Raw genomic sequence first — 56,367 nt, 5'->3', positions numbered from 1 at the left:
CGATCAGCACGTCACCGAGGTCGGTGTTGGCGGTGGCCAGCAGCTTGCCGTCGACGGTGATGTCCTCGGCGAGCATGCGGGCGTAGACGCTGGTCTCGACGTCGTCGGCCTTGCGCAGCACGCCGTCGGCGCCCACGGAGCCGATCGCCAGCTTCAGGCCGCGCTCGGTGCCGCAGTCCTCCTCGCGAATGATGACGTCCTGGGAGACGTCGACCAGACGACGGGTGAGGTAACCGGAGTCGGCGGTACGCAGGGCGGTGTCCGCGAGACCCTTACGGGCACCGTGGGTGGAGATGAAGTACTCCAGCACGGAGAGACCCTCACGGAACGACGCCTTGATGGGTCGCGGGATGGTCTCGTTCTTCGCGTTGGACACCAGACCACGCATACCGGCGATCTGGCGCATCTGCATCATGTTTCCACGCGCGCCCGAGTCGACCATCATGAAGATCGGGTTGGTCTTCGGGAAGTTCGCGGCCATGGCGTCCGCGACCTCGTTGGTCGCCTGGGTCCAGATGCCGACGAGCTCCTGCTTGCGCTCGTCGTTGGTGATCAGACCGCGCTCGTACTGCTTCTGGACCTTCTCCGCCTTCGCCTCGAAGCCCTCCAGGATCTGGGGCTTGCTCGGCGGGACGATGACGTCCGAGATCGAGACGGTGACACCCGAACGGGTCGACCAGTGGAAGCCGGCCGCCTTCAGGTTGTCCAGGGTCGCCGCGACGGTGACCTTGGGGTAGCGCTCGGCCAGGTCGTTGACGATCGCGGAGAGCTGCTTCTTGCCCACCTCGTAGTCGACGAACGGGTAGTCCTCGGGCAGCAGCTCGTTGAAGAGCGCGCGGCCCAGGGTGGTCTTCAGGCGGAAGGACTCGCCCTCGAACCAGGAGGACTGGCCGTCCTCGTCCACCGGCGGGGTCCAGCCGCGGGGCGGCACGGTGCCGATGGGCAGGCGCAGCTCGATCGGGGCCTGGACGTCCAGCTCGCGGGCGTCGAAGGCCATGATCGCCTCGGCGGTCGACGAGAAGGTGCGGCCGGCGCCCTTCACGTTGTCGCGGTCCGAGGTGAGGAAGAACAGACCGAGCACCATGTCCTGGGTCGGCATGGTGACGGGGCGACCGTCGGCCGGCTTCAGGATGTTGTTCGAGGACAGCATCAGGATGCGGGCCTCGGCCTGCGCCTCCGCGGAGAGCGGCAGGTGGACGGCCATCTGGTCACCGTCGAAGTCCGCGTTGAACGCGGTGCAGACGAGCGGGTGGATCTGGATGGCCTTGCCCTCGACCAGCTGCGGCTCGAAGGCCTGGATGCCGAGGCGGTGCAGGGTGGGCGCGCGGTTCAGCAGGACCGGGTGCTCGGCGATGACCTCTTCGAGGACGTCCCACACGACCGGGCGGGCGCGCTCGACCATGCGCTTGGCCGACTTGATGTTCTGCGCGTGGTTCAGGTCGACCAGGCGCTTCATCACGAACGGCTTGAAGAGCTCCAGCGCCATGGCCTTGGGCAGACCGCACTGGTGCAGCTTGAGCTGCGGGCCGACGACGATGACCGAACGGGCCGAGTAGTCGACGCGCTTGCCGAGCAGGTTCTGGCGGAAACGACCCTGCTTGCCCTTCAGCATGTCGCTGAGGGACTTCAGCGGGCGGTTGCCCGGGCCGGTGACCGGACGGCCGCGGCGGCCGTTGTCGAACAGCGCGTCGACGGCCTCCTGGAGCATGCGCTTCTCGTTGTTCACGATGATCTCGGGCGCGCCGAGGTCGAGAAGCCGCTTCAGGCGGTTGTTGCGGTTGATGACGCGGCGGTACAGGTCGTTCAGGTCGGAGGTCGCGAAGCGGCCACCGTCCAGCTGCACCATCGGACGCAGGTCCGGCGGGATGACCGGGACGCAGTCCAGCACCATGCCGTTGGGCTTGTTGGTGGTCTGCAGGAACGCGGAGACGACCTTGAGGCGCTTCAGCGCACGGGTCTTCTTCTGGCCCTTGCCGGTGCGGATGATCTCGCGCAGGCGCTCGGACTCCTCCGCCAGGTCGAAGGTCTCCAGGCGGTCCTTGAGGGCCGCCGCGCCCATCGAGCCGGAGAAGTAGGTGCCGAAGCGGTCGCGCAGCTCGCGGTAGAGCAGCTCGTCGCCCTCGAGGTCCTGGACCTTGAGGTTCTTGAAGCGGGCCCACACCTCGTCGAGGCGGTCGAGCTCGCGCTGCGCGCGGTCGCGCAGCTGCTTCATCTCGCGCTCGGCGCCCTCGCGCACCTTGCGGCGCACGTCGGCCTTGGCGCCCTCGGCCTCCAGCTCGGCCAGGTCGGTCTCGGCCTTCTTGGCACGGGCCTCGAGGTCGGAGTCGCGGCGGTTCTCGATCTGCTGGCGCTCGACCGAGACGTGCGCCTCCAGGGACGGCAGGTCGCGCTGGCGGCGCTCGTCGTCGACCCAGGTGATCATGTAGGCGGCGAAGTAGATGACCTTCTCAAGGTCCTTCGGCGCCAGGTCGAGCAGGTAGCCGAGGCGGGACGGCACACCCTTGAAGTACCAGATGTGGGTGACCGGGGCGGCCAGCTCGATGTGGCCCATCCGCTCACGGCGCACCTTGGCGCGGGTCACCTCGACGCCGCAGCGCTCGCAGATGATGCCCTTGAAGCGGACGCGCTTGTACTTACCGCAGTAGCACTCCCAGTCCCGGGTGGGGCCGAAGATCTTCTCGCAGAAGAGGCCGTCCTTTTCGGGCTTCAGGGTGCGGTAGTTGATGGTCTCCGGCTTCTTGACCTCGCCGTGCGACCACTGGCGGATGTCGTCGGCGGTGGCCAGGCCGATGCGGAGCTCGTCGAAGAAGTTGACGTCAAGCACTGGTCGTCAAGCCCTCTTTCGTAAGTCGAGAGTCGTTCGTGTGGTCTGAGGGGGGCCTGGGGGCGGGCCGGCTGCTCAGCGGGCAGCCGGCCCCACCTCCGTCAGACCTCTTCGACGCTGCTCGGCTCGCGCCGGGACAGGTCGATGCCGAGCTCCTCGGCGGCGCGGAAGACGTCCTCGTCGGAGTCCCGCATCTCGATGGACTGGCCGTCCGAGGACAGCACCTCCACGTTGAGGCAGAGCGACTGCATTTCCTTGATGAGGACCTTGAAGGACTCGGGAATGCCGGGCTCGGGGATGTTCTCGCCCTTGACGATGGCCTCGTAGACCTTCACGCGGCCGAGAACGTCGTCGGACTTGATGGTGAGCAGCTCCTGCAGCGCGTACGCGGCGCCGTATGCCTCAAGGGCCCACACCTCCATCTCACCGAAGCGCTGACCACCGAACTGCGCCTTACCACCGAGCGGCTGCTGGGTGATCATCGAGTACGGACCGGTCGAGCGGGCGTGCAGCTTGTCGTCGACCAGGTGGTGCAGCTTGAGGATGTACATGTAGCCGACCGAGATCGGCATCGGGAACGGCTCGCCGGAGCGGCCGTCGAACAGCCGGGCCTTGCCGGTGGAGTTCACCAGGCGCTCGCCGTCACGGGTGAGCGTGGTGTGGTCCAGCAGACCGGTGATCTCGTCCTCGCGGGCGCCGTCGAAGACCGGGGTGGCGAGGTTGGTGCCACCCTCGACGCTGTCGGCGCCGATCACCTGCAGGCGCTTGGCCCACTCGTCGGCGAGGCCGGAGACGTCCCAGCCCTGCTTGGCGAGCCACCCGAGGTGGATCTCCAGGACCTGTCCCGGGTTCATTCGGGACGGGACGCCCAGCGGGTTGAGGATGATGTCGACCGGGGTGCCGTCCTCCAGGAACGGCATGTCCTCGACCGGCAGGATCTTGGAGATGACGCCCTTGTTGCCGTGACGGCCGGCGAGCTTGTCACCGTTGGTGATCTTGCGCTTCTGGGCCACGTAGACGCGGACCAGCTGGTTGACACCCGGGGGAAGCTCGTCGCCCTCCTCGCGGTCGAACACGCGCACGCCGATGACCTTGCCGGACTCACCGTGCGGGACCTTCAGCGAGGTGTCGCGGACCTCACGGGCCTTCTCGCCGAAGATCGCGCGGAGCAGGCGCTCCTCCGGGGTCAGCTCGGTCTCGCCCTTCGGGGTGACCTTGCCGACCAGGATGTCGCCGGTGACGACGTCGGCGCCGATGCGGATGATGCCGCGCTCGTCGAGGTCGGCGAGGACCTCCTCGGAGACGTTCGGGATGTCCCGGGTGATCTCCTCGGGGCCGAGCTTGGTGTCACGGGCGTCGACCTCGTGCTCCTCGATGTGGATCGAGGAGAGGACGTCGTCCTGCACGAGGCGCTGCGACAGGATGATCGCGTCCTCGTAGTTGTGGCCCTCCCACGACATGAACGCCACGAGCAGGTTCTTGCCGAGGGCCATCTCGCCCTCGTCGGTGCACGGGCCGTCGGCCAGCACCTGGTTGACCTCGACCCGGGCGCCCTCGTCCACGAGCACCTTCTGGTTGAAGGCGGTGCCCTGGTTCGAGCGGGTGAACTTGGCGGCGCGGTACGTGGTGTACGTGCCGTCGTCGTTGGCCACGGTGACGTAGTCGGCCGAGACCTCCTGGACGACACCCGCCTTCTCGGCGGTGATGACGTCGGCGGCGTCGACGGCGCAGCGGTACTCCATGCCGGTACCGACCAGCGGGGCCTCGCTCTTCAGCAGCGGCACCGCCTGGCGCATCATGTTCGAGCCCATGAGCGCGCGGTTGGCGTCGTCGTGCTCGAGGAACGGGATCATGGCGGTCGCGACCGACACCATCTGGCGCGGCGAGACGTCCATGTAGTCGATCTCGGTGCCCGGGATGTAGTCGATCTCGCCACCACGGCGGCGGACCAGGACGCGGGGCTCGGCGAAGTGCAGGTCCGCGGTCAGCGGGGCGTTCGCCTGGGCGATGACGTAGCGGTCCTCCTCGTCGGCGGTCAGGTAGTCGACCTGCTCGGTGACCACGCCGTCGACGACCTTGCGGTACGGGGTCTCGATGAAGCCGAACGCGTTGACCCGGCCGTACGAGGCCAGCGAGCCGATCAGACCGATGTTCGGGCCTTCGGGGGTCTCGATCGGACACATGCGGCCGTAGTGCGAGGGGTGCACGTCACGGACCTCGAAGCCGGCGCGCTCACGGGAGAGACCGCCGGGGCCGAGGGCGGACAGACGGCGCTTGTGGGTCAGGCCCGACAGCGGGTTCGTCTGGTCCATGAACTGGGACAGCTGGCTGGTGCCGAAGAACTCCTTGATGGAGGCGACGACCGGCCGGATGTTGATCAGGGTCTGCGGCGTGATCGCCTCGACGTCCTGGGTGGTCATGCGCTCGCGCACGACGCGCTCCATACGGGCGAGACCCGTACGGACCTGGTTCTGGATGAGCTCGCCCACGTTGCGCAGGCGGCGGTTGCCGAAGTGGTCGATGTCGTCGACCTCGACCACGATGTCGCGGCCGGTCTCGTCACGCCAGTCGACCTCGCCGGCGTGCAGTTTGACCAGGTACTTGATCGCGTTGATGATGTCGGGCTCGGTGAGCACACCGGAGTCCAGCGACTCGGCGTTGCCGAGCTTGCGGTTCACCTTGTAGCGGCCGACCTTGGCGAGGTCGTAGCGCTTCGGGTTGAAGTACAGGTTCTCCAGCAGCGTCTGCGCGGCCTCGCGCGTCGGCGGCTCGCCCGGACGCAGCTTGCGGTAGATGTCCAGCAGCGCGTCGTCCTGGCCCTGGGTGTGGTCCTTCTCCAGGGTGGCGCGCATCGACTCGTACTCGCCGAACTCCTCGAGAATCATCTCGTTGGTCCAGCCGAGCGCCTTGAGCAGCACGGTGACCGACTGCTTGCGCTTGCGGTCGATGCGGACGCCGACCATGTCGCGCTTGTCGATCTCCATCTCCAGCCAGGCACCACGCGAGGGGATGACCTTGCAGGAGTAGATCTCCTTGTCGGAGACCTTGTCCAGGGTGGAGTCGAAGTACACACCCGGGGAGCGGACGAGCTGCGAGACGACGACACGCTCGGTGCCGTTGATCACGAACGTGCCCTTGTGGGTCATGAGCGGGAAATCGCCCATGAAGACCGTCTGAGACTTGATCTCACCGGTCTCGTTGTTGGTGAACTCGGCCGTGACGAAGAGCGGGGCCGCGAACGTGAAGTCGCGGTCCTTGCACTCGTCAATGGAGTTCTTCGGCGGCTCGAAACGGTGGTCGCGGAAGGTCAGGGACATCGACCCACTGAAGTCCTCGATCGGGGAGATCTCCTCGAAGATCTCCTCCAGACCGGACTTGGTGGGGACGTCCAGACCGTTCTCCAGCGCCTCCTCGACGCGGGACTTCCAGGCCGCGTTGCCGAGCAGCCAGTCAAAGCTCTCGGTCTGCAGGGCCAGGAGGTTCGGGACCTCGAGGGGCTCCTTGATCTTCGCGAACGAGACGCGGAGCGGGGCGGTGGATGCGGCGGAATTGTTCGAGGCGTTGCGCGGCGCGGCCAAGAGGGGGGTCCTTCCGAGGGCTCGGAGCTCACTACGCGCGTACCAGCCGGGCCTTCACGGGCTTGGTCCCGCCTCCTCGCCACTGGCCTCTGCCGAGGTCGAAACCCCAGGTCAGAGCCGCTTTGCGGAGGCGATGCCAGACCCCTTCAGGGCAACGCCGACTCCGGGCGACGAGTCACGGAGCAGCTAACAGGCAGCGCAAAGGGACAGTGTAGCCAAAGGCGACACTGCTGTCCAGCTCTGATTCGGAAACCGAATCGGAGACTCCTCCCGGTAGCCGTCGGGCGCGGACGCCCGCCGGGTACTGCATCGGCCCGGACTCGCCGGGCCCCACGACTCACGTGGAGTCACTTCCCTCCGGAGCCGCCGGTTATGCATCCGGCGGCGGACCAACCGGGCGGACTCGCGCCTTGAGAATCGCGCGCCGTGCCAGGTTCGTCAAGGGCCCGCCTCCGGCGCGGACCTCGACCCCTCCATCGCGCCGGACCACCCCGGCGTTACAGAAGCCGTGGTCGGGGCCGCACCCGATGACAGCGATCACCATACCCGGCCGCACCGACAGTGCCGAGTGGGCGTTCGGCCACACCGGTGTGTCCGGCGCCGGCCCCGCCGCCCGCACGCGGGTACGAAAAAGGCCGGGCCGACCACCCGCAAGGGTGATCGGCCCGGCCCGCAGCCCCCTCAGAGGGGGCGGAGAGTCACTTGACGGTGACCTTGGCGCCGGCGCCCTCGAGGGCAGCCTTGGCCTTCTCGGCAACGTCCTTGGCAACCTTCTCCAGGACCTTGGCACCAGCGGTGTCAACGAGGTCCTTGGCCTCCTTCAGGCCGAGGGAGGTCAGGGTGCGCACCTCCTTGATGACCTGGATCTTCTTGTCGCCGGCCGACTCGAGGATGACGTCGAACTCGTCCTGCTCCTCGGCAGCGGCCTCGGTGGCGACCGGGCCGGCGATGCCGGCAACGGCGACCGGGGCGGCAGCGGTGACGTCGAACTTGTCCTCGAAGGCCTTCACGAACGCGGCCAGCTCGATGAGGGTGAGCTCCTCGAACTGCGCGAGCAGCTCGTCCTGGGTCAGCTTCGCCATGATTGGCGTCCTTCCACTAAATCGGCAGGTGGTGCCGGATGTACGGGTTGGCGGGCGTACGGGCCCGCAGCGAGGCAAGGCCCCGGCCGATTACTCGGCCGCGGTCTCCTCGGCGGCGGGAGCCGGCGTACCGGCACCGCCCTGCTCGACCTTGTCGCGCAGCGCGTCCACGGTGCGGACGAGCTTCGACGGCAGGGCCTGGAAGAGCGCGGCAGCCTGGGACTGCTTGGCCTTCAGGGCACCCGCCAGCTTGGCGAGCAGCACCTCGCGGGACTCGAGGTCCGCGAGCTTCTTGATCTCGTCGGCGGACAGCGCCTTGCCGTCAAGGACACCGCCCTTGATGACGAGAGCAGGGTTCTCCTTGGCGAAGTCACGCAGAGCCTTCGCCGACTCCACCGGGTCACCGGTGACGAAGGCGACAGCCGTCGGACCGGCGAACAGGTCGTCCAGCTCCGTGATCCCGACCTCGTTGGCCGCGATCTTGGTCAGCGTGTTCTTCACCACGGCGTACTGGGCGTTGTCACCCAGCGAGCGACGCAGGGTCTTGACCTGCTTCACCGTGAGACCGCGGTACTCGGTCAGCACAGCCGCGTTCGAGCCACGGAAAAGCTCCGTGATCTCGGCGACGGCGGCAGCCTTGTCGGGCCTAGCCATAGGCGTACGCCTCCTTCCGTGATGTCGAAGTCGGGCCGACCGCGAGAGTCGACCATTCGCGCCTCGAACCACCGGACGGAGGAAAGCCCCTGCGGAAAAGCAGATGAGCCCCGGTGCGCAGGCGCACGGGGCTCGGCGTGAACTCGACGGATCCACGTGCGGGGCACGCGACCCGGAGGTCAAAGCTCCAAACAGTCCTGCGCGGGCTGCCTGCGCGCGAAGCGCAGGTCCTTCGGTCGCGCACTCCCTTGCGGGTGCACGGCGACAACCAGCGGTCTTTGGCTTGGGTAACACTAGCCGGACGCCGCCGTCCGGGGCAAATCGCCCCCGGCCGGCGCCCGGCGGACCGGGCCCGGCGGGCTCAGCGGGCCAGCGGGGAGACGCTGCGGGTGCCGGTGTCCACGGTGTCCGACTCCGCCGGGGCCTGCACCGAGAGCGGGCCGCCGGGCTCGGTGTAGACCACCGAATCGTCCAGCCGGCCGCTGTCCCCGGTGCCGGTGCGCTCCATCCGGACCAGCTGGTCCTTGTCGTTCAGCCAGAGGTCCAGGGTGAGCGAGGCCGAGCCGCCGGGGGCCAGCGCGGTCCGCAGGCCCTCCCGGCGGGCCCCGCTGAGCTGGGTCTGCGCCGCCGCGTAGCGGGCCGCGTCGGTGGTCACCCGGTAGTGCTCGACCGTCGAGTCCTCGAACTTCTCCTCGCCGACGTACTGGGCGGTGGTCCCGTCGGCGGTCGCGGCGGCCAGCGCCACCACCGGATTGAGCAGGTCGATCAGCCCCGCGTAGGGGATCTCCCGGTGCCCGTCCGGGCCCTGCGGCCCGGCGAACCGCTCCCAGTGCCTGCCGCCCTGCCGGGCCGCGGTGGCCGCGTCACCGCCCTCGTAGGCGACGGTGTCCACGACGATCAGCTGCTCGGCGGCGGCCGGGGTGGAACGTTTGACCTGGAGCGCGGTCTTCGGCTGCCAGAACAGCGGCCCGGAGCCGGCGTCCGCGCCCAGCCGGTAGCTCACCTTGGCCCGGCGGGCGGTCTGCATCGCCAGCTGGGAGGAGAGCAGCACCCCGTGCGGGGAGCGGTCGGTCGGCTTGGCCGGCCAGGTCGGCGAGGCGCTGCTGGGCGTCGGCGTCGGGGAGCCGGGCGCGCTCGACGAAGGGGACGGCTCCGGGGTGCCGGCCGAGCTGCACCCGGCAGCCAGCACCGCGACGGTGACCACCGCCGCCAGCCGCTGCCGCACCGCCATCCACGCCTCCCCGTCCGAACACTGCGTCCCGCCCACCTTGCCACCCGGCCTCGCGCGGCCCGGTGGCACCCCCCGCCACTCGGCCGCACGACCCGCCGCGCGGGCCCTACGGCACCGGCGTGGCGGAGGGGTCGGCCGACGGCTCGGTGGCGGTCTCGGCGCCCTCGGCGACGTCCGTGGTGGTCACCACCGCGCCGGCCGCGCCGCGGACCGTGGAGCGCACCCGCAGCAGCCGGTCCCCGGGGGCCACCCAGAAGTCGTACTCGAGCGTGCCGACCCCGTTCCGCTCGTAGTAGCCGAGCAGTTCGGTCAGCCGGGCGGGGCTCAGCCCCTCGTCGGCGCCGAAGTAGTCCGCCGGTGACGCGGTGCCGCGGTAGTGCGCGACCGTCCCACCGTTCAACTGCTCGCCGCCGAGCGGGGTGAGCTTGCCGGCGAGCGCCATCGCGCGCGCCGGGCCGCCCGGGTTGGACAGCAGGCCGGTGATCCAGCCGCCCGCCCAGCCGGCCGTTCCGTTCGCGCCGTTCGCCGCCGCCCGCGGGTCCAGCGACTCCGCCCCGGCCCGCTCCGCCGTCCTGGACGCCGCTCCCGGGTAGCCGAGCTCCAGCGCGCCGTTCCGGCCCTGCAGCCGTCCGGTGCCCAGCTCGTCGGTGACGGTCAGCTCGGCCGTGTCGTGGGCGCCCCAGGAGAGCGCCCCGTCGGCGCTGCGCCGCCCGGCCGGGCCCTCCTGGACCACCTGGACCCTGGCCCCGCCGGCGTCGTCCAGCCGCTGGGAGGCGGACAGCAGCACCTGCCGGGGCGGGCGCACGGTGGGGCGGTCGCTGATCGGGGTGCGGTCACCGGAGACGGCCAGCACGCTGCAGGCGGTCAGGCCGGCGGCGAGCATCAGCAGGGCCGCCCCCTTGGCGGCGGGGCGAAGGGCGGGCACGGCACTCTCCGGCGGTCGGACGGCGGCGCCCCCTGGGGGCGGGAGCGCGCGGGCGGACCGGGCGAGCGTACGACGGACCGCGGGCCGGTTCCCCCCGCCGGGGGTATCGATCGGGAAACGACGGCGGGCCCGCACCCCCGGCGAAGGGGGTACGGGCCCGCCGTACGGACGTCGACTGCGATCAGACCGCGGCCGGGTCCTCCTCGACGAGGAGGTTGCGGGTGCGGTTCGGGTCCACCAGGATGCCGGGGCCCATGGTGGTCGAGAACGCGGTCTTCTTGATGTAGCGGCCCTTGGCGGCGGACGGCTTGGCGCGGAGCACCTCGTCCAGCGCGGCGGCGTAGTTCTCGACCAGCTGCTCGTCGGTGAAGGAGGCCTTACCGATGATGAAGTGCAGGTTCGAGTGCTTGTCGACGCGGAACTCGATCTTGCCGCCCTTGATGTCGTTGACGGCCTTGGCGACATCGGGGGTGACGGTGCCGGTCTTCGGGTTCGGCATCAGGCCACGGGGACCGAGCACGCGGCCGAGACGGCCGACCTTGCCCATGAGGTCCGGGGTGGCGACGACGGCGTCGAAGTCCAGCTTGCCCTTGGCGACCTCGTCGATGAGCTCGTCGGCACCGACGATGTCGGCACCCGCAGCACGCGCGGCCTCGGCACGCTCGCCGGTCGCGAAGACCAGGACCCGAGCGGTCTTACCGGTGCCGTGCGGGAGGATCACGGTGCTGCGGACCATCTGGTCGGCCTTGCGCGGGTCGACGCCCAGACGCATGGCGACCTCGACGGTGCCGTCGAACTTGCTGGTGCTGGTCGCCTTGGCGAGGCGGACGGCCTCGAGGGGGGCGTAAAGGCGCTCGCGGTCGACCTGGGCGTCCGCGGCCTTCAGGGCCTTGCTGCGCTTCATAGCTGCTCCTGAATGGTGATGGGAGTTGTGGTATTCACGGGCCAGCGCAGGCCCTACCACGGGGAACGAGAAGGGGTGATCAGCCCTCGACGGTGATGCCCATCGACCGGGCGGTGCCGGCGATGATCTTCGCCGCGGCGTCCAGGTCGTTGGCGTTCAGGTCGGGCATCTTCGTGGTGGCGATCTCGCGGACCTGGGCGCTGGTGAGCTTCGCGACCTTGGTCTTGTGCGGCTCGCTGGAGCCCTTCTCGATACCGGCGGCCTTCAGGATGAGGCGCGCGGCCGGCGGCGTCTTCGTGATGAAGGTGAAGGAACGGTCCTCGTAGACCGTGATCTCCACCGGCACGATCATGCCGCGCTGCGACTCGGTCGCGGCGTTGTAGGCCTTGCAGAACTCCATGATGTTGACGCCGTGCTGACCCAGCGCGGGGCCGACCGGCGGAGCCGGGTTGGCCGCACCGGCGTTGATCTGGAGCTTGATAAGCCCCGTGACCTTCTTCTTCTTGGGAGGCATGTCTCTCCGGGTCCTTCCGAGAGGTGATTGCTGGTGTGTGCCGATCCGGGGCGACACCCGGTCGCCAGCACACACATCGGACCAGGCTAACGCCTCGGCGTCGCTGGACCAAAACGGATTCGGGGCGGGGCCCTCGGCCCCGCCCCGAATCCGAAGACCGTACGACTAGTTCTTCTGGATCTGGTCGAAGGAGAGCTCGACCGGGGTCTCCCGGCCGAAGATCTCGACCAGGCCCTTGACCTTCTTCGAGTCGGGGTTGATCTCGTTGATGGTCGCCTGCAGGGTGGCGAACGGGCCGTCGGTGACGGTGACCGAGTCGCCGACCTCGAAGTCGAGCACCTGGATCTCGCTGGGCTTGACCGGCGAGGGCTTGCCGGCCTCCTTCGCGGCCTGGCGCTCCACGTCGGGGGCGAGCATCTTGACGACCTCGTCCAGGGTCAGCGGGTACGGGTCGTAGGCGTTGCCGACGAAGCCGGTGACACCGGGGGTGTTGCGCACGACGCCCCAGGACTCCGGGGTGAGGTCCATGCGCACCAGGACGTAGCCGGGGAGCTTGTTCTGGCGGATGGTCTTGCGGTCGCCGTTCTTGATCTGGACGACCTCCTCCTGCGGCACCTCGGCCTGGAAGATGTACTCCTCGACGTTGAGGGAGACGGCGCGCTGCTCCAGGTTCTGCTTCACCCGGTTCTCGTAGCCGGCGTAGGTGTGGATCACGTACCACTCGCCCGGCATGAACCGCAGGTCCTCGCGGAACTTGGCGACCGGGTCGACCTCGACGGCCGGCTCGGCCTCGGTCTCGTCGGCCTCCTCGGCGGCGGCCTCCTCGGCAGGCTCCTCGTCGGACTCCACGTGCAGCGCGGCCTCCTCGGCCGACTCCCCGGCCTCGGCCTCGTCGTAGGCCTCGGTCTCGTCCTCGTCGGCGTCGACGGCGTCCACGATCTGCTGCTCGTCGGTCTCGACGTCGTCAGCCAGCTCGGCCGCGTCCTCGGCGGCGACATCCGCCGCGCGGACGGTCTCGTCGGCGTCGTACAGGGGGGACTCAGACACGGTGGCTGCTTCTTTCCTGGAGATGGTGAAGGTGGCGCGCTCCGCGACGGACCGGCGACGCTCCGCTCACGCGGTCGCCGGACGTTCGCCCCGGAGACTTCAACAGTACCGAGTCAACGGTAGCGGCCTCGTCCCGCCGACGCAGACAGCTCGACCCGGGCCGAGGACCGGCCCGGGTCGGGGAAGCTGATTCGAAGGTGGACGGCTGTGTCAGCCGAAGATCCAGAGGGCGGCCTTGGCGAAGCCGTAGTCGAGGCCCCACACGAAGGCCATCACGATCACGACGAACACGACCACGACGCTGGTGTAGCTCATCAGCTGGTTGCGGGTCGGCCACACGACCTTGCGGAGCTCGGCGATGATCTGCCGGTAGAACAGCGCGAGCCGGGCGAAGACGCCCTTCTTGCCGCGCTTGCCGGACTTCTTGTCGCCAGAGCGCTTGCGGCGCGACTCGCCCTCAGCGGGCGTGGTCTCGGCAGCGCCGTCGGTCCCCTCGGGGTTGCCGCTCTCAGGCGTTGCGGTGGAGCCCGTGGTCTCCGTCACTCGTCCTCACCTGAATCCGGGTCCTGCCGGACGTCGACTGCGTGCCCGAGAAGGGCACGAGCGGCCGGCTAACGGTGCTGATCGGCGCCCTCTCCGCATCAAGCCCGCTCGCTCTTCGGAGCGAACGGGCTGAATACGGATCAAGCAGCAGGGCAAGAGGGACTTGAACCCCCAACCGCCGGTTTTGGAGACCGGTGCTCTACCAATTGAGCTATTGCCCTACGGAACCTCGCGGCCCCAGTAGCGACCACCAACCTACCGCATCTTCCGCTGATCCCCGTACAGGTTCTGCACGGCGGCGGAGGATCCGGTTCGCTCGGTGTCCGTCGAGCAGTGAGTGTACGTGGTCGGAGGGCGTTTGGTCGAACCTCTTCTTTTCCGGCCGTCACCCGGGCCCCACCGGCCGCGATGTGGACGGCCCCGTACATATGGTGAAACCGCCATGCCCGGCCCGTGTGCGGTCTGCGACGATGCAGGCATGAGCGCTTCCACCCCGCAGCCCGACAGTTCCGTCCGCCCCGCCGACCGCCGCGTCTCCGCCCGGATCGGCGCCATCGCCGAGTCCGCCACCCTCGCCGTGGACGCCAAGGCCAAGGCCCTGAAGGCGGCCGGCCGTCCGGTCATCGGCTTCGGCGCCGGCGAGCCGGACTTCCCCACCCCGGACTACATCGTCGAGGCGGCCGTCGAGGCCTGCCGCGACCCGAAGAACCACCGCTACACCCCGGCCGGCGGCCTGCCGGAGCTCAAGGAGGCGATCGCGGCCAAGACGCTGCGCGACTCCGGCTACGCGGTGGACGCCTCCCAGGTGCTGGTGACCAACGGCGGCAAGCAGGCGATCTACGAGGCGTTCGCGGCGATCCTCGACCCGGGCGACGAGGTCATCGTCCCGGCGCCGTACTGGACCACCTACCCCGAGTCGATCCAGCTGGCCGGCGGCGTGCCGGTGGAGGTCGTGACCGACGAGACCACCGGCTACAAGGTCTCGGTCGAGCAGCTGGAGGCCGCCCGCACCGAGAACACCAAGGTGGTGCTGTTCGTCTCGCCGTCCAACCCGACCGGCGCGGTGTACACCCGGGCCGAGGCCGAGGCGATCGGCCGTTGGGCGCTGGAGCACGGGCTGTGGGTGCTCACCGACGAGATCTACGAGCACCTGGTCTACGGCGACGCGGAGTTCACCTCGCTGCCGGCCCTGCTGCCCGAGCTGGCCGACAAGACCATCGTGGTCAACGGCGTCGCCAAGACCTACGCGATGACCGGCTGGCGGGTGGGCTGGGTGATCGGTCCCAAGGACGTCGTCAAGGCCGCGACCAACCTGCAGTCGCACGCCACCTCGAACGTCTCCAACGTGGCCCAGCGCGCCGCCCTGGCCGCCGTGGCCGGCGACCTCTCGGCCGTGCACGAGATGCGCACCGCCTTCGACCGGCGCCGGCGCACCATCGTGAGGATGCTCAACGAGATCGACGGCGTGGTCTGCCCCGAGCCCGAGGGCGCGTTCTACGTCTACCCGTCGGTCAAGGCCCTGCTGGGCAAGGAGATCCGCGGGCAGCGCCCGCAGACCTCCGCCGAGCTGGCCTCGCTGATCCTGGACGAGGCCGAGGTCGCGGTCGTCCCCGGTGAGGCCTTCGGCACCCCCGGCTACCTGCGGCTCTCCTACGCGCTGGGCGACGCCGACCTCGCCGAGGGCGTCGGCCGCATCCAGAAGCTGCTGTCGGAAGCGCGCGACTGACCCTCGGAGAACCAGGTCGGCCGCCGCTGACCGGACCGCCCTCTTTTCACCCCTTCGGGGGACGGAAAGAGGGCGGTTCCCGTAGCACCCCCCGATGCGGCAGGATTCGTGAATGGAACGCCTGCTGAACCCGCGAGACGTCAGGGACCTTCCGAAGGCCCACCTGCACCTGCACTTCACCGGCTCGATGCGCCCGGCCACCCTGCTCGAACTGGCCGACAAGCACGGGGTCCGGCTGCCGGAGGCGCTCAGCTCCGACGAGCCCCCCAAGCTGCGGGCCACCGACGAACGCGGCTGGTTCCGCTTCCAGCGCCTCTACGACACCGCCCGCTCCTGCCTGCGCGACGAGAGCGACATCCGCCGGCTGGTCCTGGAGACCGCCGAGGACGAGCGGCGGGACGGCTCCCGCTGGCTGGAGATCCAGGTCGACCCGACCTCCTACGCACCCCGGCTGGGCGGCCTGATCCCCGCCCTGGAGCTGATCCTGGACGCGGTGGACGACGCCGCCGCGGCCACCGGGGTCGGCATCCGGGTCCTGGTCGCCGCCAACCGGATGAAGTCCCCGATGGACGCCCGGACGCTGGCCCGCCTCGCCGTCCGGTACGCCGACCGGGGCGTGGTCGGCTTCGGCCTCTCCAACGACGAGCGGCGCGGCCTGGCCCGGGACTTCGACCGGGCCTTCGACATCGCCCGCAAGGGCGGGCTGCTGGCCGCCCCGCACGGCGGCGAGCTGGCCGGCCCGGAGTCCGTCCGGGACTGCCTGGACGACCTCGGCGCCGGCCGGATCGGCCACGGCGTGCGCGCCGCCGAGGACGAGCGGCTGATGCAGCGGCTGGCCGACCGTCAGATCACCTGCGAGGTCTGCCCGTCCTCCAACGTCTCGCTCGGCGTCTACGAGAACCCCGGGGACGTCCCGCTGCGGCGGCTGTTCGACGCGGGGGTGCCGCTCGCGCTCGGCGCCGACGACCCCCTGCTGTTCGGCACCCGGCTCGCCGCCCAGTACGACCTGGCCCGTGACGTCCTGGGCTTCTCCGACCAGGAGCTGGCCGAGCTGGCCCGCCAGTCGGTGCGCGGCTCGTGCGCGCCGGAGAGCGTCAGGAAGGAACTGCTGGCCGACATCGACACCTGGCTGACCGCCTGAGCGGGCACTACAGGCTGACGCCCACCATGACCGGCTCGTTGACCAGCTCCACCCCGAAGGCCGCCCGCACGCCGTCCCGGATCTCCCGGGCCAGGGCGAGCAGGTCCTCGGTGGTGGCGGCGCCGCGGTTGGTGAGCGCCAGGGTGTGCTTGGTGGAGAGGGTCGCCGGGCCGCTGCCGTAGCCCTTGCCGAACCCGGCCTTGTCGATCAGCCAGGCGGCCGAGGTCTTGGTGCGACCGTCCGGCGCCGGGTAGGCGGGGGCGGTCAGCTCGCGCCCGGCGGCCACCGCCAGGAAGGCGGCGTACTGCTCGGCGCTCAGCACCGGGTTGGTGAAGAAGGAGCCGGCCGACCAGGTGTCGTGGTCCGCGGCGTCCAGCACCATGCCCTTGCCCGCCCGCAGGCCGAGCACCGCGTCGTGCGCCTCGCGCAGGCCGACCCGCTCGTCCTGGGCCACCCCGAAGTGCTTGGCGACCTCGGCGTAGCGGACCGGGGTGGAGCGCCCGGCGGCGTCCTCCAGCGCGAAGCGCACCCGCAGCACCACGTAGCGCTCCGGGTCCGCCTTGAAGCGGCTGTGCCGGTAGGAGAAGGCGCAGGCCTCGTTGCCGAGGGTGACGCTCTCGCCGGTGCGGCGGTCGTAGGCGACCACCTCGGTGACCGTCTGGGCGACCTCCTGGCCGTACGCGCCGACGTTCTGCACCGGGGTGGCGCCGGCCGAGCCGGGGATGCCGGCCAGGAACTCGATGCCGGCCAGGCCCGCCTCGACGGTGCGGGCCACCGCGTCGGCCCAGACCTCGCCGGCCGCCAGCTCCAGCGTTGTGCCGTCCAGGGCGAAGCCGGTGGTGGCGATCCGCAGGACGGTGCCGGGGAAGCCGGCGTCACCGATCACCAGGTTGGAGCCGCCGCCGATCACCAGCAGCGGCTCCCCCGCCGCGTCCGCGGCGCGGACGGCGGCGATCACCTCGTCGTCGGTGTGCGCGGTCACCAGGCGGCGGGCCGGGCCGCCGAGCCGCAGCGTGGTCAGCGGGGCGAGGGGGGCGTCGAGTTCTTCCAGCACGCCCCCCAGCGTACGGGGGCCCCGTACGCTCCCCCGCCGGGGCTGCGCTCAGGCCAGCCGGACGACCGCCCGGGACATGCCGAGCACCTTCTGGCCCGCGTAGGTCGCCACCAGGTCGACCTGCACCTTGCGGTCGTCGAGCAGCTTGGCCACCTTGCCGGTGACCTCGATCACCGAGCCGGCGCCGTCGTTGGGCACCGGCACCGGGCGGGTGAACCGGACGCCGTACTCGACCACCGCGCCCGGGTCGCCGACCCAGTCGGTGACCACCCGGACCGCCTCGGCCATGGTGAACATGCCGTGCGCGATGACGTCGGGCAGGCCGACCTCCAGGGCGACCTTCTCGTTCCAGTGGATCGGGTTGAAGTCGCCGGAGGCCCCCGCGTACTGCACCAGAGTGGCGCGGGTCACCGGGAAGGACTGCGCCGGCAGCTCGGTGCCGGCCTCGACCTCGTCGTAGCGGACCGTCATCGGGCTCACTCCCCCGCCTTCTCGTCGGCGGCCCGGGCCACCAGGGTCATGACGGACGTCACCACGTGCTCGCCGGACTCGTCCGCGATCTCGCCGCGCACGGTGAGCACGTCGTTGCCGGCCAGCGACTTGATGTTGTCGACGGTGACCACGACGGTCAGCCGGTCACCGGCCCGCACCGGGCGGGTGTAGGCGAACTTCTGGTCACCGTGCACCACCCGGCTGTAGTCCAGGCCGAGCTCCGGGTCGGTGACCACCTGGGCGGAGGCCCGCATGCTCAGCACGATGGGGAAGGTCGGCGGGGCGATGACGTCCGGGTGGCCGAGAGCCTTGGCCGCCTCCGGGTCGGTGTACGCCGGGTTGGCGTCACCCACGGCGACGGCGAACTCACGGATCTTCTCGCGGCCGACCTCGTACGGCTCGGTGGGCGGGTACGTCCGCCCGATGAAGGAGGGGTCGAGTGCCATCGGCAGAGCTCCTCGGAAACGCGGTGGACAAACGAAAAAAACTCCGGACCGCAACCCAGTGAGGGATGCGGCCCGGAGTCGGAGACCTGAATTCACACAGGCCCGATGCCCTGCGGTGAGGGTCAGCGGGTCTCGCGGTGCGCGGTGTGCGAGTTGCAGCGGGGGCAGTGCTTCTTCATCTCAAGACGGTCCGGGTCGTTACGCCGGTTCTTCTTGGTGATGTAGTTCCGCTCCTTGCACTCCACGCAGGCCAGCGTGATCTTCGGGCGGACATCGGTGGCAGCCACGGGAGTGCCTTCCTTGGACAATGAATAAGAACACAGACAAGAGTAGCCGACCGGGAGTGCGATCTCCCGACCGACTACGCGGGGTAGCGGTGACCGGACTTGAACCGGTGACACAGCGATTATGAGCCGCTTGCTCTACCAACTGAGCTACACCGCCACAGTGATCCGGAGCACGGCCGAAGCCGACTCCTTCTCACCAGAGCCCCCATGCGGAATCGAACCGCAGACCTTCTCCTTACCATGGAGACGCTCTACCGACTGAGCTATAGGGGCGAACGAGGAAGAGATTACACGTTCCGCGCCCAGAGGTGAAATCCGTATCCGGCGGCGAAGTCCGCAGGTCCGCGGCGCGCACGGCTGAGCGATCGAAGGCCCGGCGTTCGACCGGCCCCCGCGGCCGCGGCCCGACCCGATACGACTATTGCCCGCCTCCCGGCACCCCGGGCCCGCCGCCCGTAGGCTCGTCGCTCATTGACGCGAGCAGCAGCCGGACGCGAGCGAGGAGCCTGGCGATGGACAGCGCAGCCGCCGACGGGCCGCACCCCGGACCCGGCCCGGCCGCCAATCCACTCGGGCACGGACCCGTCCTGCTGCTCACCGGGGCCAGGCTGGCGGACGGCCGGGTGGTGGACGTGCGGATCAGCGGCGACCGGATCCAGGCCGTCGGCACCACCGGCGGGCTCGGCCCGCTGCCCGCCCTCCCCGGGGGGCCCACCGTCACCACCGGGGCCCGGATCGACCTGCGCGGCTACCTGCTGCTGCCGGCCCCGGCCGAGGCGCACGCCCACTACGACGTCGCGTTCTCCGCCGCGCTGCCCGCGCCCCCGCCGGAGACCCCCACCGAGCTCACCCGGCGGGTCACCGAGGCCGCGCTGACCTCGCTCGGCTACGGCGCGACCGCCCAGCGCACCCACGTCCGGATCGGCGACGTGCACGGGCTGCGCCGGCTGGAGGCGGTGCTCACCGCCCAGCAGGCGCTGCGCGGCCTCGCCGAGCTGCAGGCCGTGGCGATGCCCCGGCTGCTCACCGGCCGGGCCGGGGCGGACGGCCGGGCCCAGCTGCGGGAGGCGCTCAAGCTGGGCGCCACCGCGGCCGGCGGCTGCCCCGAGCTGGACCCGGACCCGGCGGGCTACGTCCAGCTGCTGCTGGAGGCCGCCCGGGAGGCGGACTGCGCGGTGGACCTGCACACCACCGCCGCCGACCCGGGCCGCCTCGCCCGGCTGGCCGGGGCGCTGGCACCGCTGCGGCCCCGGGTGGTGCTCGGGCCGTGCGGCGCGCTCGCGCCGGGCGCCTCGACGGTGCTGGCCAACGCCGGGGTCCGGGTGGTCTGCCTGCCGCAGAACGGCGGCTGCGCGGGGCTGGAGGGCCTGCCCTCCGGGCTGCGGCCGGCGCTCCTGCGCGAGCTGGTGAAGGCCCGGGTGCCGCTGGCGGCCGGCAGCGGGTCGCTGCGGGACGGCGCCAACCCGGTCGGTCGGGCCGATCCGCTGGAGGCCGCGTACCTGCTGGCGGCCGGCGGCGTGCTGGACGTGGACGGGGCGTACGACGCGGTGTCCAACCAGGCGCGGCTGGCGCTCGGGCTGCCGCCGGTGCGGGTGGACGCCGGTTTCCCGGCCGAGTTGCTGGCGGTGCGCGGGGACAGCCTGGCCGGGGCGCTGGCGGGCGGGCACAGCCGGCTGGTGGTGCACAGCGGACGGGTGGTCAGCCGGACCAGCGCGGTGCGGGAGTTCGCCGACACCGTGGCCCTGGCCCTGCCCCGGCAGTCCGACGGCACGGACGGGCGCGGGCCGAACGAGTGATCGGGGCGCGCGGCATGGCCACCGCGCGCCCCTCGCCGGAGCGGCGAAGCGGCGCCCCAGGCATCCCCCACATGGAGCGGGACGCCGCTTCCTCACCGCTGACGCTATGCCCGCGAACGGGTGGTTCCGGCGGGTCTTGACGGGCTGTTGTCGTTCGGGAGGCCGCTCTTGACGGCTCGTTGACGCGTGGGCCGGTCAGGGCTCGTAGCGGTAGCCGATTCCCGGTTCGGTGATCAGGTGGCGCGGCCGGGCCGGATCGCGCTCCAGCTTCCGCCGCAGCCCGGCCAGGTAGACCCGCAGGTAGTTGCCGCGCCGCTCCTGGGCCGGCCCCCAGACCTCGCGCAGGATCTGCCGCCCGGGCACCAGCCGGCCCGGGTTGGCCAGCAGCAGGGCGAGGATCCGCCACTCGGTCGGGGTGAGCCGCACCGGGCCGTCCGGACCGGTCACGGTGGTGGCGTCGAGGTCCACCGTGTGGTCGCCGATCACCGGCGCGGGCGCCGGGCCGGCGACCGGCGGGCGGCGCAGCACGGCGCGCAGCCGGGCCAGCAGCTCCTCCATCAGGAACGGCTTGGTGAGGTAGTCGTCGGCGCCCGCGTCCAGCGCGTCGACCTTGTCGGCGGCGCCGGAGCGGCCGGAGAGCACGATGATCGGCACCGCGCTGCGGCGGCGCAGGCCGCGCAGCACGTCCATGCCGTCCAGGTCGGGCAGGCCGAGGTCGAGCAGGACGGCGTCGGGGGCGCTGCGCGCGGCGCGGTCCAGGGCCTCGCCGCCGGTGGCGGCGGTGCGGACGGCGTACTGCCGGGCGCCCAGGTTGATCCGCAGGGTGCGCAGCAGCGCCGGCTCGTCGTCGACGACGAGGATCTCGCTCACGCGGGGGCCTCCGCGGGGTGGTCGGCCGACGGCGCGTGCGCCGCGGGCAGGGTGAGCAGCATGGTGGTGCCGCCGCCGGGGGTGTCCTCGACCTCCAGGCTGCCGCCCATGGCCTCGGCCAGGCCGCGGGAGAGCGCGAGGCCGAGGCCGACGCCGGTGGTGTTGTCGGTGTCGCCGAGGCGCTGGAAGGGCAGGAAGACCCGGTCGCGGTCCTCGGGGGCGATGCCGGGGCCGCGGTCGATCACCCGCAGCTCGACGCGGTCCCGCAGGTGGCTGGCGGCGACCAGCACGGGCGCGCCGGGCGCGTTGTGCCGCAGGGCGTTGGTGATCACGTTGGCGAGCACCCGTTCCAGCAGCGGCGGGTCGGCGAGCACCGGCGGCACGGTCTCCAGATCGAGCGGCTGGACGGGCGCGTACGGGTCGGCGAGCGAGTCGAGGGCGCGCGGCAGGATGTCGTCGAGGTGGGTCTCGGCGAGGTGCAGGGTGAGCGCGCCGGCCTGGAGTCGGCTCATGTCGAGCAGGTTGTCCACCAGACGGGTGAGTTTGACCAGCGACTCGTCGGCGGTGGCGAGCAGTTCGGCCTGGTCCTCGGGCGAGAACTCGACGTCGGGGCTGCGCAGCGAGCCGACCGAGGCGAGGGCGGCGGCCAGCGGGGTGCGCAGGTCGTGGCTGACGGCGGCGAGCAGGGCGGTGCGCATCCGGTCGGCGGCCTTGATCGGTTCGACCTCGGCGGCGACCACGGCGAGCCGGTCGCGTTCCAGGGCGGCGGCGACGTGCGCGGCGAAGGCGGTGAGGACCCGCTGGTCGGCGGCGGGCAGCCGGCGGCCGGTGAGGACCAGCACGGCGTCGGCGCCGACCGGGACCTCGGTGGTCACCTCGTCCCGTTCCGGCCCGGGCTCCGCGCCGGCGCCGGCGGGAGCGGCCCCGGCGGCGCCCGCGGAGGCGTCGCAGGAGGCCAGCACCTCGCCGCCGGTGCGTTCCAGCAGGGCGACGGTGCGCATCCCGAAGGCGGTACGGGACTTCTCCAGCAGGGCGGGCAGCGCGTCGGCGCCGCGCAGCACGCTGCCGGCCAGGGTGGAGAGCGTCTCGGCCTCGGCGGTGGCCCGGGCCGCCCGGGCGGTGAGCCGGGTGGCGTGGTCGACCACGGTGGAGACGGTCAGCGCGACGGCGGCGAAGACCACCAGGGCGATGATGTTGTTGGTCTCGCCGATGGTGAAGTCGTGGACGGGCGGGATGAAGAAGTAGTTGAGCAGCACCGAGGCGACCAGCGAGGCCAGCAGGGCCGAGGTCGCGCCGCCGAGCAGGGCGACGATCACCACGCCGAGCTGGAAGATCAGCGCGTCGGTGGTGAGGTTGACGGTCTCGTGGAACTGCGAGAGCAGCGCGGTCAGCAGCCAGGGCACCACCAGGCCGGCGAGGAAGCCGGCGACGGTGCGCCGCCGGGAGTGGCGGCGGCCGAGCGCGGGCAGCCGGCCGCGGCCGGTGAACTCGTGGGTGACCATGTGGACGTCGATGTCCTCGGAGGCGTCCACGGTGGTCTCGCCGATGCCGGGGCCGGTGAGGAAGCGGGTGATCCGGCCGCGCCGGCTGGTGCCGAGCACCAGCTGGGTGGCGTCGTGGGCGCGGGCGAAGGCGAGCAGCGAGGTGGGGATGTCGTCGCCGACGACCACGTGGTAGCTGCCGCCGAGGGTCTCCACCAGCTGCCGCTGCTGGGCGAGGGCTCCGGAGGAGGCGCCGGCCAGGCCGTCGCTGCGGGTGACGTGGACGGCGAGCAGGTCGCCGCCGGCGGTGCGGAGAGAGGGGCGGCGCGAAGCGCCTCGGCCAAGGGTGGCGGTGGGCGACGGGCGGGAGATGCGGGCGGCGCGGCGGATCAGCGTCTCGCCCTCGGGTCCGCCGGTGAGGGCGACCACGACGCGCTCGCGGGTCTCCCAGACCCGGTCGATGTTGTGGCTGGCCCGGTAGTCGCGCAGGCCCTCGTCGACCCGCCCGGCCACCCAGAGCAGGGCGAGTTCGCGCAGGGCGGTGAGGTTGCCGACCCGGAAGTAGTGGGAGAGCGCGGCGTCCACCTTCTCCGCCCTGTAGACGTTGCCGTGGGCCATCCGGCGGCGCAGCGCCTGGGGGGCCATGTCGACGAGTTCGATCTGGTCGGCCCGGCGCACCACCTCGTCCGGGACGGTCTCGCGCTGCGGGATGCCGGTGATCTTCTGGACGACGTCGTTCAGCGATTCCAGGTGCTGGATGTTGACGGTGGTGATGACGTCGATCCCGGCGTCCAGCAGCTCCTCGACGTCCTGCCAGCGCTTGCCGTTGCGCCCGCCGGGGACGTTGGTGTGGGCGAGCTCGTCGACCAGCACGACGGCGGGCCGGCGCGCGATCACCGCGTCGAGGTCCATCTCCTCGAAGTCGGCGTCCCGGTAGGAGCGGTGGGCCCGGGGCAGGACCTCCAGGCCGTGCAGCATGGACTCGGTGTGCCGGCGGCCGTGGCACTCGATGTAGCCGACGACGACGTCGGCGCCGCGGTCCTGTCTGCGCCGTGCCTCGTCCAGCATCCGGTAGGTCTTGCCGACACCGGGGGCGGAGCCGAGGTACACCCTCAGCCGGCCGCGTCGGTGGCCGGTGCCGGGGGTGAGGTCGCGGGCCATGGGCGCTGCTCTTTCGTCGTCTGCGGCGTACGGGGGACGGACGGCGGGCCGACCCGGGCCCGGGGTGTCTCCCCGGCCCGGATCGGCCCGTCTCAGGTGCTCGGCCGAACGGCCGTCACTTCTGGTCCTCCAGAGCCCTGTTCAGCAGGACGACGTTGACGCCCGGCTGTCCGAGGAAGCCCAGCGAGCGGCCGTCGGTGTACTTCCCGACCAGCTTGCGGACGGTGTCCGCCGGCAGGCCGCGGGCACCGGCGACCCGGTCGACCTGCTGCTCGGCGTAGGCGGTGGAGATGTGCGGGTCGAGGCCGGAGCCGGAGGCGGTGACCGCGTCGGCCGGGACGCTCGCCGGGTCGACGCCGTCGAACGCGGCGACGGCCTGGCGGCGCTCCTCGACGGTCTTGGTGAGGTCCTCGCTGTTGGGGCCCAGGTTGGAGGCGCCGGAGGCCTTCGGGTCGTAGGCGCCGGGCCGCGGCTGGAACCACTGCGGGTCCGGCCGGGGGGCCTCGTCGGCGTCGTTCGGGTCCTGCTTGGGCAGGTTGAAGTTCTGGCCGAGCAGGCTGGAGCCGGCCTCCTTGCCGTCGGCCTCGACGATCGAGCCGTTGGCCTGGTCGTTGAAGACGGCCTGGGCGACGCCGGTGACCAGCAGCGGGTAGGCGATGCCGAGGAGCACCGTCAGGACCAGCAGGGCGCGCAGCGCGGTGAGGTAGGTGCGCACGGCGGTGGGCAGGGGCTTGGACATGATGCGTTCTCCTCTCTTGCTAGTTGAGGCCGGGGATGAACTGGACGACCAGGTCGATCAGTTTGATGCCGACGAACGGGACGACCAGGCCGCCGAAGCCGTAGAGGCCGATGTTGCGGCGCAGCAGGGAGCCGGCGTCGGTGGGGCGGTAGCGCACGCCGCGCAGGGCCAGCGGGATGAGGCCGATGATGACCAGGGCGTTGAAGATGATCGCCGAGGTGATCGCGGACTGCGGGCTGTGCAGGTGCATGATGTTCAGCTTCTCCAGGCCCGGGTAGACCGCCGCGAACATCGCCGGGATGATCGCGAAGTACTTGGCGACGTCGTTGGCGATGGAGAAGGTGGTCAGGGCGCCGCGGGTGATGAGGAGCTGCTTGCCGATCTCGACGATCTCGATCAGCTTGGTGGGGTTGGAGTCCAGGTCGACCATGTTGCCGGCCTCCTTGGCCGCCATGGTGCCGGTGTTCATCGCGACACCGACGTCGGCCTGGGCGAGGGCGGGGGCGTCGTTGGTGCCGTCGCCCGTCATCGCGACCAGCTTGCCGCCGGCCTGCTCCTTCTTGATCAGGGCCATCTTGTCCTCGGGGGTGGCCTCGGCGAGGAAGTCGTCCACGCCCGCCTCCTCCGCGATCGCCCGGGCGGTCAGCGGGTTGTCGCCGGTGATCATGACGGTCCTGATGCCCATCCGGCGCAGTTCGTCGAACCGCTCGCGCATGCCCTCCTTGACCACGTCCTTGAGGTGGATGACACCGAGGACGCGGGCCGGGGCGTCGGCGATCCTGGTGGCGACGACCAGCGGGGTGCCGCCGGCCCCGGAGATGCCGTCGACCAGGGAGGAGACCTCGTCGGTGACGGTGCCGCCGTTGCCGGTGACCCAGGCGGCGACGGCGGCGGCCGCGCCCTTGCGGACCTGGTGGACGCCTTCGGGTTCGTCCAGGTCGACGCCGGACATCCGGGTCTGCGCCGTGAACGGCACCCAGGTGGCGTGGGTCAGCTCGCCCTGGGCGCGGGCCCGCAGGCCGTAGCCGGTCTTGGCGAGGACGACGATCGAGCGGCCCTCCGGCGTCTCGTCGGCCAGCGAGGAGAGCTGGGCGGCGTCGGCCAGTTCGTCGGTGGACACGCCGGTCACCGAGAGGAACTCGGAGGCCTGGCGGTTGCCGAGGGTGATGGTGCCGGTCTTGTCGAGCAGCAGGGTGTTGACGTCGCCGGCGGCCTCGACGGCCCGGCCGGACATCGCCAGCACGTTGCGCTGCACCAGCCGGTCCATACCGGCGATGCCGATCGCCGAGAGCAGCGCGCCGATGGTGGTCGGGATCAGCGCCACGATCAGCGCGACCAGCACGATCATCGACTGCGGGGCGCCCGCGTAGGTCGCCATCGGCTGCAGGGTGACGACCGCGATCAGGAAGACGATGGTCAGCGAGGCCAGCAGGATGTTGAGCGCGATCTCGTTGGGCGTCTTCTGCCGGGCGGCGCCCTCGACCAGGGCGATCATCCGGTCGATGAAGGTCTTGCCGGGCTCGGAGGAGATCTTCACCACGATCCGGTCGGACAGCACCTTGGTGCCGCCGGTCACCGCGGAGCGGTCACCGCCCGACTCGCGGATCACCGGAGCGGACTCGCCGGTGATCGCCGACTCGTCGACCGAGGCGACGCCCTCGACGACGTCGCCGTCGCCGGGGATGATCTGGCCGGCCTCGACCACCACGTGGTCGCCGAGCCGCAGCGCGGTGCCGGCCACCTCCTCCTCGGCCCGGGACGCCGGCCAGTCGGTCAGCCGGCGGGCCAGGGTGTCGGTCTTGGTGCGGCGCAGGGTGTCCGCCTGCGCCTTGCCGCGGCCCTCGGCGACCGCCTCGGCCAGGTTGGCGAAGACGGTGGTCAGCCAGAGCCACACCGTGATCGACCAGGCGAACACGCTCGGGTCGGCTATCGCGGAGACGGTGGTGACGATCGAGCCGACCTCGACCACGAACATCACCGGGTTCTTGACCATCACCCGGGGGTCGAGCTTCTTCACCGCGTCCGGGAGGGACGCCACGATCAGCTTGGGGTCCAGCAGGCCGCTGGCCGCTCTGTGCGGCGCCTCGGCGGGCGCCGTCTCCGGCTGCGGGGCCGGCTTCTCAGCAAGGGTGGACGACATCAGGAGAGACCTTCCGCGATCGGCCCGAGAGCCAGGGCCGGGAAGTAGGTGAGGCCGACGACGATCAGGACGACGCCCGACAGCAGGCCCACGAACAGCGGCTTGTGGGTGGGCAGGGTGCCCGGGGTGGCGGGGACCGGCTGCTGCTGCGCGAGCGCGCCGGCCAGGGCGAGGACGAAGACCATCGGCACGAACCGGCCGAAGACCATCGCCAGGCCGATCGCGGTGTCGTACCAGTCGGTGTTCACGGTGATGCCGCCGAACGCCGAGCCGTTGTTGTTCGCGCCCGAGGTGAACGCGTACAGCACCTCGGAGAAGCCGTGGGCACCGGTGTTCAGCATCCCGGCCCGCTCGCCCGGCAGCGCCATCGCCACACCCGTGCCGACCAGCACGATGGTCGGGGTGGTCAGGATGTAGAGGGAGGCGAACTTCATCTCCCGGCCGCCGAGCTTCTTGCCCAGGTACTCCGGGGTGCGTCCGACCATCAGGCCGGCCACGAAGACCGCCACGACCGCCAGCACCAGCATCCCGTACAGGCCCGAGCCCACACCGCCGGGCGCGATCTCGCCCAGCATCATGTCGAACATCGTCAGACCGCCGCCGAACGCGGTGTACGAGTCGTGGAAGGAGTTCACCGCGCCGGTCGAGGTCAGCGTCGTCGACGCCGCGAACATCGAGCTGGCCGCGATGCCGAAGCGCTGCTCCTTGCCCTCCAGCGCCCCGCCGGCCGCCTGCAGGGCGCTGCCCGCGTGCTGCGACTCGGAGAAGGTGATCAGCGCCGTCGAGGCGATCCAGAACAGCGCCATCACCGAGACGATCGCGTAGCCCTGGCGGTGGTCGCCGACCATCCGGCCGAAGGCGCGCGGCAGCGCGAACGGGATCAGCAGGATGAGGAAGACCTCGACCAGGTTGGAGAAGCCGCTCGGGTTCTCGAAGGGGTGCGCCGAGTTGGCGTTGTAGAAGCCGCCGCCGTTGGTGCCCAGCAGCTTGATGACCTCCTGCGAGGCCACCGTCCCGCCCGGGACCGCCTGCGGGTCGCCCGCCAGGGTGGTCACCTCGTGGAAGCCGTGGAAGTTCTGCACCACGCCGCTCGCCACCAGGACCAGGGCGAAGACGATCGCGACCGGCAGCAGCAGCCGCACGCTGATCCGGGTGAGGTCCACCCAGAAGTTGCCGACCCGGTCGGTCCGGTTGCGCGTGAAACCGCGGATCAGGGTCGCCACCACGGCGATGCCGACGGCCGCGGAGACGAAGTTCTGCACCGCCAGGCCGGCCATCTGGGCCAGGTGCCCCATCGCGGCCTCGCCGCTGTAGGACTGCCAGTTGGTGTTGGCGACGAAGGAGATCGCGGTGTTCCAGGCCTGGTGGCCCTCCATCCGCGGCACGCCCAGGTTGAGCGGCAGCCACTGCTGGAGGCGGATCAGGCCGTAGAGGAAGAGGACGGAGACGGCCGAGAAGGCCAGCACCGAGCGCAGGTAGACCGGCCAGCGCTGGTCGGCGTCGGCGTCCACGCCGATCACCCTGTAGAGCGCCTTCTCCGCTCTGAGGTGCTTGGAGGTGGTCAGGATGCGGGCGATGTAGTCGCCCAGGGGCCGGTAGCACAGGGCCAGCGCGCCCACCAGGGCGAGGACCTGCAGCCAGCCCGCGAGAGTCGAGCCCATGTCAGAACTTCTCCGGGTAGATCAGCGCCACGACGAGGTAGCCGACGAGGGCGACGGCCACGATGAGACCTGCGACGTTCTCCGCACTCACGCGCCCACCTCGCTACGCTCGGCAGCCGCTTCGCGCCACGCGCCGCTCTTGGGGGTTCGCTCGCTACGCTCGCTCACAGCTTCTCCACCCCCCGTGCGATCAGGGCGATGACGCCGAACACGGCGAGCGTGACGGCGACGTAGATGAGATCGGACATGGGCTCCACCACGGTGGTTCAGAGGTGGCCGCGTCTCCCGCGCCGAAGCGGAGGGGGTGCGGCACCGGCGGCGGGCCGGCATGGCCAGCCAACCGCGCTCACGGAGCGTCAACGGCTCTCTTGACGCCCTCCATACGGCGCCCGTTCGATTGTTGACGGGCTCCATACGGGCCCTTGTCCGGGCCGTGACCGGGTGCCGTGACCGGGTGCGCCGAGGCCCCGGACGGCGGGTGCCGTCCGGGGCCTCGTACCGGTTCGCGGGCGCCTACCCGCGCTCGGGGGCCGCCGTCCTCTCCCGCTCGGCGCGCAGGTCGGGCTCGCCGCGCCGGACGGCGCCGGGGGCGCGCCGCGAGGGCCGGTTGGCCCGGTTGGAGGAGGTCAGCTGCCAGGGCACGCTGATCACCATCACGCCCGGGGTGAACAGCAGCCGGCTCTTCAGCCAGAGCGCCGACTGGTTGTGCAGCAGGTGCTCCCACCAGTGGCCGACCACGTACTCGGGGATGAACACCGCCACCGCGTCCTGCGGGCTGCTGCGCCGCTGGTCCCGCACGTACTGCACCACCGGCTTGGTGATCTCCCGGTACGGCGAGTCCAGCACCTTCAGCGGCACCTGGAGGTCCAGCTCCCGCCACCGGCGCTGCAGTTCCCCGGTGGCGTCCTGTTCCACCGCCACGGTGAGCGCCTCCAGCGAGTCCGGCGCGAACGCCTGCGCGTAGCCGAGCGCCCGCAGGGTCGGCTTGTGCACCTTGGAGACCAGCACGATGCCGTGCACCCGGGACGGCCTCCTCGACTCGGCCCGCGCGTCGTCCACCGCCAGTTCCTCGGCGACGCTGTCGTAGTGCCGGCGGATGCCGCGCATCATCACCCACAGCACCACCGCGGCCACCACGGCCAGCCAGGCGCCCTGGGTGAACTTGGTCAGCAGCACGATGACCAGCACCAGCGCGGTGGTGACCCCGCCGGCGAAGTTGATCACCCGGGAGCGCTGGGCGGAGCGGCGCACCGCCGGGTCGGTCTCGGTGGCCAGGGTCCGGTTCCAGTGCCGCACCATGCCGATCTGCGACAGCGTGAAGGAGGTGAAGACGCCCAGGATGTACAGGTGGATGAGGCTGGTGACGTCCGCGTCGTAGAGCCAGAGCAGCCCGCCGGCCACCACCGCGAGCGCGATGATGCCGTTGGAGAAGGCCAGCCGGTCGCCGCGGGTGTGCATCTGCCGGGGCAGGTAGCGGTGCTCGGCCAGGATCGAGGCGAGCAGCGGGAAGCCGTTGAACGCGGTGTTGGCCGCCAGGATCAGCACCAGCGCGGTGACCGCCTGGACGGCGTAGAAGAGGACGCTGTGGTCCCCGCCGAAGATCGCCGCCGCCAACTGGGCGATCACGGTCTGCTGCGGCGCGCTCGCGCAGTCCCCGGCGAAGCCCGTCAGGTGGCAGGCGTCGTCGGCGATGTGGACCTCGGAGATCAGCGCCAGGGAGGTGATGCCGACGAACATGACCACGGCCGTGGTGCCCATCACGGCCATCGTGGCGGCGGCGTTGCGCGACTTCGGCGCCCGGAAGGCCGGCACGCCGTTGGAGATCGCCTCCACGCCGGTCAGCGCCGTGCAGCCGGAGGCGAACGCCCGCAGCCCCAGCATCAGCAGCCCGAGGCCGGCCAGGCTGTCCTTGCCGTCCTCCGGCACGATCCCGTACGAGGCGCTGGACGCCACCGGCGCGTCCCCGAAGGCCACCCGGATCAGGCCGGTGACCACCATCAGCAGGATCGCGCCGATGAACAGGTAGGTCGGCGCGGCGAAGGCCTTGCCGGACTCGCGCACGCCGCGCAGGTTCATCGCCATCAGCAGCACGACGAAGCCGAGCGCCAGCTCCACCCGGTGGTCCGCGAGCGAGGGCAGCGCCGAGATGATGTTGTCCACGCCGGAGGCCACCGAGACGGCGACCGTCATCACGTAGTCGACCAGCAGCGAGGCGGCCACCACCAGGCCCGAGTTGGCGCCCAGGTTGCGGGAGACCACCTCGTAGGAGCCGCCGCCGCTCGGGTAGGCGTGCACGACCTGGCGGTAGGACATCACCACGACCGCCATCAGCGCGACCACGCCGGCCGCGACCCACGGGGTCAGGTAGAGGAAGGCGGTGCCGCCGACGGTGAGCACCAGCAGGATCTCCTGGGTCGCGTAGGCGACCGAGGAGAGCGGGTCGGAGGCGAAGATCGGCAGGGCCAGGCGCTTGGGGAGCAGGGTCTCGCCGAGCTCCTCGCTGCGCATCGCCCTGCCGATCACGAGGCGCTTGAGCGCCTGGGGCACGTTGAACACATCGGCGAGCGTAAGCGTGTGCGACGGGCGCGCAATGGGCCGTTCCGGCGTGCCCATGACGGCCGCCGTGACGGACGGGCGGGATGTTTTCGCAGGTCGGGGCCGCTATGGGTGAAGTGTTCCGGGTGGGGCGGGGGCGTTTCGGAGGCGTTAAGAGGGGGCGTTAAGACATCGTCAAGATATGACGATCAGGCCGCTTACATGGGACATATCCCTGCAATTTGTTCAGGGGGGGCTGTTCACGAGGGATGTTCAGCTGAGCTGTTCAGGCGAGCTGTTCAGGGGGCCGCCGGCCCGTCGGGCCGTTCACATCCGCATCCGGAGCCGGCAGACCACCGCGTCGGTGTGCCGGCGCAGCGCCCGGTCGATCACGGCGCCGCGGCGGTTCTGCAGCGCGCGCTGCCAGGGGCGGACCGGCTCGACCTCGGGGATGAGGACGGTGAGGCGGTCGTAGGCGTGCTCGGCGGCGAGCTCGTTGACGAAGGCGGCGATCGGCGGGCCGAGGCGGCGGTGCGCGTCCGGGATCTCGACCAGCGGCACCCCGGGCCGCCACAGCTCCCAGTCCCGGCGCAGCGCCTCGGCCTCCGCCGGCTCGTGGACGACGGTGACCGCCATGACCTCGTCGCCGAGCGAGAGGGCGGCGGAGAGGCCGTCGCGGGTGAGGCGGGTGATGGCGGTGACCGGGACCACGACCAGGCTGCGCTGCGGGGTGAGCGGTCCGGGCACACGCCCCAGTTCGAGGCGGTCGCCGATCCGGGCGTAGCCGCGGTGCACCGCCTCGAACAGCAGGACCAGCAGGGGCAGGGCCACGCAGATGCCCCAGGCGCCCTCGGTGAACTTGGTGCCGGTGACGACGAGCGCGGCGACGCCGGTGAGCAGCGCGCCGAAGCCGTTCAGCGCCGCCCTGGCCCTCCAGCGGGCGGGCCGGCGCAGGGACCAGTGACGGACCATGCCGACCTGGCAGACGGTGAAGCCGACGAACACGCCGATCGCGAAGAGCGGCACCAGGCTGTTGACGTCCCCGCCGGAGCCGACCAGCAGGAGGGCGGAGACGGCGGCCAGGAAGAGCACGCCGTGGCGGTGGACCTGCCGGTCGGCGCGCAGGGCGAAGACGTGCGGCAGGTGGTTGTCGCGGGCCAGCAGGTGGAGCAGGACGGGCAGGCCGCCGAAGGAGGTGTTGGCGGCCAGTCCGAGCAGGACGACGGTGGCGAACTGCACCAGGTAGAAGCCGGCGCCGTGGCCGAGCGAGGCGTCGGCCAGCTGGGCGAGCACGGTGACGCCCTCGACCGGCTGGAGGTGGAAGCGGCCGATCAGCACGGCCAGTCCGATCAGCATCACGCCGAGCAGCGCGCCGAGCGCGACCTCGGTGTGCTGCGCGCGCTTCACGCCCGGCGTGCGGAAGGACGGGACGGCGTTCGCCACCGCCTCCACGCCGGTCAGCGCCGAGCAGCCGGCCGCGAAGGCCTTGAGCAGCAGCAGGGCGCCCACCGCGGTCGCGTTGTCGGCGAGGACGGAGGCGTGACCCGCGGCCGCCGCGGTGCTCGCCGGCGCGTCCCGGAACAGGCCGACCACGATGATCGCCAGGATCGAGAGCACGAAGACGGCGGTCGGGGCCATGAACCAGCGGGCCGACTCGGCGATCCCGCGCAGGTTCACCGCCGTCACCAGCGCCAGCACGCCCAGGCACAGCCACACCCGGTCCTCGTACAGGCCCGGCACGGCGGAGGTGAGCGCCGCCACGCCGGCCGTCACCGACACCGCCACGTTCAGGACGTAGTCGATCACCAGCGAGGCCGCCGCCGTCAGCGCCGTGCGCCGGCCCAGGTGCGCCTTGGCCACCGCGTACGAGCCGCCGCCGTCCGGGAAGGCCGCGATGACCTGGCGGTAGGAGGCGACCAGCACCGCCAGCAGCACCGCGATCGCCGCCGTGACCGGCACCGTGAACCCGAGGCCGTACGCCCCCGCGGCCGCCAGTACCAGCACCACCGACTCCGGCCCGTAGGCCACCGACGCCATCGCGTCCAGGGAGAGCGAGGCCAGACCGCCGAGCGCGGTCAGCCGGTGCCGGTCCGGGGCTCCGTCGCCGGTGTCCGGCGGCTCGGGCCCGGGCTCGGCGGCGACGGCCGGGGCGAGGGGGCTGGACATCGGACGGGACCTCCGCAGTCGATCGGTTGATCCGATCCTGCGGCCGGCGGCCAGTCCCGCCCCTCGGCCCCTACGCGTTCCTGACGCGCCGTCGCCCGCTCTTGACGGGCCCTTGACGGCGGCTGGGCGGGGTGGGCGGACCGCTGTCCCGGCGGACGCCGGTTGGGAAGACGATCAGCACTGCGCGGCGGCCGAGCTGAACGGTCCGACCCCACCCTGCCCCACCACTGTGCTGCCTGACGCACGTAATTGCAAGCTATTCGCAATAACGCCCCATCCATCGACTCCACTACTCTCCGCACATGTCCCGCCACTCCCCGCCCCCGCCGTCCTCCCCTCTCCTCCTGATCGACCTGGACCACACCCTGGTCGAACGCGACGGCGCCCCCGACGCCTGGGCCCCCGCTTTCTGCGCCACCCACGGCCTGCCCGCCGAGGCCGCCCCCGCCGTCCACGCCCTGCTGCGCGCCGACCGCTCCCCCGACGGCTTCGCCCGCATCGCCGCCCGCTACGGCCTCCCCCACTCCGGCACCGCCCTCTGGGAGGCGCACGTCGCCCACGAAGCCGCCCGCACCCACCCGCTCCCCGGCGTGCCCGAGGCCCTCGCCACCCTCCGCGCGGCCGGCTGGACCATCGCCGTCGTCACCAACGGCTCCACCGGCGTCCAGCGCGCCAAACTCGCCCGCACCGGCCTGCTTCCCGCCGTCGACGCCGTCTGCGTCTCCGAGGAGGCCGGCGCCCGCAAACCGGCCCCCGAGATCTTCCACCTCGCCGCCGCCCGCCTCGGCCGCACCCTCACCCCCGCCGACTGGATGGTCGGCAACAACCCCGCCACCGACCTCCGCGGCGCCCACGCCGCCGGCCTCCGCTCCATCTGGATCACCCCCACCCCGCCCCCGCCCCTCCCCCCGTCCCACCCCACCCCCACCCACACCGCCCCCGACACCCCCACCGCCGCCACCCTCCTCCTCACCCACCCCCGGTGACCCCCGAAACGACAAAAGGCCCCCGGTTCACGTCTCCGTGAACCGGGGGCCTTCCATCTATCCTGTGGCTGGTGCAGGGTTCGAACCTGCGTAGCTTGCGCGACAGATTTACAGACCGCTGACCAGGCATGCCCTGACCTGCAGACTCTTGATCACGGTCCAGATCTGGTCCGCCTCTGGTCCGGATCATCCTCCGATATGCGGCTTCCACATCGCCGCACCTCAATCCTGGCCAGCCGCTACGCCCATTCAAATGCCATGTCCATGATCGCTACCCGTGCTGGCCCGGTACGGGACTTTCCCACTCGCCTGGTACGCGCATCGCCCTGCCCCGCCCTCCACGGACCCACATCCCACCGATAGGCATCGATCGCAAGTGTGAGCTGCACTGGATGGCCGCCGAAGGAGACTCTCGGAAACGCAGTGCAACCGTTGGCGACATCCGCAATACTTGGCATCTTGCACATGGATCATGTGTGCGCGAGGGTGCAATGAGCGCGCAAGTGCGCAAACCGCTAATGGTGGGGTGCTTCGCATGAGTGTCGAACAGTGGTTGCCAGGCTCCGAGATTTCCACGGATTCACCGCTCCTTCTCCTGGAGCGCAAACTAAAAGCGGACAATGTCACATATGAACGCTCTGCACTATCCTTCGGTTCAGCATGCGCCCTGCGAATTAAGATCAAAAACGGCCGAGAATGTCGGACCGTGTTGATCGATGAAAACGATGCTTCCGACTGCATGGGCCTAAATCTCTCCGAAGTTCGAGCCCTGGGCAACTATTCGGCCTTCGACTATCCGGACAATGGGCCTTGCATTGAGGTTCAACTCGCAGGTTCAGTTTCTTTTCAATTTCGCACCTTGCAGAGAATTCCCGGATTTCAAATTCAGGAAAACGAGCAGCGACGCCTTAGTCGCGACGAAGGCTGGACTGTCCCGATCTGCGGGGGACCGGAGAGCGGATGGTCTGCCGAGATCGGACCCTCCTCCGAGATTTTGCAACTGCTTTCACAAAGGCATGGGACCGCTTCACTCAAGCTCAGAAATATTTCGGGAAGAACCCATGACGAGTCGCTACTGACGCTTGAGAAGGTAGCCAATGCGATTATTTTCGACCTCGACGTAAAGTATGGCATATCACTGGAACTACTGCGAGTAAGGTCGCACATTCCGCGCGCCAGGCGCCCGCCCTTCGACTCGATAATCACCCCTCCAGGATCCCCAAGACTCGAATACGGGAAGGAGCCACTCAGCCTTTACCAGTACGCCCGATCGGCGCTGGGAATGCCGCTTCTCGAATTCCTGGCATACTATCAAGTGCTGGAATACTATTACCCGCGATACAGCCAGAGAGACACTCTCGACAGGCTCAGGAATGAGTTGAGACACCCACGCTTTAATGTAAATAGCGATGGCGATCTAGCTCGGGTCCTCCAGATCTCGCGACAGTCGGGTAGGGGGTTCGGCGATGAGCGGAGTCAGTTGACTTCAACGCTCCGATACTGCGTCTCAGAAGAAAGCCTAAAGGAATTCATCCTAGACTTGAGCGAGTCACAAATAGAACACTTTACGGGGAAGCAGGAGATCAAGGGCATCAAGCCCCTGTCTTTGAAGGGGGACCTAATTGGCCAGGTGAGCGAGCGAGCATACGACGTGCGCTGTCGCGTGGTGCACTCCAAGGAGGGGGGTGGAGCTAGCTCGGAAAATGGACTCCTCCTCCCGTTCTCGAAGGAAGCGGATGCCGTCCGGATCGAGAGTTTGATGATGAGATTTCTAGCCCAGAAGGTTCTAGTCGCCAGCGCTTCGCCAATGGCTATTTAGCGGGGTTTAGGAGGCTGTGACTCAAAGCAGCACGGGATGATATCTCAGTCCCTTGAACTCGATCCATATGGCGGTGCTGCGATGATGGACAACTCTCACTCACAGATCTCGACTTCACGGGCCGACGGAAAGCTCATTCGCGGGTCGCGTATGCCCTGCCGCCTCAAGCAATCGCACCGGCGATGAGCTGCATCGAACCTACGATCACCACTGCTCCAGCCGCAGTGAGCTTGGCGCTCTTCCCCGGCTTGTTAGCGTAGCCAATCGTGGGAACATCGGCAGCTCCTCCGGCCTCGACATCACGCGCCGCGTCGCCGATGAAGATGCAGTGCTCTGGCCTGGTGCCTGCGGCTTCCATGGCTTCGAACAGGAGACGCGGGTTCGGCTTCATGGAGGAGGGGTCACCCGGGGCGCGGCCGAAGACGCCGGCCACGTAGTCGCTGAGGCCGTGCTCGGCGAGGTAGGCCTCGATGGCCGCGCCCGCGTTGTTGCTGACCACGGAGACTAGACGGCCGGAGCGGGCACACGCGCGGAGAACCAATTCTCCGCCCGGGGTCGGGCGAGCCACCTGAACAGCTTCGGTCTCCAGCGCGGCCAGCGCAGCGTCCGTGCGGTCCGTGAGATCGGGGCGAGTGTCCGAGATCAGCCGGAGCAAGGCGAGCGGATCGCTCTCCTCCTCGGCTCCGGCCGGGGCCTGCTCGCCAATAGCGAGCAGGCCCTCACGGAGTCGGCGCGCGACTTCCGGGGCAGGCAGGCCTGCGAAGACCGAGCACACCGGGCCGTCGAAGTCGAGCAGCACGTGCTTCACCGGCCGCAGTACGTCAGCAAGTTGCTGAGGGGTGGCGATCATGGCTGCCGCTCGTACGCGATCGTGCTCCACACGCTGTCGAACCACATCTGGGCCTGCTGGACGTACTGCGAGCCGAGTGAGGCGTCGTCCGGGCCGGCGGCGTGGTGGAACAGGGTGGTGTCCTTGCCGGTGACGTCGTAGAAGGTGTGGTCGGTGTCGTCGATCGCCACGGTGCGCTCGCGGAGCGGGTAGAAGCCGAAGAACGCCTCCTGCCTGTTCAGGATGTACAGCTTGAACAGGCTGGATGCCCGATGGACCTTGACCTGAACGCTGGCCTTCTGGACCAGACCCAGCTCGGCCAGCATCTCCACCGAGTGGGCGATGCCGCCGGCGTTCGTCAGGGCGATGTTGCGGGCGCGCTCCCGGAGAGCAGCCTCGTCCTGGAGGCCGTCGACGAGTACCGGCACGGCCATGGGCGCCGTGGTGTCCGGCAGCAGTAGCCGGATGGTGATGGACTCCGGTGCCAGTCGGCCGGAGCGGACCTTGTCGAGCGGCTCCTGGAGCGCGTTGTGCAGCGTCTCGCTGGAGAAGCCTGCGAAGTCGAGGGTCACCTGCTGCTGCTCGAAGGCGGCTTCGAGGTGAGGCCGCAGCCCGACCGGCCGGGACGTCCGCTCCCGCACGAAGGAGCCGCTCCCCTGGCGGGTCACGATCAGCCCCTCGGTGCGGAGCAGGTCGAGTGCCTTGTCCACCGTGCCGCGCGCCACGCCGAAGTGCTTCGCCAGCTCGGGGCCTGAGGGGAGTTTGTCGCCGGTCTCGAATCCCGGCTTCTTGGTGAGGATCGAGGCCCGCAGAGAGCTGCCGACCTGCTGATACGGGGGACGCGAGTCGTCCGGGTCCAAGGCCATGGGCCAATGCTAGGGCAGGTGCCCAACAGGCGCGAGAAACCCAACTCTCTTGACCTGCCTAAGCAGGTTCTCTATGTTGTGAGTGTCGCACCGAGTGAGACAGGGGTGACACAGAGGGGTCTTCTTTGGGCTGCTCTGACCTGCACAAATGCGCCCGTGAATGGCCGGCCTACCGCCGCGCTCAGGGCGAAGGGGCCCGGGACAGATCGGGCCGAGGCATCCCGGCGCCTTGTCAGATCGGAGACCTAGATCAAAAGGCCGCGCCCGCCTGCAAGGGCGCAGACCTGCTGGCCGCCCTAGGCAACCGGGGCGGCCAGTGCTGTTGATCAACGTTGGTCGGGCCTGTGAGAACGGGGCCGCCGCGCCTTCCTTGGCCGGAGCGCGGCGACCCCTCACGGGCCCACACCCCAGAGAAGAGGTAGGCCCATAAGGCTGATTATCGCGGGCCAGACGGCCGCGGACGAAGACGAGCTCTCCGAGCTGGCGCTCGGCGTGGACGAGCAGCTGTTCACCGGGGTCGCCGGCGAGGGCGAGATCGAGCGCGCGGCCCGGCTGGACGCGGCGCACGCGATGCTGGCGGACCTGCGCCGGGAGGACCCGGAGCTGGCCGCCTACGCCGAGCGCCTGCTGCGGTGGGCGCCGGTGCCGCTACGGCGGCCGGCGGTCATCCGGCGCACGGCGAGCACCCTCCGGGTGGCGGCGTGAACGCCAACGAGTTCACCGCGCTCACGGTCGCCGTGAGCGCGCTCACCAGCCGCTCACTGCGGCCGGAGCGGGGGCCGCGATGAAGGCGGCAATGAGTCCCGCGCAGATCCGTTCGGCCGAGCGCGCGTTGACCGCCGGGACGTGGGCGATCACGTTCGGCGCGGTCCTCTACAGCGTGCTCACGGTGACCCCGCTCATGGCCGGCCACACCCCGCCCGGGTGGCAGTGGACGGCCCCGATCCTGCCGCTCGTCGTGGACGCGGCCGTAGTGATCGTCGTGCGCATGGACGCCACGCTTGCCCGCCTGAACGGCGACGGCGGACGCTGGCCGGTAGTCCTGCGCTGGATGACCGGCCTCATGACGGTGCTGCTCAACATTGGTCTCTCCGCCCTCGACCGGGACGGGGTCGGGGTCGCGGTCCACTCGGTCGCGCCGCTGCTGCTGATCGTCACGGCCGAGACGTCCCTCGCCTACCGGCGGGCGATCGCCGCCGCGCTGGCCGCCCGTGAAGACGCTGAGCGGGCCGAGCGCGAGCAGCGCGAACAGCGGGCCGAGGCACATCGTCAGGAGGATCGGGCCGAACGGCTCGCCCGGTTCGAAGCCGCCGAGCGGGCCGAGCGTGAACGCCGTGAGCACGACGCGCGCGAGGCCGACAAGCAGCGTGAGCACGAAGCCCAGCTCGCCCGCGAGGAGCGCGCGGAGACCGCGCGCCGCGAGGCTGCGGAGCGCGAGGAGAAGGCCCGGCAGGAGGCCGCCGAGCGGGCCGACCGCGAGCGTCGTGAGCACGAACGGCGTGAGCGTGAGCGCCGTGAGCGCGAGGCGAGCGATCGTGAGCACGCTGCCCGGGCCGAGGCCGAACGACGCGAGCGGGAGGCCGCCGAGCGCGCCCGCGCCGAGCTGCTGGCCGCCGGTCCCGCCGAGGAGCGCCTGCCGGAGGAGCGCGCCCGCGAGATGGTCAAGGCCGCCATCGAGGCCGGGCTGCCACAGCGCCAGGCGGTGGAGCTGACCGGCTGGTCCGCCGGCTGGATCGCCGCCCGCTACAAGGAACACCCGGACGCCGCCCGGCCCGCCCTGCACGCCGTCCCCACCACGACCGCTGAGGAGCAGGCATCGTGACCGTCGAGCCCACGGCCGACCCGCAGTTCATCACCTACATGGCCGCCTTCCAGGCCGCCACGGAGCACACCGCCACCTGCGCGCCGTGCCAGGACGGGCAGCCCTGCCCGATCGGCGACCCGCTCCACCACGCCTTCCTCACCGAGAAGGCCGCCTGGGAGGACAACCAGCGCCACCGCGGCGCGCAGGTCGGCAAGGACGGCGGTGCGAGGTGAAGGCGATCACCTCCCTGCCGCTGGTCGGCACCGTCCGCCGTGACGGCGTGGCCTACCGGGTCGCCGACCCCGTACCGCTGGACGTGGTCAGCGGCCTGATCCGCGAGCCGTGGTGCTCGCGCCTGGTGGTCTCCGACGCCCGCAACGGCGGCGCCGGCCCCGCCGAGTTCACCGCGATGTGCGTGGTCGACGGCGAGCCGTTCGTCCTCGTCGGCCGGATCGGGGGCCGCTGAGATGGCCCTCCTCTCCCGCCGCACCGAGTCCCGGCCCAGCACCCGCACCGACACCCCGGACCACGTCGACGCCGACGGCCGGACCTGGACCGGCGCCGACTACGACGAGGCCCGCGCCAACGGCCGCCCGCTGAACGCCCCGCGCACCACCCACAGCAACAACCAGCTCGGCCGCCGCTGACCGCCCGAGGCGCGCACCCCGGCACACTCTCCGTTGTGCGGGGTGCGCGCCTCTCCTGACCTGGAGAAACGCACGTGATCGGCAACCTGATCTGCCTGCTCCTGCTCAGCGGGGACGCGGCGCTCACCTACTACTGCATCCGCCTGCTGGCCCGCCGCGGGGGGTGGAACCGGTGACCACACCTCCGCCGAACGGTGACTGGGACGACGACCTCGCGAACATCCTGCAGAGGCCTACCGCCTACACCACCCCCACCGCTCCCGGGCCCGCCCCCACGCCGCCGGCCCCGCCGGTTCCGCCGCGGCCCGCCGTGCCGCCGATGCCCTCGGCGCCGCGGACCGTCCCGCCGCAGGCCCCGTTCGGCCCGGCCACCGCCGAGCCGGTCAGCGCCCCGGAGTGGTGGCGCAAGGACGGCCCCACCCCCGTGCACACCCCCGTCCCGCTCGGCGGCGACCAGGGCGCCCGGCCGTCCATGGAGGCCGCCGCAGCCGCCTTCTGGGCCCCCGTCGGGCGAATCCTCACCGAGCAGGTCCCGCACATCGCCTCGCAGGTCGGCCAGCTCCTCACCGAGACCGAGGCCCAGCGCCACGCCCGCGAGCAGGTCCAGTACGAGGCCCTGATCAACTCCCAGCGAGCGGTGCGCGACGCCCAGTACGCCGCCGCCGGCGAAACCCCCGAGCAGCGCGCCGAGCGCCACCGCGTCGAGCAGATCCTCACCCCCGACCACCGCCGGGACGACCTCGTCGGCCTGGTCGACCTGCTCGCCGACCGGATCGGCGAGAGTCCCGAGGAGCGCGCCGCCCGCCGCGAGGCCGAACAGGGGCTGGACCGGCAGCGGGCCCGCGCCCGCCAGGACGCCGTCCTGGCTGCCCGGGGGGAGACCCCCGAGCAGCGCACCCGCCGCCACCGCCGCCAGCAGCTCGCCGACCGGCGCGAGGCCGCCACCCGGGCCCGCCGCCAGCGCCGCCGCGCCGCCCGCGCCGCCGGTCCCTCCGACCGGACCCGGCGCTTCCGCCGCTGGTGCGTCCTCACCGCGCTCAGCGCGACCGGCGGCTACGTCACCGGCCTGGTGCCGCTGATCAGCCCCGGCGGGCCGCTCGTCGGCCTGCTGCTGGCCGCCTTCGGCTGGGGCCTGGACCTGCTCGCCCGCGACGGGGGCCGCCTGCGGGTGAGCGAGGTCCGCGGCCCCGGGCCCCTCGCGCTCCTGGTCGTCCTGCGCGTCCCGGTCGCCTCCGGCCTCGCCGTCGCCCTCAGTCTGGGCCCCGCCATCGCCGCCCTCCCCCTCTACCGCTGAAGGAGCACACCCACCATGAGCAGCCTCATCGCCCTGGGCAGCGGCGGCGCCGCCACCGTCGCGACCTTCTACCTCTACGTCGGCATCCGCGGGAAGAACAAGATCGACGTCAAGCCGGACAACGTCCCCTACTGGTCCTACGGCATCGGGCTGCTCGCGGCCAACGCCGGCGCCGCGTTCCAGCAACTGCCCACCATCGGCACCCAGTTGAACGACGCGTTCCAGGGCAACCCGGCCATCGGGGAGTGGAAGCCCGGCGCCACCGCCGCCATCGCCACGATCGCGGTGTTCGGGCTCGCGCCCCGCGCGTGGAAGGACGCCCTCCTCGGCGCCATCAGCCCCTCCCTGTTCGTCTACGCCGGGGGACTGTGGGCCATCCCCGGCTCGTTCCTCAGCAGCCTCCTCACCTCGGTCGTGGCCTGAGCCATGGAGAACCTGATCCCGGAGAAGCTGTTCCCCACCGAGCGCGCGACCGCCGGCCACCGCCTGCGGATCGTCGCCACCCTGGCCTGGCCCGTCACCGGCCTCATGACCGGCACCCCGGTCCTGATCCGCCGGCTCACCGCCCCCCAGCGCGAGCGTCGCGCCGAGGCCGCCGCGCTCCAGGCCAAGCAGGACCAGATCGCCGCCCTGGCCACCGAGGCCGCCGAGGCCGCGTTCGCCAAGAAGCTCGCGGGCGAGCCCGACGCGGCCAAGCGCGCCGCGATGGTCCACGCCCAGGAAGCGGCGGAGGTCACGGCCCGCCAGGTCGCGCTGGAGCGCGCCAAGGCCGACCGCAAGGCCAAGCGCAGCAAGTTCGGGGACACCGCCGGCGCGGCCGCCCTGATGCTGATCGTCGGCGGGCCCCTCGTCTGGTCCCTCGCCCGCCCCCTGATCGAGCCCGGCATAGGCCTGCTGCTCGGCGGCTGGTGGATCGCCGCCCTCCTCCACGCCCCCTCCCCCGTGAAGACCCGCACCGCCAGCACTGGGGAGGACGTCGGCGACCCGGCCGCCGACAACGCCGACGACGACCAGGAGCAGGCCGAGCCGGGGGTCTCCCCGACCCTCGGCCCGGCCGAACTGGCGGCCACCGTCGAGCACATGGTCGCCCTGCGCGCGCAGGGCGACGGTGGGGCCGGGAAGGTACTCCTCTCCGAGGTGCTCGCCAGCCTCCAGCGGCACGGCCGCTACCCCGGCGCCAGCACCCGCGATTTCGGAGCCGCTGTGAGGGCCGCCGGCCTCCCCGTCGAGAAGCGCGTGCGGGTCGGCGAAGCGATCTCCCCGGGCCTCACCGCGGCGGGCCTGACGGCTCACCTCGGACACCCCCCGCGCCTGCCCGCCCACGCGGTCCCCGACCACACCCCCGCCGAGGCCGCCTGAAGCACCGCCCCACAGCCCCCGTCCGGCTGTCCGTACGGGGGGCTGCTGGCGGCTTCCTCGGCCCCTTCCGCGACCCCTCTCCCCCGCCCCGCCCAAGCCCCCCTCCCGCTCGACCACACCCGCGCTCTGACCTGCGAAAACCACACGACTACATCCCCGACCACAGCTCGACTACACCCCCGACCACATTGCCCCGGGAAGGGGCCAACGGAGCGCGCCGCCAGCACCTTCCGCGCCGCCCCGCCGTCTGAAAGGAAGGCCGCATGGCCGCCGAGCACGACGACCCGTACGACGCCTACGCCGACGAGGAAGACGTCGACAGGCCGACCCGCGCCGAGGACAAGGCGTTCGAGATCGCCCTCGACGTCGCCGACGAACAGCGCCGCGCCGAGGAGGAGCGGGCCGCCGGCCCGCAGCCCGGTCACACCGAGATGTGCGAGGGCTGCCACGGATCCGGCGGCGGCTACGAGGACGAGGCCTGGGACGACGACGCGTGCGACGTCGTCACCGTCGCGTACGACCACTGCCCCGAGTGCGGAGGCTGCGGCTTCTACGACTGCGACGGCACCTGCGAGACCAGCCAGGGCTGACCCGGCCCGCCCGGCCGGCCGTGCCGTCCGCGCCCCCGCCGCAGCCAGCGGCAGGGGCGCGGGCGGTGCGGGGACCGGACAGACCGGATCCGCACCCCCTGGAGGCGCGAGCACATGGCCGACCCGCACACCCCGTACTTCGAGGACGTCCTGGCCGCACTCGGCGACAACGCCGACCGGACCGAGTCGTTCGCCCAGTACTGCAACGACGACGGCGAGCGGATGCTCGCCGAGATCTTCATCCGGCTCGACGACGACCGTGCTGGCGCCGTCGGCTACCCGCACGGCCTGGGCCTGTTCTGGACCCAGACCGTCGGCTGGCTCTGGATGCGCGGCACGAGCGACGGCCGCTTCTCCAACGAGCAGCCGCTGGTCCGCGCCCTGGTCGCCACCCCCGCCAGCATCACCGCCGCCGTCCACAGCCTCCTGACCGGCCGGACCACCGAGCTTCCCCTGCGGGGCGAGGACGCCTCGCCGTCCACCTATCCGGCGCTGGAGGAACTGACCCGCGCCACCAGCTGAACCCGCCCCCACGCAACGCGAAGCCCCGTACCAGCCGCCGAATCTTGGCAGAGAGACGGCTGGTGCGGGGCGTTCCGATCCCTTCGTAGAGACCAGAGGACCAGCATGCCCGGAAACGCCCCCGGCCCGCAGCCCGTCTGCGAGGCCGCCCTGCTCGGCGACGCCGGCCCTTGCGAGGGCCCGCGCGATGCCGTGACCGTCCTCGACCGCCACGGCACCTCCACCAAGGCCTGCGTGCCCCACGGCATCCGCCTGCACGCCAGCCTCACCGACGCGCACGTCCTGCCCGGCAGCGTCCCCGACGCGGACACCGAGGTCCGCGAACGCTCCCGCACCACCTCGGCGTTCGCCTGGCTCGACCACCACCAGCCGCCCGACTGGGACAAGCGGTGAACGAGCGGACCCCGCCGCTCGGCGACACCGGCGGCCTGTGGCAGGCCGTCCTCGCCGCAGCCGCCGGCCGCTGCCAGTGCCGAGGCACCTGCGGCAAGGCCCACGACAAGGACGGCGGGCGCTGTCCCGCCGGCCACGGCGGCTACGTCCGCCACGGCACCGGCCCCGTCCACCTGCTCGCCGCACTCGCCAACCCGGACGCCCTGCTGCTGCCCGCGCACCGCGCCGCCGCCCTGCCGAAGCGGGAGCTGGCCGCGTGGTGCCCGGCCTGCCACGACGCCACCCGCCGCGCCGCCCGGCAGGCCACCGCCCCGGCCACCGCGCCGGACGCCCTCTTCTGACCTCCCACCCTCTCGCGGCCCGCGCCCGGCACCGCCCGGGCGCGGGCCGCCCCGCTCCGTACGAAAGGAGCCCATCGTGAGCGCTGAGTCCGCGCACCCGAACGTGATCCCGTTCCGGCCCGAACCCGCCGAGGTCAAGGCCGCCGAACAGGCCGTCATCGGCGCCGCCCTCCTTGACCCCGTCCAGATCCCCGCGCTCGCCGCCCAGCTCGGCGATCCCGGCGCGTTCTACCACCCCGCGCACGAGACCATCTGGCGCGCCATCACCCGCATGGCCGACGGCGAGCGGCCGGTGGACCCGCTGCTGCTGACCGGCGTCCTGCGCGCGCAGGGCGACCTCAGCCGCATCGGTGGGCCTGGCTACCTGCACACCTGTATCGAGGCCACCCCCACCGCGGCGAACGGCGACTACTACGCCGAGATCGTACGCGCGGCCGCCGAGCGGCGCCGGATCAACACCGCCACCAGCCGCCTGGCCCACATGGCCGGGGACAGTGGGGCCGACCTGGACGACGTGCGCGCCGCCGCCCTGGCCGCGCTCGCCGACCTCGCCACCGGCGAGAGCTGGCTCGACCCCGTCCCGCTCGGCTCCCACGGCACCCTGCCCACCTTCCCCGTCCACACCCTCCCGAAGTGGGTCGGCGCCTACGTGGACGCGGTGGCGGAGTTCACCCAGACCCCGCCCGACATGGCCGCCACCATGGCCCTCGCCGCCCTCTCCACCGCCGCCGGCGGGCGGGTCGGCGTGGAGATCCGGCCCGGCTGGCGCGAGCAGTGCAACCTCTACCTGGTGTGCGCGATGCCCCCGGCCAGCCGCAAGTCCGACGTCTTCGCGTTCATGACCGCACCGGTCTACCGCGTCGAGGACGAGCTGCGCGCCTCCGCCAGGGCCCGGATCATCGAGGCCGAGACGGCCAAGGAGACCGCGCTCGCCGAGGTCGACGCGCTCATGGCCAAGGCCCGCAAGAACCCCGACCTCGACCGCGCCCACCTGGTCGCCGAGATCGCCGGCGCGCGGATGCTGGCCGACGAGATCGTGGTCCCGCCCAGCCCGCGGCTGACGCTGTCCGGAGACATCACCCCGGAGACAGTCACCCACCAGCTCGGCGTGCACCGGTGCCTGGCCGCGCTCTCCCCCGAGGGCGACCTGTTCGACAGCATCGTCGGCCGCTACAGCAGCAAGCCCAACCTGGGCGTGTTCCTGCAGGCTCACAAGGGTGAGCGGCTGCAGGCCGACCGGATCACCCGCGAGCAGCCCACCGTCGACAAGCCCGCGCTCACCATCGGCGTCACCCCGCAGCCCGCCGTCCTCCAGGAGCTCGGTGCCGCCCCCGGGGCCCGGGACCGGGGCCTGCTCGCCCGCTTCCTGTACTCCCTGCCGCCCTCCAACCTCGGCTACCGCAAGATCCGCACCACCCCCGTTCCAGAGCAGGTCGCCGCCGCCTACGACCTGCGCCTCACCGCGCTCCTGCACACGCTCACCGCCCTCGACGAGCCGGTCACCGTCACGATGACCGAGGCCGCCGACCTCGCCGTGGAGAAGCTGCAGGAGAAGTTCGAGGTCCAGCTCCGTCCGGACGAGCCGCTCGCCCACATCAAGGACTGGGCCGGCAAGCTGGTCGGCCACATCGCCCGCATCGCCGTCCTGCTCCACCTCGCCGACCACGTCACCAACGACTGGCGCGCGCCCCTCCAGGCCGCCACCGTCGACCGGGCCGCCGAGATCGCCGAGTACTACACCGCCCACACCCTCGCCGTGTTCGACCTCATCGCCGCCGACCCCGCCACCGAGGACGCCCACGCCCTCCTCCAGTGGCTCCAGCGGCCGAAGCGGGACGGCACCCACCGCACCCACATCAAGGCCCACGACGCCGTCGCCAGCAGCCGCCGGTACAAGAAGGTTGCGGACGTCGAGCCCGCCCTGCAGCTGCTCGAACAGCATGGCTGGCTCCGCGCCGACCAGCCCCCGGCCGGCGGTCAGCGCGGCCGCCCGCAGGCCGTCACCTACCGCGTCCACCCGGCCGTGAGCACCCCCACGGACACGGAAACGATCACGTGACCGTCAGGAGTGTCAGGACAAAGCCCTGACCAGCAGAAACACTTCTGGACGGCCCGTCAGGGAACGTCAGGGCTGTCGGGGATAACCGAGATCCCCTGACAGCCCTGACAACCCCTGACGCCCTGCCCGGATCCAAAGTCGCAGGTCAGCGGTTTCCCCTGACATCCCTGACGCTCTCCGCCCTCCGCGCCCGTCCGCGAGAGGGCCCGCAACACTCCGCAACCACCATTCGCACTCGCCGATGGAGTCGCCGCCATGCCCACGCAGGACCCGAAGCTCAAGCTCGCCGAGGTGCTCGAAGAGCTGGAGATGTCCCGCTCCGCCTTCTACCGCATGGTCGCCCGCGGGAAGGGCCCGAAGCTCATGAAGCTCCCCAACAACCAGATCCGCGTCCGCCGCAGCGCCCTCGACGCGTGGTGGGCCGAGCAGGAGGTCGCCGCCTGATGCCCACCTCGTACAAGGTGAAGTTCTGGGAGCACCGTCACCGGCCGGACCGGCGGACGCCGTGGATGGTGCGGTGGACGGTGGCCGGCCGGGAGTTCTCGGAGTCGTACCTGACGAAGACCCAGGCTGACGGCCGCAAGGCCGAGCTGCTGGTGGCCGTCGCCTCGCACCAGCCGTTCGACGTCGAGACGGGCCTGCCGCTGGCCGAGCTGCGGAAGCGCCAGCAGGAGGAGAACGCCGTCACCTGGTACCAGCACGGCCGGAACTACGTGGAGGCCCGGTGGGACGGGGCTCCGGCGAAGACGCGGACGACGTGGGCCGACGCGCTGGCCAGCGTGACGTTCGAGCTGGTCAGCAGCAAGGTCGGGATGCCGGACAAGCGGGTCGTCCGGCGGGCGCTGTACGGCTGGGCGTTCAACGTGAACCGGTGGACCGAGGAGCCGCCGGCCGACGTCGCCAGGGCGCTCGCGTGGGTCGCGCGGCAGTCGGTGGACGTCTCCGAGCTGGAGGACCCGAAGGTGGTCCGGAAGCTGCTGGCCGCGCTGTCCGTGAAGCTGGACGGCACGAAGGCCGCCGCGTCCACGATCCTGCGCAAGCGCCGGATCCTTCACCACGTCATCGGCCGGGCCGTCGAGGACGGGCTGCTGACGGCCAATCCACTGCCGCTGGTCCAGTGGCAGCCGCCGCAGGTCGAGGAAGAGGTCGACCCCGAGTACGTGATGAGCCCGGAGCAGGCCGCCGCGATGCTGGAGGCGGTCGGGCGCCAGGGACGGCGCGGACCGCGGCTGGTGGCGTTCTTCGGGTGCATCTACTACGCCGGGATGCGGCCCGGGGAGGTCGTCCACCTCCGGCGGGACCGCTGTGTGCTGCCCGCGGAGGGGTGGGGGAAGCTCAACCTCAACGGCAACAGCCCCCGGGTCGGGTCGGCCTGGACCGACACCGGCGCCTCGCACGACCCCCGGGGCCTGAAGCACCGTGCCGAGAAGGCCACTCGCCCTGTCCCGATCCCGCCGGAGCTGGTGGCGCTGCTGCGGGAGCACATCGAGGCGTACGGCACGGCGCCGGACGGCCGGCTGTTCCGGACCTTCCGCGACGGCATGGTGCAGGAGAGCGGCTACGGGGTGGTCTGGGCCGCCGCCCGGGCCGAGGTGCTGAGCCCGGACGAGCGGGCCACCCCGCTCGCGAAGCGGCCGTACGACGGCCGGCATGCCGGGATCTCCCTGTGGCTGGCCTCCGGGGTGGCGCCCGCCGAGTGCGCGCGGCGCGCCGGGCACAGCATCGCCGTCCTTCTCCGCGTCTACGCGAAGTGCATCCACGGTGACGAAGACCACGCCAACCGGCTGATCGCCGAACGCCTCCAGCGCCGGCCCGGCTGACCCTGGTCCGCGCCTGGTCCGGAACCGCTGGTCAACGCCGGGATCCGGGCGGGAACAGGTGGGACAAACCTCGCGAAACGGCCACAGCGGCGCCGCGAGTGTTCGAATAAACGAAAGCAGCCCCTGACGTGCGTTTCCGCATGTCAGGGGCTGTTTCTCTATCCTGTGGCTGGTGCAGGGTTCGAACCTGCGTAGCTTGCGCGACAGATTTACAGTCTGCTCCCTTTGGCCGCTCGGGCAACCAGCCAGGATGTTCGCCTCCCGGGGGCTCGCCCCGTTCGACTGGGTAAACCTTACCCGATGCCGGGGGGTGGTTCGCCACCCGGTCGGGTGGGGCGGGATCGGCGGGTGTGGCGTGGCTGTCCCGGGCGGGGGCGGGGGCGGGCTGGATAGGCTGGGGCGGCGGGCGTCCGGTGGGACGGGCCGTGTCAGTGCAGCCAGAACATCAAGGAGACCAACACCCATGGCCGACTCCAGTTTCGACATCGTCTCGAAGGTCGAGTGGCAGGAGGTCGACAACGCGATCAACCAGACCTCCCGCGAGATCTCCACGCGCTTCGACTTCAAGAACGTCGGCGCCGAGATCAAGCGCTCCGGCGAGACGATCGAGATGAAGGCCAACGGCGAGGAGCGCGTCAAGGCGATCCTGGACGTGCTGCAGAGCAAGTTCATCAAGCGCGGCCTGTCGCTGAAGGCGCTGGACGCCAAGGACCCGCAGCTGTCCGGCAAGGAGTACAAGATCTTCGCGGACGTGAAGGAGGGCATCTCCCAGGACGATGCCAAGAAGGTCGCGAAGATCATCCGGGACGAGGGCCCCAAGGGCGTCAAGGCCCAGGTCCAGGGCGACGAGCTCCGGGTCACCTCGAAGAGCCGTGACGACCTGCAGGCCGTCCAGGCGCTGCTCAAGGGCAAGGACCTGGACTTCGCGCTCCAGTTCGTGAACTACCGCTGAGGCGGAGGACGGCCCCGGGCGCGTGCTCCTGACGGGGCGTGCGGCCGGGGCCGTCGTCGTTCGCGGGGCGGGCGCCGGGGGTCAGTCGGCGGTGGCCCAGGAGGCGGTGGTGCGGTGGGCGCCGAGGCCGGCCGCGTCGAACTCGTCGTGGGCGGCGGGGTCGGTGTCGGCCGGGTGGACACCGAGGTGGCGCAGGACGCGGGAGATCGGGCTGCCCTCGGGCGGGAAGGGTTCGAGTTCTGCGCTGGTGAGCGGGCCCAGGGCGAGCCGGCCGTCGGCCCAGAGGGCTGCGCGCTGGGTGCCGGTGCCGCCGAAGTAGTCGGCCTCCACGCAGGCGATCGGGCCGGCCTTGGACCAGGCGGCGAGCCGGCGTTCGAGGCCGTCGGAGAACCAGCCGAAGCCGGCGGCGCCCGGGGAGGCCGGGTCCTCGTCGCCGAACCGGAGGGCCGCCAGGAACTCGGGGGTGGCCGGGATCAGCGCCAGGCCCTGGGCGAGCGGTCGCGGGCGGGCCGCCGAAACCTCGGCGGCCGCCACCGCGACCAGCTCGGCCGGCCCGATCAGCGCCTGAAGTTCGTATGACATTCAGTCATCGTGAACCATGACACCGACAGTCCGCGCGGCGTTTACGATTCCGTGCCCGGTCGGCTATCAGTCCGAGAGTCGGCCGCCCGCTCGGGGCGGACGCCGTAGAGCAGGGCGAACAGGGTCGTCTCCACCGCGTCCTCGGCGTCGCTGTCCCCCTCGGCGCTCAACTCGTGGAAGATCTCGTCGAGCTGACCGCGCAACCGGCGCATCCGCTCGGGGGTGAGCCGGTACGTGAAGTGCGAGAACATGCCCGGCAGACCGGTCGCCCCGGCGTCCCGCGAGGTGGTGAAGTCGATGCGGTCGGCGACCGCGTGGGCGCGGAAGTCGCCGCGGACCCGGTCCATCGCGGCGAGCAGGGCGTCGTAGGCGTCGACCCGGGTCGGCGAACCGGGCGCGAAGATCTCCGGGGCGACCCGCAGTGAGAGCTGGGCCGGGGCGTAGCGGCTCTCGACGATGCCGGAGACCAGCCGGGTGCCGGCGACGCCGATCAGCCCGACCTTCTCCAGCTGCTTGATGTGCCGGTAGAGCTTGGTCTGCGGCTCGTCGAGCGCGGCGGCGATCTCCTTGGCGGTGAGCGGTCCGGAATCGCGGGCGGCCATCAGGACGTCGAGGATCGCCAGGCGGAGCGGGTCGGCCAGGGCCTTGAGGGTGGCGGCGTCCTCCACCCGGCGCTCCTTGAGGACGGCGGGGGCGGGGGCGACAGGCCCCGCGTCGGCGTTCACGGCACTCTCGGCGTTCTCGACCACGGGCCCACCCTCGCAGATGGCCGCCGACCCGGGCAATCGCGCGTTCACTCTTGCGCAATCGATCACGCAGGCGTCATCATTCACGCATTCGTGAATGATGACGTCATAGTGAGTGGCGTCCGGAGGGGGAGATCGCCGATGAGGACCGACACCGCGACCACGCACACGACCCCGGACACGACCCCGGACACGGCGGTGGCCCCCGTCCCCCTGCGGCGCAACTGGCGCTTCCAGGCCCTCTGGGCCGGCCAGGCCGGCTCCACCCTCGGCCTGCAGATCGCCGACACCGCGTACCCGCTGCTGCTGCTCGCGCTCACCGGCTCCGCCACGCTCGCCGGGGCGTTCGGGGCGCTGCAGATCGGCGCCTCCGTCCTCTTCGGCATCCACGGCGGCGCGGCCGCCGACCGCTACGACCGCCGCGTGGTGCTGATCGTCGGCGACTGCGTCCGGCTGCTCGCCTGTGCCAGCGTCCCGCTCGCCCTGGCCGTGGACCGGCTGACCGTCGCGCACACCCTGGTGGTGGCCGTGGTGATCGGCGCGACCATCGCCTACACCGGCCCGACCCGGCTGATCGCGGTGCGCTCGGTCGTCCCGCCGGAGCAGCTGCGGCAGGCGCTGGCGCAGGACGAGGCGCGGATCAGCGGGGCGGGCCTGATCGGGCCGCCGCTGGCGGGCGCGCTGTTCGGGCTCGGCCGGGGCGCGCCGTTCGTCGGCACGGCGGTAGCCTCGCTGCTCTCGCTGACCGCCGCGCTGCTGGTGCGCTTCCCGAGCCGGCCGGAGACCGGGGCGGACCGGGAGGCCGCCGCGCGGGGCGGCGCCCTGGCCGGCTACCGCTACCTCGCCCGCAACGCCCTGCTCCGCCCGGTCCTCGGCGTCGTCCTGCTGATCAACGTCGCGGGCACCGCGATGCTGCTGCCGGTGATGGTCCTCCTGCGCGGCCAGGGCACCTCCAGCACCGGCATCGGCCTGGCACTGGCCGGCGAGGCCGTCGGGGCGCTGGCCGGCGCGCTGCTGGTGAGCCGGCTGCACCGGCTGGCCGGGCCCGGGGTGCTGCTGCTCGCGGTGTCCTGGCTGACCGTCCCGGTGCTGCTCGCGCCGCTGCTGCCGGGCGGGACGGTCACCGTGTTCGCGGCGCTGTTCACGGTGGGCCTGGGGATACCGACGCTGCGGGTCATGATCGACCTGCTGGTGTTCAGCAGGGTCCCGGACGCGCTCCGCGGACGGGTGATCGCCGCGACGATGACGCTGTTCACGGCCGGGATGCCGGCCGGGATGGTCGGCAGCGGACTGCTGCTCGACCACCTCTCCCCCGCGGCGGTCCTCGTCGCGGTGGCCGTGCTGCTCACGGCGGGCCTGGTCCCGGCGACGGCCGGCCGGACGCTGCGCCGCGCCGGCTGGCCCGAGCCGCCGGTCACGCCCGCCCCGTCCTCCTGACAGTCGCTCACCCGTGCGGGTGCACCCGCATGCGGCCCCATCGCCAACCGGGTGAACTGGCCGGGTACGGCCCGTCCCCGGCCCGTTCCCGGTCCGGCCCCCGGACCGGCGCCGGCGGGCCACCCCAGGAGGACGCATGAGTTCGATGGACCTACCGTCGTCCGGCCAGGGCCGGCCCGGCGGCACGGGCGGAGGCGGCACGGGCGGCGGCGGCAACGGAGGCGGCACGGGCGGCGGCGCCGGCGGACGCCGCACCGAGGCGGACACCCGGCACACCGGCGCGGCGGCCACCAGGCTGGCGGACACGCCCCGGATGTCCTGGCTGACCCTCGCCTTCATGACCACCGCCTCGGTGGCCAGCCTCCGCTCCGCCCCGACCATGGCGGTCTACGGCCTCGCCTGCGTCTTCCTCTACCTGCTCCCGGCCGTCGTCTTCCTGCTGCCGACCGCGCTGGTCTCCGCCGAGCTGGCGTCCGGCTGGGAGGGCGGCGTCTACCGCTGGGTGTCGGAGGGCCTGTCGAAGCCGCTGGGCTTCCTGGCCGTCTGGTGCCAGTTCGCGATGACGATCTTCTACTACCCGTCCCTGCTCGCCTATGTGGCCTCCACCATCGCCTACGTGGTCGACCCCTCCCTCGCGAGCAACGGCCCGTACACCGCGATCGTGATCATGGTGCTCTACTGGACCGGCGTCTGGGTCTCCTCCCGGGGCACCAAGGCGGTGGCCGGCCTCTCCTCGGCGGGCCTGGTGATCGGCACGCTGATCCCCGGCACGCTGCTGGTCGTGCTCGGCCTCGTCTTCCTCGGCCAGGGCAACGGCTCCGCCGCCCCGATGGACGCCGCCCACCTGTTCCCGGAGTGGACCGGCCTGGCCAGCCTGGTGCTGATCGTCAACAACTTCCTCAGCTACTCCGGCATGGAGATGAACGCGGTGCACGTCTCCTCGCTGCGCGACCCGGCCCGGGAGTTCCCGCGCTCGATGTTCACCGCCTCCGCGATGGTGCTGGCGATCTTCATCCTGCCCGCGCTGGCGATCAGCTGGGTGGTGCCGTCCAGCGAGCTGAGCCTGACGGCCGGCGTGATGCAGGCCTTCGACGCCTTCTTCCAGTACTTCCACATCGGCTGGCTCACCCCGGTGATCGCGGTGGCGCTGGTCTCCGCCTCGCTCGGCGGCATGCTCACCTGGCTCGCCGGGCCGTCCAAGGGCCTGCTGATGATCTCCCGCCAGGAGGGCTACCTCCCGCCCTTCCTGCAGAGGCTCAACAAGGAGGGCATCCAGCAGAACCTGCTGGTCACCCAGGGCGTGATCACCACGGTCATCGCCCTCGCCTACGCCCTGATCCCGAACGTCTCCAGCGCCTACTGGATCTTCTCGGTGATCACCACGCAGGTGTACCTGATCGTCTACCTGCTGATGTTCGCCGCCGCGATCCGGCTGCGCCGCACCCGGCCCGACCACCCGCGCGGCTACCGGGCGCCCGCGCTGGTGCCGATCTCGGTGACCGGCCTGGTGGCCTCGGCGGCGGCGATGGCGATCGGCTTCGTGCCCTCCTCGCAGTTCGGCAGCGGCTCGGCCTGGTCGTACGTGGCGATCGTCGGCGGCGGTCTGGCGGTCCTGGGCCTGCTGATCCCCTATCTGTTCCTGCGGCTGCGCAAGCCCGAGTGGCGCTCGCCCGAGGCCCGGGCCGAGCTCGCCGCCCAGGAGGCCGCCGAACTGGGCCGCGCCGACGGTGCGGACCGGCCCGGCCCGGACAAGGACGGTACGGCATGACCCGCAACCCGATGGCCTCCCGGCACCGCTGGATCTACCTCGGCGCGATCGTCCTGCTGATCGGCATGCTGATCACCGGTCTGCTCACCTACACCCAGCTGCACGAGACCAACGAGGCCAACCGCAAGGCCCAGCAGCTCTCCGAGGCGCTCACCGCCGCCGGCTACCCGGTGCCCTCGCAGGACCAGATCGTGCACACCCTGGGCGAGGACGGCGGCGCCGTCTGCGAGGACCCGGCCGGCGCGCTCCAGCAGGCCCAGTGGAAGTACGGCATGTCCAACGGCGCCGCCGGCCCCGGCCAGCGCCCGGTGCTCTCCGACCGCGAGGTGGTCTTCGCGGAGGCGATCGTGCTCTCGGTGTACTGCCCGGACAAGCTCGCCGCCATCAAGGACAAGATCGACGACCTCAAGCTCGACGACACCGTCCGCAACTGACGGCACCGACCGCGACCGACCCCCGGTCCCCGACCGACGCCCCGGTCCGCACCCGACGACACGTTCCGCGCCCGACGACATGTTCCGTACCCGACGACACGTCCGCACCCGACGCCGGAACGCCCGGCAGCCGCCCAGAGGAGCCGTCACCATGACCGACGAACTCGCCCGCCGGATCGCCGCCCTGATGCCGCGGGCCAGGACCGACCTGGCCGAGCTGGTCGCCATCCCCTCCGTCGCCGACCCCCGCCAGTACCCGCCCGAGAAGTGCCGCCAGGCCGCCGAGTGGGTCGCCGACGCCTTCTCCACCGCCGGACTGCGCGACGTCCACCTGGAGGAGACCCCGGACGGCAGCCACGCCGTGGTCGGCCACCGCCCGCCCCCGCCCGGCGCGCCGACCGTCCTGCTCTACGCCCACTACGACGTCCAGCCCCCGCTCGACGACGCCGCCTGGACCTCCCCGCCGTTCGAGCTGACCGAGCGCGACGGCCGCTGGTACGGGCGCGGCGCCGCCGACTGCAAGGGCAACATCGTCATGCACCTCACCGCGCTGCGGGCGCTCGGCGACGACCTTCCGGTCGGCCTCAAGCTGGTCGTCGAGGGCTCGGAGGAGCAGGGCACCGGCGGCCTGGAGGCCTACCTGCCGCCGCACGCCGGCGAGCTGCACGCCGACGCGCTGCTGGTCTGCGACACCGGCAACGCGGCGATCGGCGTCCCCACCGCCACCACCTCGCTGCGCGGGGTCACCAACGTCGTGGTCAGCGTCGCCGCGCTCCGCGGCGACGTGCACTCCGGCATGTTCGGCGGCCCGGCCCCGGACGCGCTGGCGGCGCTGATCCGCATCCTCGACTCGCTGCGCGACACCCACGGCGGCACCCGGATCGACGGCCTGGACAACGACGGCACCTGGAGCGGCGTCGGGTACGACGAGCAGCAGTTCCGCACCGACGCGGGCGTCCTGGACGGCGTCCGGCTGACCGGCTCCGGCACCGTCGCCGACCGGCTCTGGGCCCGGCCCGCCGTCACCGTGCTCGGCATCGACTGCCCGCCGGTGGTCGGCTCCGCCGCCGCGGTCCCGGCCACCGCCCGGGCCCGGGTCAGCCTGCGGGTGCCGCCCGGCACCGACGCGGGCGCCGCCCAGGCCGCGCTCATCGCCCACCTGGAGGCCGCCGCGCCGTGGGACGTGCGCGTCGAGGTGACACCGGAGAGCGCCGGTTCGCCGTTCCGCGCCGCCACCGGCGGGCCCGCGTACGCGGCGCTCGACAAGGCCGCGCAGGAGGTCTACGGCCGGCCGCTGTCCTTCCTCGGCCAGGGCGGCTCGATCCCGCTCTGCACCGTGTTCGCCTCGACCTTCCCGGAGGCGGAGATCATCCTGATGGGCGTCGAGGAGCCGCGCTGCCTCATCCACGCGCCCAACGAGAGCGTCGACCCCGGCGAGATCGAGCACATGGCCCACGTCGAGGCACTGTTCTTCCGGCACTACGCCAACTCGCACCGGCCATGATGGAGTTGACGCACACGACGCGCACCCAGCCACCAGCCGTCGCCGTCGGCGAGCCCCCACCAGGAGACCCCGCATGCCCCGAGAGTTCACCACCGAGGACTACCGCGCCCGCCTGGAGCGGGCCACCGCCGCCGCCGCGGACGCCGGGCTGGCCGGCCTGGTCGTCGCCCCCGGCCCCGACCTCCTCCACCTGACCGGCTACCAGCCCACCGCGATCACCGAACGGCTCACCGCCCTCGTCCTCACCGCCGGCCACGAGCCCGCGCTGGTCGTCCCCGCCCTGGAGCGCCCCGACGCCGAGAAGGCGACCGGCGCCCCCGCCCTCCGGCTGGTCGGCTGGACCGACGGCCAGGACCCGTACGCCGCCGCCGTCCCGCTGATCGACCCGGCCGGCCGGTACGGGATCTCCGACAACGCCTGGGCGATGCACCTGCTCGGGCTCCAGGCCGCCCTGCCGGGCGTCGGCTGGACCTCGCTCACCGAGACCCTGCCGATGCTGCGCGCGGTCAAGGACGCGGACGAGCTGGAGCGCCTCGCCGCGGCCGGCGGCGCCGCCGACGCCGCCTACCGGGGCATCCTGGAGGTCACCTTCGCCGGCCGCCGGGAGACCGACGTCGC

The 56,367-nt window shown here is 71.6% G+C and carries 52 protein-coding genes and 4 tRNA genes (2 of these 56 running past the window's edge); 26 read left to right on the top strand and 30 right to left on the bottom strand.

Annotation, left to right across the window (positions count from 1 at the left end):
* The 11 genes from ABT093_RS08660 to ABT093_RS08610 form a co-directional block, all read right to left on the bottom strand.
* Positions 1-2,824: the 5' portion of a DNA-directed RNA polymerase subunit beta' gene (locus tag ABT093_RS08660; RefSeq protein ID WP_350561856.1), read on the bottom strand. The gene continues 1,070 nt to the left of window position 1, outside the view; the window shows 2,824 of its 3,894 coding nt (coding positions 1-2,824); the start codon lies at positions 2,822-2,824; its stop codon lies beyond the left edge, outside the window.
* Positions 2,825-2,925: 101 nt separating this feature from the next.
* Positions 2,926-6,402 carry a DNA-directed RNA polymerase subunit beta gene (rpoB, locus tag ABT093_RS08655; protein ID WP_350561854.1) on the bottom strand — a complete coding sequence of 1,159 codons (3,477 nt, stop codon included), beginning with the start codon at positions 6,400-6,402 and terminating at the stop codon, positions 2,926-2,928.
* 698 nt (positions 6,403-7,100) lie between these two features.
* Complete coding sequence (rplL, locus tag ABT093_RS08650) at positions 7,101-7,484, bottom strand: 50S ribosomal protein L7/L12 (RefSeq protein ID WP_350561852.1); 384 nt, start codon at positions 7,482-7,484, stop codon at positions 7,101-7,103.
* 90 nt (positions 7,485-7,574) lie between these two features.
* Positions 7,575-8,138, bottom strand: coding sequence for a 50S ribosomal protein L10 (rplJ, locus tag ABT093_RS08645; protein ID WP_344342466.1), 564 nt, complete (start codon positions 8,136-8,138; stop codon positions 7,575-7,577).
* Between the two features lie 361 nt (positions 8,139-8,499).
* Positions 8,500-9,369: an SCO4651 family lipoprotein gene (locus ABT093_RS08640; RefSeq protein WP_350561850.1), complete on the bottom strand. Its 870-nt coding sequence runs from the start codon at positions 9,367-9,369 to the stop codon at positions 8,500-8,502.
* Between the two features lie 106 nt (positions 9,370-9,475).
* Positions 9,476-10,294, bottom strand: coding sequence for a hypothetical protein (locus ABT093_RS08635; protein ID WP_350561848.1), 819 nt, complete (start codon positions 10,292-10,294; stop codon positions 9,476-9,478).
* 181 nt (positions 10,295-10,475) lie between these two features.
* Entirely contained in the window at positions 10,476-11,198 is a 723-nt protein-coding gene (gene rplA / locus ABT093_RS08630; RefSeq protein WP_344342459.1) for a 50S ribosomal protein L1, read from the bottom strand.
* Between the two features lie 79 nt (positions 11,199-11,277).
* The gene (gene rplK / locus ABT093_RS08625; protein ID WP_350561845.1) at positions 11,278-11,712 is read right to left on the bottom strand and encodes a 50S ribosomal protein L11; all 435 of its coding nucleotides are present in this window, start codon (positions 11,710-11,712) and stop codon (positions 11,278-11,280) included.
* Between the two features lie 165 nt (positions 11,713-11,877).
* On the bottom strand, positions 11,878-12,759 hold the full coding sequence (gene nusG / locus ABT093_RS08620) for a transcription termination/antitermination protein NusG (RefSeq protein ID WP_502884161.1): 882 nt from the start codon (positions 12,757-12,759) through the stop codon (positions 11,878-11,880).
* A gap of 210 nt (positions 12,760-12,969) precedes the next feature.
* Positions 12,970-13,302 (bottom strand): preprotein translocase subunit SecE, encoded by a 333-nt coding sequence (secE, locus tag ABT093_RS08615; protein WP_350561843.1) that lies wholly within the window; start codon positions 13,300-13,302, stop codon positions 12,970-12,972.
* Positions 13,303-13,450: 148 nt separating this feature from the next.
* Positions 13,451-13,523: transfer RNA gene (locus tag ABT093_RS08610), tRNA-Trp, on the bottom strand.
* Positions 13,524-13,780: 257 nt separating this feature from the next.
* Between ABT093_RS08610 and ABT093_RS08605 the strand changes: the two genes are divergently transcribed.
* Both ABT093_RS08605 and ABT093_RS08600 read left to right on the top strand, forming a co-directional pair.
* A complete protein-coding gene (locus tag ABT093_RS08605; RefSeq protein WP_350561841.1) occupies positions 13,781-15,028 on the top strand; it encodes a pyridoxal phosphate-dependent aminotransferase in 1,248 nt (415 codons plus the stop codon).
* Positions 15,029-15,140: 112 nt separating this feature from the next.
* Positions 15,141-16,169: an adenosine deaminase gene (locus tag ABT093_RS08600; RefSeq protein WP_350561839.1), complete on the top strand. Its 1,029-nt coding sequence runs from the start codon at positions 15,141-15,143 to the stop codon at positions 16,167-16,169.
* A 7-nt stretch (positions 16,170-16,176) separates the two neighbouring features.
* On the opposite strand, the gene ABT093_RS08595 is transcribed toward ABT093_RS08600, so the two are convergent.
* The 6 genes from ABT093_RS08595 to ABT093_RS08570 form a co-directional block, all read right to left on the bottom strand.
* Positions 16,177-17,220 carry a UDP-N-acetylmuramate dehydrogenase gene (locus ABT093_RS08595; protein ID WP_350561969.1) on the bottom strand — a complete coding sequence of 348 codons (1,044 nt, stop codon included), beginning with the start codon at positions 17,218-17,220 and terminating at the stop codon, positions 16,177-16,179.
* A gap of 51 nt (positions 17,221-17,271) precedes the next feature.
* A complete protein-coding gene (locus ABT093_RS08590; RefSeq protein ID WP_350561837.1) occupies positions 17,272-17,694 on the bottom strand; it encodes a MaoC family dehydratase in 423 nt (140 codons plus the stop codon).
* A gap of 5 nt (positions 17,695-17,699) precedes the next feature.
* Complete coding sequence (locus tag ABT093_RS08585; protein ID WP_350561835.1) at positions 17,700-18,161, bottom strand: FAS1-like dehydratase domain-containing protein; 462 nt, start codon at positions 18,159-18,161, stop codon at positions 17,700-17,702.
* Positions 18,162-18,283: 122 nt separating this feature from the next.
* Positions 18,284-18,448: a 50S ribosomal protein L33 gene (rpmG, locus tag ABT093_RS08580; RefSeq protein WP_006604855.1), complete on the bottom strand. Its 165-nt coding sequence runs from the start codon at positions 18,446-18,448 to the stop codon at positions 18,284-18,286.
* An 84-nt stretch (positions 18,449-18,532) separates the two neighbouring features.
* Positions 18,533-18,605, bottom strand: a tRNA-Met gene (locus tag ABT093_RS08575).
* 43 nt (positions 18,606-18,648) lie between these two features.
* Positions 18,649-18,721 (bottom strand) — tRNA-Thr (locus tag ABT093_RS08570).
* A 239-nt stretch (positions 18,722-18,960) separates the two neighbouring features.
* On the opposite strand from ABT093_RS08570, the gene ABT093_RS08565 reads away from it, so the two are divergent.
* A complete protein-coding gene (locus ABT093_RS08565) occupies positions 18,961-20,244 on the top strand; it encodes an amidohydrolase family protein (RefSeq protein ID WP_350561833.1) in 1,284 nt (427 codons plus the stop codon).
* A 195-nt stretch (positions 20,245-20,439) separates the two neighbouring features.
* Here ABT093_RS08565 and ABT093_RS08560 read toward each other — a convergent pair whose 3' ends face one another.
* The 8 genes from ABT093_RS08560 to ABT093_RS08525 all read right to left on the bottom strand — a co-directional run bounded on the left by ABT093_RS08560 (position 20,440) and on the right by ABT093_RS08525 (position 32,997).
* On the bottom strand, positions 20,440-21,114 hold the full coding sequence (locus ABT093_RS08560) for a response regulator (protein WP_350561831.1): 675 nt from the start codon (positions 21,112-21,114) through the stop codon (positions 20,440-20,442).
* Positions 21,111-23,756: an ATP-binding protein gene (locus tag ABT093_RS08555; RefSeq protein ID WP_350561829.1), complete on the bottom strand. Its 2,646-nt coding sequence runs from the start codon at positions 23,754-23,756 to the stop codon at positions 21,111-21,113. Before ABT093_RS08555 ends, ABT093_RS08560 begins: the two co-directional genes overlap by 4 nt.
* 115 nt (positions 23,757-23,871) lie before the next feature.
* Positions 23,872-24,495 (bottom strand): potassium-transporting ATPase subunit KdpC, encoded by a 624-nt coding sequence (gene kdpC / locus ABT093_RS08550; protein WP_350561827.1) that lies wholly within the window; start codon positions 24,493-24,495, stop codon positions 23,872-23,874.
* 19 nt (positions 24,496-24,514) lie between these two features.
* Positions 24,515-26,635 (bottom strand): potassium-transporting ATPase subunit KdpB, encoded by a 2,121-nt coding sequence (gene kdpB, locus ABT093_RS08545; protein WP_350561825.1) that lies wholly within the window; start codon positions 26,633-26,635, stop codon positions 24,515-24,517.
* Entirely contained in the window at positions 26,635-28,296 is a 1,662-nt protein-coding gene (kdpA, locus tag ABT093_RS08540) for a potassium-transporting ATPase subunit KdpA (protein ID WP_350561823.1), read from the bottom strand. The genes kdpB and kdpA overlap by 1 nt, the downstream gene beginning before the upstream one ends.
* Position 28,297: 1 nt before the next feature.
* Positions 28,298-28,387 (bottom strand): K(+)-transporting ATPase subunit F, encoded by a 90-nt coding sequence (gene kdpF / locus ABT093_RS08535; protein WP_238863773.1) that lies wholly within the window; start codon positions 28,385-28,387, stop codon positions 28,298-28,300.
* A gap of 422 nt (positions 28,388-28,809) precedes the next feature.
* Positions 28,810-30,804 (bottom strand): APC family permease, encoded by a 1,995-nt coding sequence (locus ABT093_RS08530; RefSeq protein ID WP_350561967.1) that lies wholly within the window; start codon positions 30,802-30,804, stop codon positions 28,810-28,812.
* A gap of 354 nt (positions 30,805-31,158) precedes the next feature.
* Positions 31,159-32,997 (bottom strand): APC family permease, encoded by a 1,839-nt coding sequence (locus ABT093_RS08525; RefSeq protein WP_350561821.1) that lies wholly within the window; start codon positions 32,995-32,997, stop codon positions 31,159-31,161.
* A gap of 302 nt (positions 32,998-33,299) precedes the next feature.
* On the opposite strand from ABT093_RS08525, the gene ABT093_RS08520 reads away from it, so the two are divergent.
* Positions 33,300-33,983, top strand: coding sequence for an HAD family hydrolase (locus tag ABT093_RS08520; protein ID WP_350561819.1), 684 nt, complete (start codon positions 33,300-33,302; stop codon positions 33,981-33,983).
* A 535-nt stretch (positions 33,984-34,518) separates the two neighbouring features.
* Positions 34,519-35,802: a hypothetical protein gene (locus ABT093_RS08515; RefSeq protein WP_350561817.1), complete on the top strand. Its 1,284-nt coding sequence runs from the start codon at positions 34,519-34,521 to the stop codon at positions 35,800-35,802.
* A gap of 163 nt (positions 35,803-35,965) precedes the next feature.
* On the opposite strand, the gene ABT093_RS08510 is transcribed toward ABT093_RS08515, so the two are convergent.
* Entirely contained in the window at positions 35,966-36,652 is a 687-nt protein-coding gene (locus tag ABT093_RS08510) for an HAD family hydrolase (RefSeq protein WP_350561815.1), read from the bottom strand.
* On the bottom strand, positions 36,649-37,497 hold the full coding sequence (locus ABT093_RS08505) for a GntR family transcriptional regulator (protein WP_350561813.1): 849 nt from the start codon (positions 37,495-37,497) through the stop codon (positions 36,649-36,651). Before ABT093_RS08505 ends, ABT093_RS08510 begins: the two co-directional genes overlap by 4 nt.
* Before the next feature lie 492 nt (positions 37,498-37,989).
* On the opposite strand from ABT093_RS08505, the gene ABT093_RS08500 reads away from it, so the two are divergent.
* The 15 genes from ABT093_RS08500 to ABT093_RS08430 all read left to right on the top strand — a co-directional run bounded on the left by ABT093_RS08500 (position 37,990) and on the right by ABT093_RS08430 (position 48,326).
* The gene (locus ABT093_RS08500) at positions 37,990-38,202 is read left to right on the top strand and encodes a hypothetical protein (protein WP_350561811.1); all 213 of its coding nucleotides are present in this window, start codon (positions 37,990-37,992) and stop codon (positions 38,200-38,202) included.
* Between the two features lie 91 nt (positions 38,203-38,293).
* The gene (locus ABT093_RS08495; RefSeq protein WP_350561809.1) at positions 38,294-39,319 is read left to right on the top strand and encodes a DUF2637 domain-containing protein; all 1,026 of its coding nucleotides are present in this window, start codon (positions 38,294-38,296) and stop codon (positions 39,317-39,319) included.
* Entirely contained in the window at positions 39,316-39,534 is a 219-nt protein-coding gene (locus ABT093_RS08490) for a hypothetical protein (protein ID WP_350561807.1), read from the top strand. The genes ABT093_RS08495 and ABT093_RS08490 overlap by 4 nt, the downstream gene beginning before the upstream one ends.
* Complete coding sequence (locus ABT093_RS08485; protein WP_350561805.1) at positions 39,531-39,767, top strand: hypothetical protein; 237 nt, start codon at positions 39,531-39,533, stop codon at positions 39,765-39,767. The genes ABT093_RS08490 and ABT093_RS08485 overlap by 4 nt, the downstream gene beginning before the upstream one ends.
* 1 nt (position 39,768) lies before the next feature.
* Complete coding sequence (locus ABT093_RS08480) at positions 39,769-39,948, top strand: hypothetical protein (RefSeq protein WP_350561803.1); 180 nt, start codon at positions 39,769-39,771, stop codon at positions 39,946-39,948.
* A gap of 172 nt (positions 39,949-40,120) precedes the next feature.
* Complete coding sequence (locus tag ABT093_RS08475; protein WP_350561801.1) at positions 40,121-41,242, top strand: hypothetical protein; 1,122 nt, start codon at positions 40,121-40,123, stop codon at positions 41,240-41,242.
* A gap of 15 nt (positions 41,243-41,257) precedes the next feature.
* On the top strand, positions 41,258-41,665 hold the full coding sequence (locus tag ABT093_RS08470) for a hypothetical protein (protein ID WP_350561799.1): 408 nt from the start codon (positions 41,258-41,260) through the stop codon (positions 41,663-41,665).
* Between the two features lie 3 nt (positions 41,666-41,668).
* Positions 41,669-42,601: a hypothetical protein gene (locus ABT093_RS08465; protein ID WP_350561797.1), complete on the top strand. Its 933-nt coding sequence runs from the start codon at positions 41,669-41,671 to the stop codon at positions 42,599-42,601.
* Positions 42,602-42,864: 263 nt separating this feature from the next.
* Complete coding sequence (locus tag ABT093_RS08460) at positions 42,865-43,191, top strand: hypothetical protein (protein WP_350561795.1); 327 nt, start codon at positions 42,865-42,867, stop codon at positions 43,189-43,191.
* Between the two features lie 114 nt (positions 43,192-43,305).
* On the top strand, positions 43,306-43,713 hold the full coding sequence (locus tag ABT093_RS08455) for a hypothetical protein (RefSeq protein ID WP_350561793.1): 408 nt from the start codon (positions 43,306-43,308) through the stop codon (positions 43,711-43,713).
* Positions 43,714-43,818: 105 nt separating this feature from the next.
* Positions 43,819-44,106: a hypothetical protein gene (locus tag ABT093_RS08450; protein WP_350561791.1), complete on the top strand. Its 288-nt coding sequence runs from the start codon at positions 43,819-43,821 to the stop codon at positions 44,104-44,106.
* Positions 44,103-44,447 (top strand): hypothetical protein, encoded by a 345-nt coding sequence (locus ABT093_RS08445; RefSeq protein ID WP_350561789.1) that lies wholly within the window; start codon positions 44,103-44,105, stop codon positions 44,445-44,447. Before ABT093_RS08450 ends, ABT093_RS08445 begins: the two co-directional genes overlap by 4 nt.
* Positions 44,448-44,523: 76 nt before the next feature.
* On the top strand, positions 44,524-46,506 hold the full coding sequence (locus tag ABT093_RS08440; protein WP_350561787.1) for a DUF3987 domain-containing protein: 1,983 nt from the start codon (positions 44,524-44,526) through the stop codon (positions 46,504-46,506).
* A gap of 255 nt (positions 46,507-46,761) precedes the next feature.
* Positions 46,762-46,950 (top strand): helix-turn-helix transcriptional regulator, encoded by a 189-nt coding sequence (locus ABT093_RS08435; protein ID WP_350561785.1) that lies wholly within the window; start codon positions 46,762-46,764, stop codon positions 46,948-46,950.
* Positions 46,950-48,326, top strand: coding sequence for a tyrosine-type recombinase/integrase (locus ABT093_RS08430; RefSeq protein WP_350561783.1), 1,377 nt, complete (start codon positions 46,950-46,952; stop codon positions 48,324-48,326). The genes ABT093_RS08435 and ABT093_RS08430 overlap by 1 nt, the downstream gene beginning before the upstream one ends.
* Positions 48,327-48,492: 166 nt before the next feature.
* Here ABT093_RS08430 and ABT093_RS08425 read toward each other — a convergent pair.
* A tRNA-Tyr gene (locus ABT093_RS08425) sits at positions 48,493-48,573 on the bottom strand.
* 216 nt (positions 48,574-48,789) lie between these two features.
* Here ABT093_RS08425 and ABT093_RS08420 point away from each other — a divergent pair.
* On the top strand, positions 48,790-49,278 hold the full coding sequence (locus tag ABT093_RS08420) for a YajQ family cyclic di-GMP-binding protein (protein ID WP_350561781.1): 489 nt from the start codon (positions 48,790-48,792) through the stop codon (positions 49,276-49,278).
* An 81-nt stretch (positions 49,279-49,359) separates the two neighbouring features.
* Here the strand turns inward: ABT093_RS08420 and ABT093_RS08415 are convergent, their stop codons facing one another.
* Positions 49,360-49,860, bottom strand: coding sequence for a hypothetical protein (locus ABT093_RS08415; RefSeq protein ID WP_350561779.1), 501 nt, complete (start codon positions 49,858-49,860; stop codon positions 49,360-49,362).
* Between the two features lie 41 nt (positions 49,861-49,901).
* Complete coding sequence (locus ABT093_RS08410; protein WP_350561777.1) at positions 49,902-50,609, bottom strand: ArsR/SmtB family transcription factor; 708 nt, start codon at positions 50,607-50,609, stop codon at positions 49,902-49,904.
* Between the two features lie 138 nt (positions 50,610-50,747).
* On the opposite strand from ABT093_RS08410, the gene ABT093_RS08405 reads away from it, so the two are divergent.
* The 5 genes from ABT093_RS08405 to ABT093_RS08385 all read left to right on the top strand — a co-directional run.
* Positions 50,748-52,043 (top strand): MFS transporter, encoded by a 1,296-nt coding sequence (locus ABT093_RS08405; RefSeq protein WP_350561775.1) that lies wholly within the window; start codon positions 50,748-50,750, stop codon positions 52,041-52,043.
* Between the two features lie 313 nt (positions 52,044-52,356).
* On the top strand, positions 52,357-53,811 hold the full coding sequence (gene gadC / locus ABT093_RS08400; protein ID WP_350561965.1) for a glutamate/gamma-aminobutyrate antiporter GadC: 1,455 nt from the start codon (positions 52,357-52,359) through the stop codon (positions 53,809-53,811).
* Complete coding sequence (locus tag ABT093_RS08395) at positions 53,808-54,245, top strand: hypothetical protein (protein WP_350561773.1); 438 nt, start codon at positions 53,808-53,810, stop codon at positions 54,243-54,245. Before gadC ends, ABT093_RS08395 begins: the two co-directional genes overlap by 4 nt.
* A 151-nt stretch (positions 54,246-54,396) precedes the next feature.
* Positions 54,397-55,749 carry a dipeptidase gene (locus ABT093_RS08390; RefSeq protein ID WP_350561771.1) on the top strand — a complete coding sequence of 451 codons (1,353 nt, stop codon included), beginning with the start codon at positions 54,397-54,399 and terminating at the stop codon, positions 55,747-55,749.
* Between the two features lie 73 nt (positions 55,750-55,822).
* Positions 55,823-56,367: the start of a M24 family metallopeptidase gene (locus ABT093_RS08385; protein WP_350561769.1), read on the top strand. It continues 574 nt past the right edge of the window; 545 of the gene's 1,119 nt are visible here — the first part of the coding sequence; its start codon is at positions 55,823-55,825; the stop codon falls past the right edge of the window.

The sequence above is a fragment of the Kitasatospora sp. NPDC002551 genome, assembly GCF_040296005.1.
Classification (GTDB): domain Bacteria; phylum Actinomycetota; class Actinomycetes; order Streptomycetales; family Streptomycetaceae; genus Kitasatospora.
The sequence above is the reverse complement of the archived record's forward strand: the minus strand, read 5'-3'. Positions and strand labels throughout refer to the sequence as shown.

What these genes read in the sequence shown, in the direction of transcription:
- rplL (WP_350561852.1), bottom strand. Translation starts at nt 7,484, where the DNA reads ATGGCGAAGCTGACCCAGGACGAGCTGCTCGCGCAGTTCGAGGAGCTC.
- rplJ (WP_344342466.1), bottom strand. Translation starts at nt 8,138, where the DNA reads ATGGCTAGGCCCGACAAGGCTGCCGCCGTCGCCGAGATCACGGAGCTT.
- ABT093_RS08640 (WP_350561850.1), bottom strand. Translation starts at nt 9,369, where the DNA reads ATGGCGGTGCGGCAGCGGCTGGCGGCGGTGGTCACCGTCGCGGTGCTG.
- rplA (WP_344342459.1), bottom strand. Translation starts at nt 11,198, where the DNA reads ATGAAGCGCAGCAAGGCCCTGAAGGCCGCGGACGCCCAGGTCGACCGC.
- rplK (WP_350561845.1), bottom strand. Translation starts at nt 11,712, where the DNA reads ATGCCTCCCAAGAAGAAGAAGGTCACGGGGCTTATCAAGCTCCAGATC.
- ABT093_RS08605 (WP_350561841.1), top strand. Translation starts at nt 13,781, where the DNA reads ATGAGCGCTTCCACCCCGCAGCCCGACAGTTCCGTCCGCCCCGCCGAC.
- ABT093_RS08600 (WP_350561839.1), top strand. Translation starts at nt 15,141, where the DNA reads ATGGAACGCCTGCTGAACCCGCGAGACGTCAGGGACCTTCCGAAGGCC.
- ABT093_RS08590 (WP_350561837.1), bottom strand. Translation starts at nt 17,694, where the DNA reads ATGACGGTCCGCTACGACGAGGTCGAGGCCGGCACCGAGCTGCCGGCG.
- ABT093_RS08585 (WP_350561835.1), bottom strand. Translation starts at nt 18,161, where the DNA reads ATGGCACTCGACCCCTCCTTCATCGGGCGGACGTACCCGCCCACCGAG.
- ABT093_RS08565 (WP_350561833.1), top strand. Translation starts at nt 18,961, where the DNA reads ATGGACAGCGCAGCCGCCGACGGGCCGCACCCCGGACCCGGCCCGGCC.
- ABT093_RS08555 (WP_350561829.1), bottom strand. Translation starts at nt 23,756, where the DNA reads ATGGCCCGCGACCTCACCCCCGGCACCGGCCACCGACGCGGCCGGCTG.
- kdpC (WP_350561827.1), bottom strand. Translation starts at nt 24,495, where the DNA reads ATGTCCAAGCCCCTGCCCACCGCCGTGCGCACCTACCTCACCGCGCTG.
- kdpB (WP_350561825.1), bottom strand. Translation starts at nt 26,635, where the DNA reads ATGTCGTCCACCCTTGCTGAGAAGCCGGCCCCGCAGCCGGAGACGGCG.
- kdpA (WP_350561823.1), bottom strand. Translation starts at nt 28,296, where the DNA reads ATGGGCTCGACTCTCGCGGGCTGGCTGCAGGTCCTCGCCCTGGTGGGC.
- ABT093_RS08530 (WP_350561967.1), bottom strand. Translation starts at nt 30,804, where the DNA reads ATGCGCAGCGAGGAGCTCGGCGAGACCCTGCTCCCCAAGCGCCTGGCC.
- ABT093_RS08525 (WP_350561821.1), bottom strand. Translation starts at nt 32,997, where the DNA reads ATGTCCAGCCCCCTCGCCCCGGCCGTCGCCGCCGAGCCCGGGCCCGAG.
- ABT093_RS08520 (WP_350561819.1), top strand. Translation starts at nt 33,300, where the DNA reads ATGTCCCGCCACTCCCCGCCCCCGCCGTCCTCCCCTCTCCTCCTGATC.
- ABT093_RS08515 (WP_350561817.1), top strand. Translation starts at nt 34,519, where the DNA reads ATGAGTGTCGAACAGTGGTTGCCAGGCTCCGAGATTTCCACGGATTCA.
- ABT093_RS08510 (WP_350561815.1), bottom strand. Translation starts at nt 36,652, where the DNA reads ATGATCGCCACCCCTCAGCAACTTGCTGACGTACTGCGGCCGGTGAAG.
- ABT093_RS08505 (WP_350561813.1), bottom strand. Translation starts at nt 37,497, where the DNA reads ATGGCCTTGGACCCGGACGACTCGCGTCCCCCGTATCAGCAGGTCGGC.
- ABT093_RS08495 (WP_350561809.1), top strand. Translation starts at nt 38,294, where the DNA reads ATGAGTCCCGCGCAGATCCGTTCGGCCGAGCGCGCGTTGACCGCCGGG.
- ABT093_RS08480 (WP_350561803.1), top strand. Translation starts at nt 39,769, where the DNA reads ATGGCCCTCCTCTCCCGCCGCACCGAGTCCCGGCCCAGCACCCGCACC.
- ABT093_RS08470 (WP_350561799.1), top strand. Translation starts at nt 41,258, where the DNA reads ATGAGCAGCCTCATCGCCCTGGGCAGCGGCGGCGCCGCCACCGTCGCG.
- ABT093_RS08465 (WP_350561797.1), top strand. Translation starts at nt 41,669, where the DNA reads ATGGAGAACCTGATCCCGGAGAAGCTGTTCCCCACCGAGCGCGCGACC.
- ABT093_RS08460 (WP_350561795.1), top strand. Translation starts at nt 42,865, where the DNA reads ATGGCCGCCGAGCACGACGACCCGTACGACGCCTACGCCGACGAGGAA.
- ABT093_RS08455 (WP_350561793.1), top strand. Translation starts at nt 43,306, where the DNA reads ATGGCCGACCCGCACACCCCGTACTTCGAGGACGTCCTGGCCGCACTC.
- ABT093_RS08450 (WP_350561791.1), top strand. Translation starts at nt 43,819, where the DNA reads ATGCCCGGAAACGCCCCCGGCCCGCAGCCCGTCTGCGAGGCCGCCCTG.
- ABT093_RS08435 (WP_350561785.1), top strand. Translation starts at nt 46,762, where the DNA reads ATGCCCACGCAGGACCCGAAGCTCAAGCTCGCCGAGGTGCTCGAAGAG.
- ABT093_RS08430 (WP_350561783.1), top strand. Translation starts at nt 46,950, where the DNA reads ATGCCCACCTCGTACAAGGTGAAGTTCTGGGAGCACCGTCACCGGCCG.
- ABT093_RS08420 (WP_350561781.1), top strand. Translation starts at nt 48,790, where the DNA reads ATGGCCGACTCCAGTTTCGACATCGTCTCGAAGGTCGAGTGGCAGGAG.
- ABT093_RS08415 (WP_350561779.1), bottom strand. Translation starts at nt 49,860, where the DNA reads ATGTCATACGAACTTCAGGCGCTGATCGGGCCGGCCGAGCTGGTCGCG.
- ABT093_RS08405 (WP_350561775.1), top strand. Translation starts at nt 50,748, where the DNA reads ATGAGGACCGACACCGCGACCACGCACACGACCCCGGACACGACCCCG.
- gadC (WP_350561965.1), top strand. Translation starts at nt 52,357, where the DNA reads ATGTCCTGGCTGACCCTCGCCTTCATGACCACCGCCTCGGTGGCCAGC.
- ABT093_RS08395 (WP_350561773.1), top strand. Translation starts at nt 53,808, where the DNA reads ATGACCCGCAACCCGATGGCCTCCCGGCACCGCTGGATCTACCTCGGC.
- ABT093_RS08390 (WP_350561771.1), top strand. Translation starts at nt 54,397, where the DNA reads ATGACCGACGAACTCGCCCGCCGGATCGCCGCCCTGATGCCGCGGGCC.